This window comes from Vibrio sp. Vb1018 (genome assembly GCF_033338775.1).
Classification (GTDB): Bacteria; Pseudomonadota; Gammaproteobacteria; order Enterobacterales; family Vibrionaceae; genus Vibrio; species Vibrio alginolyticus.
The window spans coordinates 57,672-114,105 of the sequence record NZ_JAWOTI010000008.1; the positions used below are offsets into that span (position 1 = coordinate 57,672).

General features: G+C 44.2%; 62 protein-coding genes (2 of these 62 only partly in view). 21 read left to right on the forward strand and 41 right to left on the reverse strand.

Going from position 1 to position 56,434, the window contains the following annotated elements; translation table 11 throughout:
- The 3 genes from R7Z10_RS10540 to R7Z10_RS10550 form a co-directional block, all read left to right on the forward strand.
- Window positions 1-128, forward strand: partial view of a tripartite tricarboxylate transporter permease gene (locus R7Z10_RS10540; RefSeq protein WP_005388177.1) — the end only. It extends 1,399 nt beyond the left edge of the window; the window shows 128 of its 1,527 coding nt (coding positions 1,400-1,527); its start codon lies off the left edge, out of view; its stop codon occupies window positions 126-128.
- A 279-nt stretch (window positions 129-407) separates the two neighbouring features.
- Window positions 408-923 carry an adenylate kinase gene (locus R7Z10_RS10545; protein WP_053307019.1) on the forward strand — a complete coding sequence of 172 codons (516 nt, stop codon included), beginning with the start codon at window positions 408-410 and terminating at the stop codon, window positions 921-923.
- A gap of 81 nt (window positions 924-1,004) precedes the next feature.
- On the forward strand, window positions 1,005-1,775 hold the full coding sequence (locus R7Z10_RS10550; protein ID WP_053350349.1) for a sulfite exporter TauE/SafE family protein: 771 nt from the start codon (window positions 1,005-1,007) through the stop codon (window positions 1,773-1,775).
- A 292-nt stretch (window positions 1,776-2,067) separates the two neighbouring features.
- Here R7Z10_RS10550 and R7Z10_RS10555 read toward each other — a convergent pair whose 3' ends face one another.
- From R7Z10_RS10555 to sctW, 14 genes are all read right to left on the reverse strand, one after another.
- Entirely contained in the window at window positions 2,068-3,039 is a 972-nt protein-coding gene (locus R7Z10_RS10555; RefSeq protein WP_017821698.1) for a TAXI family TRAP transporter solute-binding subunit, read from the reverse strand.
- 259 nt (window positions 3,040-3,298) lie between these two features.
- The gene (locus R7Z10_RS10560) at window positions 3,299-3,664 is read right to left on the reverse strand and encodes a hypothetical protein (RefSeq protein WP_017821699.1); all 366 of its coding nucleotides are present in this window, start codon (window positions 3,662-3,664) and stop codon (window positions 3,299-3,301) included.
- Between the two features lie 353 nt (window positions 3,665-4,017).
- Window positions 4,018-5,022, reverse strand: coding sequence for a type III secretion system translocon subunit VopD (gene vopD, locus R7Z10_RS10565; protein WP_318104827.1), 1,005 nt, complete (start codon window positions 5,020-5,022; stop codon window positions 4,018-4,020).
- 10 nt (window positions 5,023-5,032) lie between these two features.
- Entirely contained in the window at window positions 5,033-6,232 is a 1,200-nt protein-coding gene (gene vopB, locus R7Z10_RS10570; RefSeq protein ID WP_005377260.1) for a type III secretion system translocon subunit VopB, read from the reverse strand.
- A 7-nt stretch (window positions 6,233-6,239) separates the two neighbouring features.
- A complete protein-coding gene (vcrH, locus tag R7Z10_RS10575; protein ID WP_005377258.1) occupies window positions 6,240-6,725 on the reverse strand; it encodes a SycD/LcrH family type III secretion system chaperone VcrH in 486 nt (161 codons plus the stop codon).
- Window positions 6,726-6,737: 12 nt separating this feature from the next.
- On the reverse strand, window positions 6,738-8,561 hold the full coding sequence (locus tag R7Z10_RS10580) for a virulence-associated V antigen (RefSeq protein WP_318104829.1): 1,824 nt from the start codon (window positions 8,559-8,561) through the stop codon (window positions 6,738-6,740).
- 10 nt (window positions 8,562-8,571) lie between these two features.
- Entirely contained in the window at window positions 8,572-8,856 is a 285-nt protein-coding gene (locus R7Z10_RS10585) for an LcrG family type III secretion system chaperone (RefSeq protein ID WP_005377254.1), read from the reverse strand.
- Between the two features lie 60 nt (window positions 8,857-8,916).
- The gene (locus R7Z10_RS10590; RefSeq protein WP_053304394.1) at window positions 8,917-9,330 is read right to left on the reverse strand and encodes an LcrR family type III secretion system chaperone; all 414 of its coding nucleotides are present in this window, start codon (window positions 9,328-9,330) and stop codon (window positions 8,917-8,919) included.
- Window positions 9,330-11,456 (reverse strand): SctV family type III secretion system export apparatus subunit VcrD, encoded by a 2,127-nt coding sequence (gene vcrD / locus R7Z10_RS10595; protein WP_318104831.1) that lies wholly within the window; start codon window positions 11,454-11,456, stop codon window positions 9,330-9,332. The genes R7Z10_RS10590 and vcrD overlap by 1 nt, the downstream gene beginning before the upstream one ends.
- Entirely contained in the window at window positions 11,440-11,781 is a 342-nt protein-coding gene (gene vscY / locus R7Z10_RS10600; RefSeq protein WP_318104833.1) for a type III secretion system chaperone VscY, read from the reverse strand. Before vscY ends, vcrD begins: the two co-directional genes overlap by 17 nt.
- Before the next feature lie 5 nt (window positions 11,782-11,786).
- Entirely contained in the window at window positions 11,787-12,164 is a 378-nt protein-coding gene (vscX, locus tag R7Z10_RS10605; RefSeq protein WP_017821329.1) for a type III secretion system protein VscX, read from the reverse strand.
- Window positions 12,161-12,535 carry a type III secretion chaperone SycN gene (gene sycN, locus R7Z10_RS10610; protein WP_005388159.1) on the reverse strand — a complete coding sequence of 125 codons (375 nt, stop codon included), beginning with the start codon at window positions 12,533-12,535 and terminating at the stop codon, window positions 12,161-12,163. The genes vscX and sycN overlap by 4 nt, the downstream gene beginning before the upstream one ends.
- The gene (locus R7Z10_RS10615; protein WP_170893405.1) at window positions 12,522-12,806 is read right to left on the reverse strand and encodes a TyeA family type III secretion system gatekeeper subunit; all 285 of its coding nucleotides are present in this window, start codon (window positions 12,804-12,806) and stop codon (window positions 12,522-12,524) included. The genes sycN and R7Z10_RS10615 overlap by 14 nt, the downstream gene beginning before the upstream one ends.
- The gene (sctW, locus tag R7Z10_RS10620) at window positions 12,787-13,680 is read right to left on the reverse strand and encodes a type III secretion system gatekeeper subunit SctW (RefSeq protein WP_318104835.1); all 894 of its coding nucleotides are present in this window, start codon (window positions 13,678-13,680) and stop codon (window positions 12,787-12,789) included. Before sctW ends, R7Z10_RS10615 begins: the two co-directional genes overlap by 20 nt.
- 185 nt (window positions 13,681-13,865) lie before the next feature.
- Between sctW and vscN the strand changes: the two genes are divergently transcribed.
- The 10 genes from vscN to R7Z10_RS10670 all read left to right on the forward strand — a co-directional run bounded on the left by vscN (window position 13,866) and on the right by R7Z10_RS10670 (window position 22,422).
- Complete coding sequence (gene vscN / locus R7Z10_RS10625; RefSeq protein WP_213880598.1) at window positions 13,866-15,188, forward strand: SctN family type III secretion system ATPase VscN; 1,323 nt, start codon at window positions 13,866-13,868, stop codon at window positions 15,186-15,188.
- Entirely contained in the window at window positions 15,185-15,646 is a 462-nt protein-coding gene (locus R7Z10_RS10630; RefSeq protein WP_005377236.1) for a type III secretion protein, read from the forward strand. Before vscN ends, R7Z10_RS10630 begins: the two co-directional genes overlap by 4 nt.
- Window positions 15,647-15,655: 9 nt before the next feature.
- The gene (locus R7Z10_RS10635) at window positions 15,656-16,861 is read left to right on the forward strand and encodes a type III secretion system needle length determinant (RefSeq protein ID WP_256900156.1); all 1,206 of its coding nucleotides are present in this window, start codon (window positions 15,656-15,658) and stop codon (window positions 16,859-16,861) included.
- Window positions 16,858-17,826 (forward strand): SctQ family type III secretion system cytoplasmic ring protein VscQ, encoded by a 969-nt coding sequence (gene vscQ, locus R7Z10_RS10640; protein ID WP_025768125.1) that lies wholly within the window; start codon window positions 16,858-16,860, stop codon window positions 17,824-17,826. Before R7Z10_RS10635 ends, vscQ begins: the two co-directional genes overlap by 4 nt.
- Window positions 17,823-18,473: a SctR family type III secretion system export apparatus subunit VscR gene (gene vscR / locus R7Z10_RS10645; protein ID WP_005377232.1), complete on the forward strand. Its 651-nt coding sequence runs from the start codon at window positions 17,823-17,825 to the stop codon at window positions 18,471-18,473. The genes vscQ and vscR overlap by 4 nt, the downstream gene beginning before the upstream one ends.
- A gap of 13 nt (window positions 18,474-18,486) precedes the next feature.
- A complete protein-coding gene (gene vscS, locus R7Z10_RS10650) occupies window positions 18,487-18,753 on the forward strand; it encodes a SctS family type III secretion system export apparatus subunit VscS (protein WP_005377227.1) in 267 nt (88 codons plus the stop codon).
- On the forward strand, window positions 18,750-19,535 hold the full coding sequence (gene sctT / locus R7Z10_RS10655) for a type III secretion system export apparatus subunit SctT (RefSeq protein ID WP_017634548.1): 786 nt from the start codon (window positions 18,750-18,752) through the stop codon (window positions 19,533-19,535). The genes vscS and sctT overlap by 4 nt, the downstream gene beginning before the upstream one ends.
- 15 nt (window positions 19,536-19,550) lie before the next feature.
- Window positions 19,551-20,600 carry a SctU family type III secretion system export apparatus subunit VscU gene (gene vscU / locus R7Z10_RS10660; protein ID WP_005387129.1) on the forward strand — a complete coding sequence of 350 codons (1,050 nt, stop codon included), beginning with the start codon at window positions 19,551-19,553 and terminating at the stop codon, window positions 20,598-20,600.
- 102 nt (window positions 20,601-20,702) lie between these two features.
- Window positions 20,703-21,413, forward strand: coding sequence for an AraC family transcriptional regulator (locus R7Z10_RS10665; protein WP_021707757.1), 711 nt, complete (start codon window positions 20,703-20,705; stop codon window positions 21,411-21,413).
- 112 nt (window positions 21,414-21,525) lie between these two features.
- Window positions 21,526-22,422: a DMT family transporter gene (locus R7Z10_RS10670; RefSeq protein ID WP_025768121.1), complete on the forward strand. Its 897-nt coding sequence runs from the start codon at window positions 21,526-21,528 to the stop codon at window positions 22,420-22,422.
- An 89-nt stretch (window positions 22,423-22,511) separates the two neighbouring features.
- Here R7Z10_RS10670 and R7Z10_RS10675 read toward each other — a convergent pair whose 3' ends face one another.
- The 20 genes from R7Z10_RS10675 to R7Z10_RS10770 form a co-directional block, all read right to left on the reverse strand.
- Window positions 22,512-23,990, reverse strand: coding sequence for a hypothetical protein (locus R7Z10_RS10675; protein ID WP_025768120.1), 1,479 nt, complete (start codon window positions 23,988-23,990; stop codon window positions 22,512-22,514).
- 9 nt (window positions 23,991-23,999) lie between these two features.
- Window positions 24,000-24,458 (reverse strand): CesT family type III secretion system chaperone, encoded by a 459-nt coding sequence (locus R7Z10_RS10680; protein ID WP_005377211.1) that lies wholly within the window; start codon window positions 24,456-24,458, stop codon window positions 24,000-24,002.
- 230 nt (window positions 24,459-24,688) lie between these two features.
- The gene (vopR, locus tag R7Z10_RS10685; RefSeq protein WP_005377210.1) at window positions 24,689-25,666 is read right to left on the reverse strand and encodes a type III secretion system effector VopR; all 978 of its coding nucleotides are present in this window, start codon (window positions 25,664-25,666) and stop codon (window positions 24,689-24,691) included.
- Between the two features lie 10 nt (window positions 25,667-25,676).
- Complete coding sequence (locus R7Z10_RS10690; RefSeq protein ID WP_021707758.1) at window positions 25,677-26,123, reverse strand: type III secretion system chaperone; 447 nt, start codon at window positions 26,121-26,123, stop codon at window positions 25,677-25,679.
- Between the two features lie 255 nt (window positions 26,124-26,378).
- Window positions 26,379-27,542, reverse strand: a complete 1,164-nt coding sequence (locus tag R7Z10_RS10695; protein ID WP_062730560.1) for a VopS family T3SS effector adenosine monophosphate-protein transferase — start codon at window positions 27,540-27,542, stop codon at window positions 26,379-26,381.
- A gap of 3 nt (window positions 27,543-27,545) precedes the next feature.
- Window positions 27,546-27,977 carry a type III secretion system chaperone gene (locus R7Z10_RS10700; protein WP_054575038.1) on the reverse strand — a complete coding sequence of 144 codons (432 nt, stop codon included), beginning with the start codon at window positions 27,975-27,977 and terminating at the stop codon, window positions 27,546-27,548.
- A gap of 185 nt (window positions 27,978-28,162) precedes the next feature.
- Complete coding sequence (locus tag R7Z10_RS10705; RefSeq protein ID WP_005387146.1) at window positions 28,163-28,801, reverse strand: HrpE/YscL family type III secretion apparatus protein; 639 nt, start codon at window positions 28,799-28,801, stop codon at window positions 28,163-28,165.
- Complete coding sequence (gene vscK / locus R7Z10_RS10710) at window positions 28,780-29,445, reverse strand: SctK family type III secretion system sorting platform protein VscK (RefSeq protein ID WP_318104840.1); 666 nt, start codon at window positions 29,443-29,445, stop codon at window positions 28,780-28,782. The genes R7Z10_RS10705 and vscK overlap by 22 nt, the downstream gene beginning before the upstream one ends.
- A complete protein-coding gene (sctJ, locus tag R7Z10_RS10715; RefSeq protein WP_086012989.1) occupies window positions 29,438-30,184 on the reverse strand; it encodes a type III secretion system inner membrane ring lipoprotein SctJ in 747 nt (248 codons plus the stop codon). Before sctJ ends, vscK begins: the two co-directional genes overlap by 8 nt.
- Complete coding sequence (gene sctI / locus R7Z10_RS10720; protein ID WP_005387149.1) at window positions 30,184-30,528, reverse strand: type III secretion system inner rod subunit SctI; 345 nt, start codon at window positions 30,526-30,528, stop codon at window positions 30,184-30,186. The genes sctJ and sctI overlap by 1 nt, the downstream gene beginning before the upstream one ends.
- A gap of 8 nt (window positions 30,529-30,536) precedes the next feature.
- The gene (locus R7Z10_RS10725; protein ID WP_054575039.1) at window positions 30,537-31,172 is read right to left on the reverse strand and encodes a YopR family T3SS polymerization control protein; all 636 of its coding nucleotides are present in this window, start codon (window positions 31,170-31,172) and stop codon (window positions 30,537-30,539) included.
- Window positions 31,169-31,528 (reverse strand): YscG family type III secretion system chaperone, encoded by a 360-nt coding sequence (locus R7Z10_RS10730; protein WP_017634556.1) that lies wholly within the window; start codon window positions 31,526-31,528, stop codon window positions 31,169-31,171. The genes R7Z10_RS10725 and R7Z10_RS10730 overlap by 4 nt, the downstream gene beginning before the upstream one ends.
- A gap of 3 nt (window positions 31,529-31,531) precedes the next feature.
- The gene (gene sctF / locus R7Z10_RS10735) at window positions 31,532-31,780 is read right to left on the reverse strand and encodes a type III secretion system needle filament subunit SctF (RefSeq protein WP_005377199.1); all 249 of its coding nucleotides are present in this window, start codon (window positions 31,778-31,780) and stop codon (window positions 31,532-31,534) included.
- A gap of 18 nt (window positions 31,781-31,798) precedes the next feature.
- Window positions 31,799-32,002 carry an EscE/YscE/SsaE family type III secretion system needle protein co-chaperone gene (locus tag R7Z10_RS10740; protein ID WP_017821343.1) on the reverse strand — a complete coding sequence of 68 codons (204 nt, stop codon included), beginning with the start codon at window positions 32,000-32,002 and terminating at the stop codon, window positions 31,799-31,801.
- On the reverse strand, window positions 31,989-33,290 hold the full coding sequence (gene sctD, locus R7Z10_RS10745; protein ID WP_054575041.1) for a type III secretion system inner membrane ring subunit SctD: 1,302 nt from the start codon (window positions 33,288-33,290) through the stop codon (window positions 31,989-31,991). The genes R7Z10_RS10740 and sctD overlap by 14 nt, the downstream gene beginning before the upstream one ends.
- A 5-nt stretch (window positions 33,291-33,295) precedes the next feature.
- Window positions 33,296-35,179, reverse strand: coding sequence for a type III secretion system outer membrane ring subunit SctC (gene sctC, locus R7Z10_RS10750; RefSeq protein ID WP_170897327.1), 1,884 nt, complete (start codon window positions 35,177-35,179; stop codon window positions 33,296-33,298).
- Window positions 35,167-35,595: a YscB family type III secretion system chaperone gene (locus R7Z10_RS10755; RefSeq protein WP_054701666.1), complete on the reverse strand. Its 429-nt coding sequence runs from the start codon at window positions 35,593-35,595 to the stop codon at window positions 35,167-35,169. Before R7Z10_RS10755 ends, sctC begins: the two co-directional genes overlap by 13 nt.
- A gap of 12 nt (window positions 35,596-35,607) precedes the next feature.
- On the reverse strand, window positions 35,608-36,588 hold the full coding sequence (locus tag R7Z10_RS10760) for a T3SS regulon anti-activator ExsD domain-containing protein (RefSeq protein ID WP_132937103.1): 981 nt from the start codon (window positions 36,586-36,588) through the stop codon (window positions 35,608-35,610).
- A 148-nt stretch (window positions 36,589-36,736) separates the two neighbouring features.
- Complete coding sequence (locus tag R7Z10_RS10765; RefSeq protein WP_005377191.1) at window positions 36,737-37,597, reverse strand: AraC family transcriptional regulator; 861 nt, start codon at window positions 37,595-37,597, stop codon at window positions 36,737-36,739.
- 609 nt (window positions 37,598-38,206) lie between these two features.
- Window positions 38,207-38,620 (reverse strand): YscW family type III secretion system pilotin, encoded by a 414-nt coding sequence (locus tag R7Z10_RS10770; protein ID WP_017634557.1) that lies wholly within the window; start codon window positions 38,618-38,620, stop codon window positions 38,207-38,209.
- Window positions 38,621-39,008: 388 nt separating this feature from the next.
- On the opposite strand from R7Z10_RS10770, the gene exsC reads away from it, so the two are divergent.
- Window positions 39,009-39,455, forward strand: coding sequence for a type III secretion system regulatory chaperone ExsC (gene exsC, locus R7Z10_RS10775; protein WP_005377174.1), 447 nt, complete (start codon window positions 39,009-39,011; stop codon window positions 39,453-39,455).
- A gap of 8 nt (window positions 39,456-39,463) precedes the next feature.
- Window positions 39,464-39,769, forward strand: coding sequence for a T3SS regulon translocated regulator ExsE2 (gene exsE2 / locus R7Z10_RS10780; RefSeq protein ID WP_005377171.1), 306 nt, complete (start codon window positions 39,464-39,466; stop codon window positions 39,767-39,769).
- 125 nt (window positions 39,770-39,894) lie between these two features.
- On the opposite strand, the gene R7Z10_RS10785 is transcribed toward exsE2, so the two are convergent.
- A complete protein-coding gene (locus R7Z10_RS10785) occupies window positions 39,895-41,415 on the reverse strand; it encodes an aldehyde dehydrogenase family protein (RefSeq protein WP_005377169.1) in 1,521 nt (506 codons plus the stop codon).
- A 239-nt stretch (window positions 41,416-41,654) separates the two neighbouring features.
- On the opposite strand from R7Z10_RS10785, the gene R7Z10_RS10790 reads away from it, so the two are divergent.
- Window positions 41,655-43,421: a sigma-54-dependent Fis family transcriptional regulator gene (locus R7Z10_RS10790; RefSeq protein ID WP_170897326.1), complete on the forward strand. Its 1,767-nt coding sequence runs from the start codon at window positions 41,655-41,657 to the stop codon at window positions 43,419-43,421.
- Between the two features lie 61 nt (window positions 43,422-43,482).
- Here the strand turns inward: R7Z10_RS10790 and R7Z10_RS10795 are convergent, their stop codons facing one another.
- Window positions 43,483-43,620 (reverse strand): hypothetical protein, encoded by a 138-nt coding sequence (locus R7Z10_RS10795; RefSeq protein WP_005377165.1) that lies wholly within the window; start codon window positions 43,618-43,620, stop codon window positions 43,483-43,485.
- 578 nt (window positions 43,621-44,198) lie between these two features.
- Here R7Z10_RS10795 and R7Z10_RS10800 point away from each other — a divergent pair.
- A complete protein-coding gene (locus R7Z10_RS10800; RefSeq protein ID WP_318104846.1) occupies window positions 44,199-44,402 on the forward strand; it encodes a hypothetical protein in 204 nt (67 codons plus the stop codon).
- Window positions 44,403-44,495: 93 nt separating this feature from the next.
- Here the strand turns inward: R7Z10_RS10800 and gnd are convergent, their stop codons facing one another.
- From gnd to zwf, 3 genes are read right to left on the reverse strand one after another with little or no spacing between them, the layout of a single operon-like run.
- The gene (gnd, locus tag R7Z10_RS10805) at window positions 44,496-45,944 is read right to left on the reverse strand and encodes a decarboxylating NADP(+)-dependent phosphogluconate dehydrogenase (protein WP_005377160.1); all 1,449 of its coding nucleotides are present in this window, start codon (window positions 45,942-45,944) and stop codon (window positions 44,496-44,498) included.
- A 38-nt stretch (window positions 45,945-45,982) separates the two neighbouring features.
- Window positions 45,983-46,699, reverse strand: a complete 717-nt coding sequence (gene pgl / locus R7Z10_RS10810) for a 6-phosphogluconolactonase (RefSeq protein ID WP_017634562.1) — start codon at window positions 46,697-46,699, stop codon at window positions 45,983-45,985.
- Window positions 46,696-48,198, reverse strand: a complete 1,503-nt coding sequence (gene zwf / locus R7Z10_RS10815) for a glucose-6-phosphate dehydrogenase (protein ID WP_258476805.1) — start codon at window positions 48,196-48,198, stop codon at window positions 46,696-46,698. Before zwf ends, pgl begins: the two co-directional genes overlap by 4 nt.
- Window positions 48,199-48,735: 537 nt before the next feature.
- On the opposite strand from zwf, the gene R7Z10_RS10820 reads away from it, so the two are divergent.
- Together R7Z10_RS10820 and R7Z10_RS10825 are read left to right on the forward strand one after the other, a co-directional pair.
- On the forward strand, window positions 48,736-49,701 hold the full coding sequence (locus tag R7Z10_RS10820; protein ID WP_005387160.1) for a helix-turn-helix domain-containing protein: 966 nt from the start codon (window positions 48,736-48,738) through the stop codon (window positions 49,699-49,701).
- 99 nt (window positions 49,702-49,800) lie between these two features.
- Window positions 49,801-51,936 (forward strand): TonB-dependent siderophore receptor, encoded by a 2,136-nt coding sequence (locus R7Z10_RS10825; protein WP_318104848.1) that lies wholly within the window; start codon window positions 49,801-49,803, stop codon window positions 51,934-51,936.
- 91 nt (window positions 51,937-52,027) lie between these two features.
- Here R7Z10_RS10825 and R7Z10_RS10830 read toward each other — a convergent pair whose 3' ends face one another.
- A complete protein-coding gene (locus tag R7Z10_RS10830) occupies window positions 52,028-52,714 on the reverse strand; it encodes a response regulator (protein WP_167415241.1) in 687 nt (228 codons plus the stop codon).
- A complete protein-coding gene (locus tag R7Z10_RS10835; RefSeq protein WP_170890282.1) occupies window positions 52,711-54,330 on the reverse strand; it encodes a sensor histidine kinase in 1,620 nt (539 codons plus the stop codon). Before R7Z10_RS10835 ends, R7Z10_RS10830 begins: the two co-directional genes overlap by 4 nt.
- A gap of 476 nt (window positions 54,331-54,806) precedes the next feature.
- Between R7Z10_RS10835 and R7Z10_RS10840 the strand changes: the two genes are divergently transcribed.
- Both R7Z10_RS10840 and R7Z10_RS10845 read left to right on the forward strand, forming a co-directional pair.
- Complete coding sequence (locus R7Z10_RS10840; RefSeq protein WP_005377125.1) at window positions 54,807-55,034, forward strand: hypothetical protein; 228 nt, start codon at window positions 54,807-54,809, stop codon at window positions 55,032-55,034.
- A gap of 130 nt (window positions 55,035-55,164) precedes the next feature.
- On the forward strand, window positions 55,165-56,434 hold the 5' portion of the coding sequence (locus R7Z10_RS10845; protein WP_104975368.1) for a TolC family protein. Its footprint extends 146 nt past the window's final position; 1,270 of the gene's 1,416 nt are visible here — the first part of the coding sequence; its start codon is at window positions 55,165-55,167; its stop codon lies off the right edge, out of view.

A 56,434-nucleotide genomic window follows, 5' to 3' on the forward strand; every position in this document is an offset into this window, starting at 1 on the left:
TGAGTTTCCTATGGGAGCGTCCTATTACCCTTACCTTTACTGTTTTAGCTGTATTGGTATTGGCAAGTCCACTAATCGTAAAGCTGATTCAAAAGTTTAAAGCACAGCCAGTCAGCGTTGAGCAGTAATCGCTGTCTCTTTCAACCTAGATAAAGCCATCCATCGTGATGGCTTTATCTTCCGCCCTCCAAATCGTTCGCTTATTGTGCAGATGGTATTGACAAATCACTGTCGTTATATGAAGGTGATTGTATGAACACACACTTAGCGCAACTTAACCAACGAATTATCATCATTCCATAGGAATGGTGGGATTTTTTGATGCGCTCAGTATTTATCGAACCCACCCATAACGGTGGGTTTTCTGTCTCTACCGTATGGGAAAAGCTCTCTTGGAGGCGGTCACAATGCAAAAAATAGCAGTTTTTGGTAAACCCGGCAGTGGAAAATCGACGGTAAGTAAAGTAATCGCGTCGGCTACCGGTCTTCCTCTTCATCAATTAGATTCAATAGTCTATAAACCAAACGGTGATCCCGTTGAGCGTAACGTTTTTGATGAAGCCCATAGCAATATACTAAGCTCAGATCGTTGGATTATAGATGGCCTTGGACCGATCAGCTCTTTTAACGCTCGTTTAGATGCAGCCGATACTCTCATTTATATTGATCTACCATACTCAGTAAGCTATTGGTTTGTGACGAAACGTCTCCTTAAAGGACTTTTCATTAAACCTGAAGGTTGGCCTGATGGTAGTTCGGTACTGAAAGGAACGTTACAAAGCTACAAAGTTCTTCAGCAATGCCCTGCATTCTGGAATGATGACTTTATGTCTCGCCTCGAGGGGTACTCTCAAACTAAAGCCGTTCATGTCATCAAAAACGTTACAGAACTGAACAATTTTGTTTTGGAGCGGGTAAAGTAAACCTCATATCAGAACATTAGAGCATGTAGGTTGGATCATCTGAAGCTCTAACAATGAAAAAGAACATAACAAGGATTGTTTATGCTTTTAGAACTCGCACTTTTATTCGTTGCTGGCGTAATTGGTGGGATCATTAACTCCATAGCAGGAGGCGGAAGCTTTATTACTTTTCCGGCTCTATTGGCAGTTGGTGTTCCTCCTATTATGGCTAACGCAACAAACACGTATGCTTCATGTGCGGGTTACATTAGCGGAGCCGTCGGGTTCAGAGAAGAGATCATGAAGAACAAGCATGAACTGCTGTTCACAGTCTCATTCAGTTTAGTCGGCGGCGCTGTCGGAGCATATCTGTTGCTCAACACGCCAGAATCGCTATTTATGGAAGCTATCCCTTGGTTACTCTTATTTGCCACCGTGCTTTTTCTCACCGGTTCTCGTTTAACAATGCTAATCAAAACTGTCGCGAAAGAGCACAAACATGCTGGCATACTCGGAGCAATCGCGTTGGGTTTACTACTTGTTGGTGTCTCTGCTTACGGTGGTTTTTTCAACGCAGGTTTAGGGGTTATTGTTCTGAGTTATCTGGTAGTAGCTGGTCACCAAGACATTAATTTAATGAACGGTTTGAAATTGCTCGTATCTACGTGTGTTTCACTCATTGCTATCGTGATTTTTGTTGCCAATGGCTCCATTGATTGGCACACAGGTAGTGTTGTTTTGGTCGGTACGTTGGTAGGTGGGTATCTTGCAGCTCGTGTATCTCGTCAACTGAATCCCAATCATGTTAAAGGGTTTGTTGCTCTTTCTTCTATTCTCATCACTCTCTACTTTTTCATTGATGTTTATGTTTAAGCAAAACTTGTACAAGTGGATAACAATCCTACAAAAACACCAGCGCGAAAGATTAATGCAGATAGCTTAACGATTTTTGTGTCACTCCAGCGAGGTTAGGAATCTAATAGCACTACACTGAGCGGCTAATGAAACCATTTTGATCACAAAGTGCTCGGATAGAAGATCCTGTATCACGCTCCTTCGTCGCTGTACAGGATGACGAGAAATAGAAATATGCCACTCGCGGTTAAACGAGTGGCATTGATCGAGAAAGATGGCGTTTTACATCAATAATAAGAGAAAGTAACGCTTACTTAATCAGCCCTACTTCTTTGTAGTATTTGAGCGCACCTGGGTGAAGAGGCGCAGATAAACCGTCTTTTACCATTTCCTCTTTCTTCAAGTTTGCAAACGCTGGGTGGAGACGGCGGAAATCATCGAAGTTTTCAAATACCGCTTTAACCACGTTATAAACCACATCTTCTGGTACCGCAGTAGAAGAAACAAACGTCGCGCCCACACCAAAGGTTTGAACATCACTATCTGTGCCACGATACATACCACCTGGGACATTTGCGACACGATAGAAGCTGTTGTTTGCAACCAGTTTTTCTACATTAGGTCCAGCTACCGTTACGATATTACTATCACACGACGTAGTGGCTTCTTTAATCGCTCCACTTGGGTGACCAACGGTATAAATCATCGCATCAATTTTGTTATCACAAAGTGCTTTTGATTGCTCTGCTGCTTTTAACTCAGAGACAAGCTTAAAGTCGTCGTTACTCCAACCATACTGGTTCATTAGTACTTCCATAGTACCTCGCTGACCAGAACCAGGATTACCAATGTTAACGCGCTTACCTTTCAAATCATCAAAAGTTTTGATGTTCGCGTCTTTACGTGCAACGACAGTAAACGGTTCTGGATGAACGGAGAATACGGCGCGTAGCTCTTTAAAAGGCCCGCTTTCTTCAAACTTACTGGTTCCTTTGTAAGCATGATACTGCCAGTCTGATTGCGCGATACCGAGGTCCAATTCACCAGCACGAATAGTGTTGATGTTATAAATCGATCCCCCAGTACTTTCTACCGAACAACGGATACCGTGATCTTCTCGCGATTTGTTAACCAAGCGACAAATAGCGCCACCAGTCGGATAATAAACCCCTGTTACGCCACCGGTACCAATCGTGACAAACGTTTCCTCCGCAGACGCAGAAAAGCCTGTTGTGAGTGCCGCCAAAGAAGCCGCAAGTGCGATTTGCTTAAACTTAAACATTGAACATCCCTTTTACTTGTGTTGATGACCGTTTAAGTATAGCAACCGTTAACAATTTGATAACGTTTGAGTTCTCATCCTTGGCGGTTAGCTTAGTAATCACCATTTTATTGGCATATTCTGCCGTTATATAATGGCTCTATATAAGCGTAAACCGTATAGTCTAGAAAATTAAATCTTTAGACTGATATGTCCATTCTAAATTATCTATTAAATAGAAATACTCAGGTCAAATTACTATAATCTTGTTAAATAACCTTTATTCTATATAAATATGATGAGTTATAACTCCAGCCAGAAGACATGATGTACTTGAAATAAATAATACGAATGAGAGAACAAACAATCGTTGAATATGAATTGGAACCTTATCCCTCTTCTCTAACATTTTATATCGTTTCGCATGAAAAGTGCTCAGAAAAACAGTTCCATATTGTAGTACTCCGTGACCTGATAAGAATATATTCAGAGTGTAGTATCGAACTCCATTATCAAGAGCATCTTCAAGATACTTCAACCACTTGGATTTCAAATAAATAACAAACAAAAACCAAGCAAATATACCTAAAATTCCAACCGTAGTCAGATAAATCACTAAATCTGATGCTAAACTGATATCTTCCATCTTCGACTACTTATTAAGTTGAGTTTTATATAATTCTGTTCCCAAATACTCACCAGTCGAACTACCATATTTTGTTATTGAGTATCTAATTACACCCTTCACTACAAAAAATTCTTAAACACACTTTTTGTGAATAATAATGGCACTTTAACTTAATTTTACGCAACAAGGCTACTATGAAGTTGTTAGCTTTGAGCTGAGTTCAACAAAAACAGTAACTTTTATGCAATGTAACTCACTACGTTATATTGCTTTACAAACAAATCACCCAGTAAATATCCGTATCTAGTTTAGATAGCTGAAATAAAAAAAGCGTTGTATAAACAACGCTTTGTAGTTAGTGAAACGGATGGTTACACCGTTGGGACTGATGCTCGCCACGCTTGGTTCTGGCTATCTGAGATAGATCGGAACAAGTCACGTAGCTCTTTCAATAAACCTTCTTGGAAACCAATGTTTTCATCGGCTTTCTGTTTGGCTGCTTGTGCGCGAGTCGCTTGTACTTCATCATCTTTGCTGCGCGCTTGCGCTTTGGTTTGCTCTACATTCGATGCTGAGTTTGCCATCTGGCCCAAAGCTTGAAGAATAGCGTTCTTCGCTTGGTTTGAGCTCATCAACTTATCGAACTTACGGCCACCACTTGTCAGCTGCGCTGTCGTGTCTGCGATATTGTCTTTCGCTAGTGAGTGCGCACGCTTAACCTGATCTCGCTGCGTTTTAGACAAGCTATTGTTATTTAATAACTCTTCTGCTTGATCGAAGCCAGCTTTTTGCGTTTTAAGTACATTATTGCTCGCCATTTCATTCTTGATTTCTTTCCCTGCTTTGAAAGAACCAAGGGCACCAATAATTGCGGTAGCACCCGCTAGTACACCCGAAACGACTGCCATCGCGATCATCGCGCTTGCCGAGTTGTTGAGTTCTGCCGCTTGGCTTTCTAAACTCGCGACGTTTGCTTCAACAGCAATTTCACGTTGTAGCACTTGCTGCTCACGGCTCAGCTTTGATACTTGATACAACAATGTTAATAGCGTCAACGATTGTGATACCGCATCTGATGGTGACTTGATCACCTCCTCACCGTTAAGTGCTTTCATCGTTGTGCTCATTAATGAGCTCACCGTCGGCGCAAGAGCGCTCATTAGGTTTGCAACAACTTGAGCTTGGTTACTCACTGTGGGAGCTTTAGGTGTCTCTAACTGGTAGCGTGCTGCACCAGAAACACCTGACTCACTTTGGCTTTTAACAGCGCCCGCTTCAAGCTTTGTTTCCGGTGCTTTTTCTGCTTTGTTGGTTTTAATGGTATCGCCTAAACCGTATAGTTCACCACGACCCATTCCGCCTACTTTATCTAGCATAATAAACTCCTTATACCGTTGCAGGACGGCTTAACACCGTTTGCATAGTTTCACTTTTCGCTTGAATCATTTGCATGATGAGGCTCATCAACTCTTGGAAGTCTTCCATCAACTTACCAATCTCTTCTTTGAGCTTATCAATGACAGCCTGGCTTAACGTCATTTTGGCTCGAAGGTCTGTGATATCAGCCTGAATCTCTGTCACGTGAGCATTGTTAGCAGCGTGGACACTGTCCGTTGCGCCTTTACCCACATTGACGGCAAGATCGACGGTTTCTGCGCCATAACGAATCGCTTTCGCTGTTGTTGTCGCAGCTTTTGTGCCCATATCAGCCACTTTAGCCATGTTTGCAGCGGCTTTCGTAGCGATTTCCGTGACCTTTTGAGCTACCTTACCAGCACCTTTCGCTGCAAGTTTCGCGATACCGCCAGCTGCTGCACCACCAAATGTCACAACAGCTCCGATAACCGCGACGGCGATTTCTAATGCCATTACGACTTTGTTTAGCACATCGACATTTACGCCCGCTTCTTTTAGCGCATCTTGAACGGCTGGCTCTTGCAACGCCATGCTCACTGCTCCCATGACGCCACCAGCGATCATAAGTGCACCGGCCGCTGCACCAACACCCGTTGCCACCATTACGGCACCAACAACAATAGAAACCACCGCACTGATCCAACCAAAGATCTTCGCTGCTAAGCCTGATTTTTGGGCTTCTTTTGCAGCGGCTTCCGATTCTTTGATTTTGTCTTGGTTTTCCACCATCTCTTTTTCGTGCTTAGCTTTTGCGACCTTCACTTCCTGAATTTTCAGCTCGTTTTGAGCACTTTTCAGTTTATCCGTGATAGCAGCAAGCTCTACTTCAAAATCATCAGCAGATCCTGCGATGATTTTGACGGCAATCGAACCTGTTTGGTCTGCAACTGCATGGAGAGATTTTGCAATGGTATCGACGATCTTTTGCAGCTGTGCCATGGCTTTTAGCGTCAAATCATTCACTTTGTCACTAACAGCTGCGTTAGGTGCATCTAACTGAACTTTTACTTTTCCGGTGTTCAGTACATCTGCATCTTTACTCTTCACGTTTTCTACCGTCACAGAAGGCGTCGCTGTAGACGCCGTTTTCTGCACGTTATCTAACGTGGCTTGGCCAGATTCAGGGCTATAAACCTGTGTCTGGATGCGGTCAAGTGCAATAGAACTCATAGTCTAATTACTCCTTTTTATTTCTCACCGCTTCTAACATGATGCCTGCACGCTCATGCAAATCTGCATATTGTGATTTTCCGGCAGACATCTCCTTCGCGCTGTAAAACCCACTCTCTGCTTCTGTCAGTTGTTCCAGTTTAAGGTGACATTCAGCAGAGTGAAAAGGTGGGCGTGGATCATTTACGTCCACTAGCGCTGCGTAGCTGTAGGCGTCTATTGCCTGCAGATACTCACCCAACTCCTGACGAGCCGCGCCAAGGCCAATGAAAAATCGCGCCTGATAATGATCAAGCATGCTGAGTAATTGAAATACTTTCGCTGCTTGCTCAATCTTTCCCGATTGGAAAAAGTTGTAACCTACGGCATAAATGTGTTCGATGGTGTCCTGAGACACATCGTGCAACATTTTTAGCGTGCCTCCCTCTTCCAGAAAAGACAGCAGCTCTTCTGCTTGCATTTGGGATGGATCGGTCGCGTTTGTTTTAGTCATGGTTGGTTATCCTTAAATGGCTCGTAGGATTTCTTGTAAAATACTGTGGTACTTCTGAACAAACTTGTTCATCGCTTCAACGGTCGAGTTGTATTGAGAACTGGTGTCGTTCAGCTCAGTGGTTTTGATTTGCACTTCATCGTTAAGCAACTTGGATTTAGCACTGACAGAACTAGAAAAATTAGACAGTTTTTTCGACTTCTCTTCGTCTTGGTACGACGCACCATCACCGATAGTAATACCTTGTGTTTGAAGGAAGTCTCGATGGTTTGTTATCTTATTATCCGTCAAATACTTGTACTCAGGTGAAGCTTCAAAATCCGTTTGATTGCTGTAGTTAAAGTCACTCGCTTTGAAGTTACTTTCTGGATATCCCGGTTTATAAACCCCATCAACACTTTGCGTAGAGTGAATTTTTGATTGCACAACACCAAAAACTTTAAGCTGTATTGTGAGATCCTCTAATGCCTCTTTCTGGTCATTACGTTTCTCTAAACGGTTAACACGACGCTCATTTAGTGCAAGCAGCACTTGCTCATCAAAACGGTCTCCAATGCTGGACTCAACAACGGCCAACAAATCACGAGCCGTTAGAGAGTGCTCTGCTCTCACCTCGCGATCCGCTTTCTCTTTATCGGTGATATTGAGTAGACGCTCTTTCAATGCCCCTAAGTTCTTGCGCAATGCCTCGTATCGCTCAGTAAATGAAGCCCCGGTAGATTCACCTTTTACTATTTTTTCAAACTGTAATCGGATATCTCGTTCGGTGTTTTCTTTGATCAAATTAACTTGAGCTGCCGTTATCTGTGTCTTTTGGACATCGGCTATCGCGCTGTCCTGGTAAAAGTCGTCGATTTCTATATTTGTTAAACTCACCGCGAAGTTGGCGAACAGACTAGAAAGGGTCAAAGGCTCAGTTCCACCAATGACAGTATTAAGTGCTGCTTTTAGATTGTTCGTTCCACTCGCCTCACCATAAGCTGCGCTATATTGGCCTTTCACTTGAGCGGCCATTTCATCTAACGCTTCTTTAAGCTGCTGCTTAGAAATACCAGGAGCCCAGGTAATTCTGCTAGCTAGCGCACTTGCGTCATCGGTGCTTAAAGTAATACCGATGCCTTGAAAACTACTTTTTAATTGAGCTGAGACTTGAAGAGCGAAACTCTCTTTAGTCAACAGAAAGTCCGAGCTCTTCAGTTGCGCGAGATTAACGGAGCCTAAGCTACTAAAGGCATTGCGAAGAAAAGAAATAGAAGCATCTCTCACTTCACGGGAGCCCATTTGATTAGCAAGCACTGCAACAAAAAGAGAAATTTCTTTGGTGGCGTTAGCCAGACCTGTCTCGGAGAGGTTGGCGATCTGCTCCGCTTGGTTACTCTGAGTCCCCAAATTGAATTGACTAACAAACTCAGTAGATAACGAGCTATCTACGTTTTCCGTCAGTAACTTACTGAACCAAGCCTGAAACTGATTTGATAGCGTTTGGTTTGTTTGAGCATTAAACTCGGCTGCGGTTAATTCGCCATCTGAGTTAGCACTTTGTAGCGACTTTATCCAAACAGATGCGGTGTCGGTCAATGATATACCAGCAAACGCGTTATTTTTCGCTTTTAGGTTTTCAAGCGTATCAACATAAAGCGCGATGCTTTGTGATTCCGTTTGTCCCGAGATAGTTGGCAATGAAGAGATTAGAGAGGCAAGTTGCTGAGTCTCTGCTTCACCCAGTACAGGGGTAAATGCCTCTATCAAGTTTTGTTGGAAAGTGGGTAATGGTGCACTACTCGCAGCTGTGTCTGTTGCTCCTGTCGTAGAGCCAGTCGTTTTCATATTCGTCATTTCCAAACCTCTAAATCATCATGCCGCGCATCACTGTGGGACGCTTTCTGCGTTTACCTGACGTACCTTGTAGCTGAGTTTGTTGTTGCCGGCGGCGCTGGACTTCGTCTATTAGCTCTTGCTCTGCACGTTTCATGGTATCTACTGGCGCTTTTATGCCGCCAAGTAAAACATCCCCCGCAACAGGACCAACACCTAAGCCTTCCAATAGCTCGTTAAAAATATCGGTTCTGTCTTCAGCTTTTCTAATGGCAAGCTCAGCGTTCTCAATCGCATCGGTAAACGGTTGCTTCATCTTGATTCCTATCTTAAAGCGGGTCATCTCATCGGTGCTGTCAGTAACAGTCGTGAGTTTTTACTTTTTCAACTTTTTCAAAGGTCTATAATCTGCTAGGCGTAAACAGTACCAGTCGTCTAGCTCATCATGGCTTGCACCGCATGCTTTTAGATAGAACTGTGCCAATCGCTGGCTGCTCATGTTGCTACCACGTAACACATCGACGTTGCCGCGAATGACCCAATCGGAGGGATAAAGTTGAATGGCATGTTCAGCCAAAAGAAATAAGCCGGCAAAGGGGTTACTCAACCCCAATTTTGGACGAACACGTTTCAGAAGAACGATGATGATTTCACCGTCCTCCACCCGAAAAACGAGCTCTAAGCCCTCAACTTCAATTCGATAACCAAGTTGAATTTCACTTTGTTGCCAAAAGTATGGCGTCACTTCGATCCCCGCTTGCGCCAGCGAGAGTATTAGTTTTGTTTTCATTACATCCCCACCCTTCCAAGTGGCTGAATATTGATTTGCTGGGTTAGTTCTTGAAATGACAAAACGGGCAGATCGTAGTATTCCGATTCAATAAGCTTTCGCACATATCGGCGTACATCCATAGACACAACTAGCACAGGTTTATTCGGCATGCGGCTTAAGTCACCAATGGTCTGTTTCACATCACTGACAAAGTGTTGCGTTACTGACGGATCTAACGCCAAGTAACTCCCTGCTGAGGTTTGACGAATACCGCTGCGTATTGTGTCTTCGAGACTTTGATCCAATAAGTAAGCGGGCAACATGTTTTGTCCGCTCGCGTATTTGTAGCAAATGTAACGTTTTAAGCTGGAACGAATGTACTCCGTCAGCTGTACAACATCTTTCTCTTTTTGGCCCCACTCAACCATCGCTTCCAAGATCACGCGAAGGTTTCGGATAGAAATGTCTTCAGAAACCAAGCGTTGCAAGATTTCCGTCATTTTTTGCAACGGAACAATACGCTGGGCCTCTTTGACTAGCTCCGAATAACTGCCTTCCATCTGCTCCAACAGATAACGCGTCTCCTGAATACCAATAAAGTCTTGTGCGTACTCCTTGAGAACATGAGACAAGTGGTACGTTAAAATCCTGTCGGGTGTGAGAAAACCGACATGACTGGCTACGAGCTTTTGCTCATAACTCTGTGCCACCCAAATGCTAGAAATACCGGGTAGAAAATCTTCATCTTGCTCATAAGGCACGCCTAATAAGTCGATCTGCTCATTCCCTTCTGTCACCAAGAGTTGGTCTTTTACAATTCGTCCTCGTGCAACCGGAACTTCTTGTAACTGAATTAAATATTCGCCATTTTGCATCCCCTCGTTAAAACGCAGGTGGATACCCGGGAAAGGCACGCCGAGATCGAGATATAGTGCGCGCCTCACCCTTGCTAGCTCTTCATTTAATGCGACCGCTTCCAAGCTTTCCTGAAGGCTCGCGTCAAGATCAATCAACAGCGGGACCGTCATGGCGAACTCTTCTTGCTCACCTAACTTACCTTTACTGTTTCTAGAAGGCGTAGGTTTGCTTGGCTTCGCTGCTGGCGAACCGGCCCCTTGCGAAACAAAGCTTGATAAGTCGGTGCTATCTGATTCCGCTTGTTTTTTCTGTTGATAGAAAAGGAAGAAACCACCACCACCAACCACGGCGGCCAAGACCAGAAAAGTGATTTTTGGAAACCCAGGGATGAGTGCGAACAGCACCAAAAGCACACCACCAATAAGAAGTGCGCGTGGCTGAGCAATCACCTGCCCACCAATATCCGATCCAAGATCAGAAGAGTCTTCATGAGAAACACGCGTCACGATAATACCGGCGGTAATCGCGATAAAGAGTGCCGGGATCTGCGATACCAAACCATCGCCAACGGTCAAAATCGCAAACAATTCAAGTGCTTCAGAAGCACTCATGCCTTTTTGCGTTACCCCGATCGTGACGCCACCTAAGATGTTGACCACAATGATGACCAGACCCGCAATGGAGTCGCCTTTAACGAACTTCATCGCGCCATCCATCGAGCCATACATTTGGCTTTCTTTTTCAATCAGTGATCGTCGGTGCCTAGCTTCGTGTACGTCAATTACTCCGGCACGCATGTCACCGTCAATACTCATCTGCTTACCAGGCATCGCATCGAGTGAGAAGCGCGCACTAACTTCTGCTACCCTTTCTGAGCCTTTGGTGATCACCATAAACTGAACAATGGTAATGATCAGGAACACAACGATACCGACCACTAAGTTACCGCCCACAACGAAGTTACCGAATGTATAAACGATTTGACCAGCATCGCCTTGTAGCAAGATCAAGCGGGTTGTCGTGATAGATAAAGACAGACGAAACAATGTCGTGATCAATAGCACCGCAGGAAATGCAGAGAACTCAAGTGGCGTGGTGATGTAAATCGCTAACATAAGCAGCACCACCGCAATGCTCATGTTGGTGCCAATCAGCACATCCACCAGTGCGGTAGGAAGTGGCAATATCATCATAAAGACGATCGCGAGTAACATCACCGCAAGCATGATGTCTTTGCGTTGCCCTACTTTGTTTAGAATATCGATCAACTTATTCATGTGATTCACTATTTAAAGATTGCAGATAGCGTCGGTGCGCTTGGCGTGCCCCATCGACGTCATTTTGTTTCCAACGCGCTTGGCTTAAACAAAACCAGAGTCCTGCCGAGTCAAGATGAAGGTCAGATTTTAATAAGTGCTCACACACCTCAATCGCCCGGGTATATCGACCACTTTGTAAACACGCCACAGCAAGTGTTTGCATCGCCTCTTTGTGCTGCGGTTCTATTTCTAGAACCGCATCGAGAATAGAAATGGCATGCTCTGGCTTTTGGTATTGAACTTGTAGCGCAGCGTGAACAAGTAAGAGTTCAATGTCTTTGGATCTCAACATGTTGGTTAGACCTGAATAAGGAGATTGAGCGCCATAGTGAGGTAACGCTGATCTAGTTGCGTACTTTGTAGCGTTTCAGATGCTTTGATAAAAGAAGCGGAGCCTGAATCCTGTGCAAGAACTTGCAGCTGAGATAACGTTTCATCAAATTGTTGACGGTATTTTTCTGGACGCAACAACTCTGAGTGCAGCAGCTTGGGCTTAGTTAACGCGATGAGATATTGGTCTGAAGGCCTGAGATCATAGAGCTTCTCTAAATGTGTAGCGACCGCCTGACCATCAGGAAGCAATTGAAATCGCTCTGGGAAATCGGCCTTAACTTCACTATGAGTAACATGCGTAAAGGCTTCGATGCCTACGTTTAAAGTGCTGACTCGAGTCATGAGCCTGCCACATCGTTATGTAGACGAGCCAAAAGCGTAAACGCTTGCTCTAAGGTCGGAAGTGTTACTTCTTCTCCTTTTAGCCTTGCTGAAAAAACCAGAGTTTGTTCATCTAACAAGCCGGTTTTAATTTCGAAAGGCCAGCCTTGATCGGCATGACACAAACACAGTGCACTTTGAATCATGTCACTGGTTTGATGCCAAGATAACGCTCGAGACAACATCAAGAATAACTGCTCACCCTGTCGCTCAATATGCAGCGTACCACTTTGCTCAAAATCCAACTGCACCCGTCCAGCTGATGAGAAATCGACGGCATCGAGCCCCATTCCTCGGCAAAATTCATCGACGGAGGCATCAATCCAACTCATCTTCCCACGCTTCCTCTTCTTCTATATCAATGGCTTCGTCTAGCGCCTTTTGTACCGCTTGGATTAAATTCTGTCGTTGTTCTTCATCGGCGAATACGTCAATTGGGATTGCGCGAACTAACTTATGGAACTCTCGAAAAAAATCGATTTTTTGTTCTACCGCCGTCAATTCCATTGCGTTGACGACTTTCCATATCTCATCACTGCTTACCCATCGCTGCTCTACCAACGCAATCACATCAGCCATCAAATTAGAAACTTGATAAGCCATAATTCGTCCTTTCCGGTTTAAACATTTGGAACAGCTGACTCACACGATCTTGCAACGTATTTAGAGTTTTGAGTTTTTGCATATCGGACATCAACCACTTCAACTTAACCGAATCGATACTGCTACCTTGAACACTAAGATCTGCACTCATGCCTTGCAGCATAAAGTCAACAGCGGTCGATACCTCCTGCTCACCAAAGCGCGCCACAACATCTTGATAAGCCGCGCCGAGCCCTTGATAACTATGAACGGTATCGCGGTAGAAGCCGCGCAGCTGATGCAAAGAGCTAAACTCTTGCTCTTGGCTGTATTCATCAGCAAAATTTGAGACACGGATTTCCGTATCAATTTGAGACCATGTATCTGGGTTTTGCTCGATTCTTAGAAGTGCTTGGTCAATCAGCGCTAGTAGGTGTTTACTTTCTGGACTCGCACTCAAAAACTTTTTCACGGCTTTTAACGCAAGGTATTGATGGCTTTTCTCCTCTGAAAATCCATTCAAATAAGTTTGCAATTGAGCGATGGTCGAGATATTCCCTCCCGCCATTTTTGTAGCCAAATCTTTGATCTTTTGGTTCTTTTCAAGATCAGGGACTTTTCGCAGATAGTCAGAAACGAGTTCGTGCGCTTCATTAACTCGAACGCCACTGTCTTTCACTTTGCGCTTAGTCAGATCTTTCTCTGCTTTTTCGGAACCGAGTGAAGTGAGTTCTTCCATCGCATCAAAAAGTGATTGTGTGGCATTGTGAACACGGACGGTTTCACCGCGATAATTGCCTTTTTGTGAAACGTCGGGGCGAGACGATTCCAACCCGTTTTGGATAGACGCATCAAACTTTGGATTTGTTGCGATATGATTGTTGATAATACTCATTCACTTGCACTCCTTCCGCACAATACAGGCGAATTATAGGAAGTGCGCTTTGTTGAAGCTGTCAAAATCAGACGTGTTTTTTTAGTGCGCTTTCAGTTTTCTAAAAACTCCCGACTGATATTCACTATAAATTGATTCTTATACTTTCTATCCTCTCAGCATCAATCATTGCGCATATTTTTACCTTGAACGATTTCTCATACATCACTGATATCCAACAATCTGCGATTAAACACACGCGTTTGATCCAAATTCGCGGGCGCGTCACACAAGTCACCGGCACCATTATCAAAGCTGTCGTCCCTGGCGTTCGTGTAGGTGAACTGTGTGAGTTGCGTAATCCCGATCAAACTCTGTCTTTGTTAGCGGAAGTGGTTGGCTTCCAGCAGCATCACGCTTTGCTCACTCCGTTAGGAAATATGTTTGGGATTTCCTCAAATACAGAAGTAAGCCCAATGGGTAAAATGCACGAAGTGGGTGTTGGCGACCACCTGTTAGGTACAACGCTTGACGGGCTTGGACGTCCTTTCGATGGTACGCAAAGTCAGGAACCAAGCGCTTGGTATCCTGTTTATCGCGATGCGCCACCACCAATGCAACGTAAACTGATTGAAAAGCCAATCTCTCTTGGCGTTCGATCCATTGATGGGCTACTGACCTGTGGTGAAGGTCAGCGCATGGGTATTTTTGCAGCGGCTGGCGGGGGTAAAAGTACCCTACTGGCAAAACTGATTCGCTCCGCAGAAGTTGACGTGACCGTTCTCGCTTTGATTGGTGAACGTGGACGCGAAGTGCGCGAGTTTATTGAGCATGACCTAGGCGAAGAAGGAATGGCCAAATCGGTTTTAGTGGTCGCTACCTCTGATCGCCCAGCAATGGAGCGCGCCAAAGCCGCCTTTGTTGCCACTTCTATCGCAGAATATTTTCGTGACCAAGGTAAACGCGTGCTACTGCTGATGGATTCTGTAACGCGTTTCGCCCGCGCACAGAGGGAGATTGGACTAGCCGCAGGCGAGCCACCAACACGACGTGGCTATCCGCCTTCCGTTTTTGCCGCTTTGCCAAAGCTGATGGAACGAGCTGGACAATCAGACAAAGGATCAATTACAGCACTGTACACCGTGTTGGTGGAAGGTGACGACATGACAGAGCCTGTCGCGGATGAAACTCGCTCAATTCTAGACGGGCACATCATTCTCTCGCGTAAACTTGCGGCAATGAACCATTACCCTGCGATTGATGTACTTCGGTCAGCAAGCCGAGTGATGAATCAAATCGTTGAATCCGATCATCAGGCGTCTGCTGCTCATATTCGCGAAATGTTAGCTAAGTATGAAGAAGTTGAGCTGCTAATCAAAATTGGCGAATACCAACATGGCGCAGATAGCCGAGCGGATTTGGCCATTGCACAAAGTGATGATATATGCGCCTTTTTACGCCAAGGCACGCATGAACCAAGCGATCTTGATGGCGCTATCGCTCAACTTAAAGGGATGGCGAAACAATGATAGAACGCTTATTAGAAATCAAAAAAATTCGCGCTGACCGTGCGGATAAAGCCGTCAAGCGTCAAGAATACCGAGTGTCAAACGCCGCAGCACAGGTTCAAAAGGCCGAACGTTCTGTCGCGGACTATCACGTTTGGCGCCAGGAAGAAGAAGAGCGACGTTTTGCTAAAGCAAAACAACAAACGCTCGTTCTCAAAGAGCTAGAAACATTAAGACAAGAAATCGCGTTGTTAAGAGAGAGAGAAGCCGAACTTAAACAACGTGTGGCCGAGTCAAAAAAAGCGCTTGAAATCGAACGCTCGGCACTTAAAGAAAAGCAAAAAGAGGCGCGACAAGCCCATAAAACCAAAGAAAAATTCGTTCAGTTGCAGCAACAAGAAGTCGCGGAAAAATCGCGAGAAAGGCAATACCAAGAAGAACTCGAACAGGAAGAGTTTCGCACTGTCGACATTATCTAAAGGTTCACTATGCGCATTACCCCAACAACTGAAACATCGAATACGCTGCACAAATCAACGCCGGAACAAGCGCCTCTCGAGAAGGAGGCCGAGCTTCAATCACAATTCGAGCATGCAATGACGAAGAAGCCTAGCAAGGGAAAGGAGTCTATCGTTGGGAATCCCCAAAAAAATCATACTGGCGAAGAAGACATACCGCTAAGGCATAAGACATCTCAAGGTCTAGATAAGAAACTTAACCTATCGAACCAAGAAGCCAACGCTGACAAAAACATCTCCACTTTAAAAGGTCAAAGTGACGTCGTCAGTAAGAGAGATATAGAGAAATCGCAAGACGACGCAGCAAATAGCGAAGAAATAATTAGCAAAAACAATAAATTGCTTAAACATGATGGAAAAAGCGATGGCGACACAGTTCTAAGCTCCCCTTCTACCGAGCGTGTTGATCCTCACTTTCAAGCTCATTTGAAAGATGATAAACCGACGCCGATGGATAAACATACCTCGCCGGAGTATCTCTCTACGCTTGAATCTGGCTTGCTCCCCCAAAATGCGACAGCGACAGAGCTCGCTCAAGATGGGATTAACATTGTTGGCTTAACGAAAAGGCAAACTGAAAAAACGCACAATAAGCGTGCAGCTCCGCCGCTACAGAATACAGGCAAACGATCAGACCAAACTGGTGGCCTGCCTGAAACCAAGCCTCTTGAAAAAATCGTGACGAAAAGCGCACTAGTCGCCGTTAAAACGGATGAAGAAAAAGTGCCTTCTCAACCCCTTGCAAGTGCGGTAACACAAGGCGATGTCATCCTAAAAAGTGTTGCTTCGCAGGCTCAACCAAGCCCAACGCGAGACGTAAACCAATTACTCCAGCAATTGGTGGATAAAATCTATGTTGCTCTGCCAACCGCATCGGACAACAAAGAGGTTCGGCTGTTTCTAAGTGAAGGACAATTAAAAGGTGGCGAAATCCACATCAAGTTGGACGCTCAAGGGTATAGCGTGACGATTCGACAAGAGCATGCCCTTTCCATTATTAGCCAGCAAGCTAGACAAGATCTTGCTGATCGGCTAAACCGATTCGGTGGTGAGCAGCCACTTCGCTTAGCGATCAGCGAACAAACTCAACAGCTCGATCAACAACAACATGAACAACAACACTCACGCCAACAACGCAGCGTGTATGAAGAATGGCAAGCGGAGAATGACCTATGACACCGTTAATAATACCCAAAGTGGATGCAGAAAGTATCGCGCTCAGCAATCAACTTTGTGCAAAACAGTGCCACTTCCAAGGGACTGATGGTCAGAGCGTATCGATTACTGTTGCTCAAATCCCTTCATTTGAAGGGTTCCGTTTAACCACGTTGATTGGAGGGCAAACCCTACAAGTAGACTTTTCTCGTGCGCAGCTCCAACATTGGCTGAAATCGACCTTAAATGCTACTGCGTTTGAGTCCCTGCCTAACTCCCTCCAGTTAGCACTTTTGAGCTCACAGATAGAACCGCATAGTGAGGCAATCAAAGCGCTATTTGGTCAGTTACCCATTCTTAGTCAACTACAGCCGTTAGAGGCGAGCCAGGCCCAAGAGCATACTTTAATGTTAACGCTCAATAAGCCTAACGGCTCTCTTTGTTTGTGGGTTAGCGAAGGATCAGACGTGTTGTTGGATGCGCTACCAAACAGCGCTGCTCTACAAGCTCGACACCTCGCTTTACCTGTGTGGTTAAGTCTTGGAAGGACCCATTTGACGTTAAGCGAATTTAATTCGCTCGAGCTGGGAGATGTCATCTTTTTTGACGATGGTTACATCGCCAAGCAACAAGCCATTTTTCAAGTATCTAACCAGAATCTCTGGCGCTGCCAGCTAGATGACCAAACTCTTCACATTATTGAAAAAGAAACCAATATGAATGACGTAAACACTTCAGAAATGTTAACCGACCACCAGCAACTGCCTGTGGAACTCACGTTTGATATCGGCCATCAAACCATCACGCTAGAGCAGCTTAACCAGCTTCAGCCAGGGTACGTATTCGAGCTAAACCAGCCTGTATCTAAGCCGGTAACATTGCGTGCCAACGGCAAAATCATTGGTGAGTGTGAACTGGTTAATGTTAACGAACATTTAGGTGTGCGCGTACTGGAGCTGTTCGGTGGCACGCAGGAGCCAGCATGATCCAGTTACCCGACGAGCTCAATCTCATTGTCAGCTTAGCACTGCTGGCACTGATCCCATTTATCGCTATGATGGCGACGTCGTTTGTGAAACTCGCCGTTGTATTCTCACTGCTGCGTAACGCTCTCGGTGTACAGCAAATTCCGCCGAATATGGCGCTTTACGGATTGGCCATCATTCTGTCAATTTTCATCATGGCTCCCGTCGGGTTTGAAACCTACGACTACGTAAAGCAGCATGATATCTCCCTTGAAGATTCTGCAAGTGTAGAAGGCCTCATTGAAAGCGGTTTACAGCCTTATCGAGAATTTTTGAAAAAGCATATTCGGGAAACCGAAGCCATATTCTTCACTGATGCTGCACGCACATTGTGGCCACAGAAGTACGTAGACCGTTTAGAGTCGGACAGTTTATTGCTCTTACTGCCCGCATTTACCGTCAGCGAGCTTACTCGCGCTTTTGAAATTGGCTTTCTGTTGTACTTACCGTTCATCGCTATTGACCTAATTGTGTCGAATATCCTACTCGCAATGGGGATGATGATGGTATCGCCAATGACGATTTCCCTCCCCTTCAAATTGTTGCTTTTTGTCTTGCTTGACGGCTGGACAAAGCTCACCCACGGCTTAGTGTTGAGTTACGGTTAATCACGGAGAAAGTATGCATTCTGCTGAAATCATTCATTTCACGACTCAAGCATTAACCCTAGTGTTGTACTTGTCATTACCGCCGATTTTAGTCGCAGCATTGGTTGGTACATTGGTGTCGCTTATTCAGGCGTTAACTCAGGTCCAAGAACAAACGTTAGGCTTTGTGGTCAAGCTTATCGCGGTCATTATTACACTGTTCGTCACAACGCAATGGCTAGGGGCAGAGCTCCACGCCTTCGCCTCGCTTGCTATGGATAAAATTCCTCAAATACGATGAGTTATCACGACTTACACCAGGTTTTATTTTTGTACAGTCTGACGTTACCTCGGTTAATGGCATGCTTCATCTTTTTGCCTATTTTGAGCAAGCAAATGCTAGGCGGCACCATGGTGAGAAATGGTGTGCTTTGCTCACTCGCGCTGTTTATATTTCCGATGATTAATCAGCAAAGCTTGCCCGCAGAAACCGACGGCATTTGGCTGATAGTGATTTTGGGTAAGGAGGTATTAATTGGGCTATTGATAGGGTTTGTTGCTGCTATCCCCTTTTGGGCGATAGAAGCGGCCGGTTTTCTGGTCGACAACCAACGTGGTGCTGCCATGGCAAGTATGTTTAACCCAACGCTAGGCTCACAATCCACACCAACAGCCGTGTTGCTGACCCAAACGTTGATTACCCTGTTCTTCTCTGGCGGGGGCTTTGTCACTTTTATCTATGCGTTATTCAAAAGCTATACATCTTGGCCGATCGTGGACTTTTTCCCAACCGTTAGCGACGCATGGGTTAGCTTCTTCTACGCGCAATTTGAACAGCTTATGTGGCTTGGTGTGTTGATGTCCGCTCCACTAGTGTTGGCAATGTTTCTTGCTGAGTTTGGTCTGGCGCTTATCAGTCGTTTTGCACCGCAATTGAATGTTTTTTTCCTTGCCATGCCAATAAAAAGTGCCATCGCGAGTGTTTTACTGATCGTGTATCTCGGAATAATGATGGATCACTTTGAAGTACAGTTTTACGGCATTACCCGATTCGCAGAACAACTCAATACCATTTGGCAATAACGCTTAGGATTCTTTATGAGTGCAGAAAAAACTGAGCAACCCACCGCAAAAAAGTTACGCGATGCTCGACAGAAAGGTCAGGTTGCCAAAAGCCAAGAAATCGTATCGTCTGCATTAATTTTGGCGCTCATAATTGTACTGTTTGCGTTCGCCGATTATTACATGTCGCACATCTCAGCGCTTATTCTCCTACCAAGTAAGCTTGCTTATCAGGGTTTCCAAGATGCGCTAGTCGATGTCGCTATCGCCATCGCAAAAGAAATTGCCTATCTACTCGCTCCGATTATTCTGGTTGCTGCACTCGTCGCCATCTTTTCCAATATGGGGCAGTTCGGGTTCCTATTTAGTGGTGAATCCGTTAAACCCGACATCAAAAAGATCAATCCCGTCGAAGGTGCCAAACGCATTTTTTCCCTCAAGAGTGTGATTGAGTTTATCAAGTCGATCCTTAAAGTCTCTCTTCTTTCCTGCATTATCTGGGTGACATTACGCGGTAACATCAACGCTTTAATGCAAATTCCAACTTGTGGGCTAGAATGTGTCCCGACCATTACTGGCGTCATGATTAAACAATTAATGATTATCTCTTCGGTAGGCTTCATCGTCATCGCTGCCGCAGATTTTGCGTACCAGAAGTTTGATCACACGAAAAAGCTCAAAATGAGCAAGGACGAAGTGAAGCGCGAATACAAAGAGATGGAAGGCAGTCCAGAAATAAAAAGCAAACGTCGTCAGTTACACCAAGAGCTACAAGCCTCTAATCAACGTGAAAACGTTAAACGTTCTAATGTATTAGTTACAAACCCAACACATATCGCGGTTGGCCTTTATTACAAGAAAGGCGAAACGCCCCTGCCCGTCATCACTTTGATGGAAACCGATGCGGTAGCCAAACGTATGGTCGCAATCGCTAAAGAGGAAGGCGTGCCTGTGATGCAAAAAGTCCCTCTTGCTCGTGCACTATACGCCGACGGTAACGTCGACCAGTACATCCCAAGCGATCTTATTGAGGCAACTGCGGAAGTGCTTCGTTGGTTGGCTTCGTTAGAGTCCGAGGCGGACTAACAAACCACATCCCATTCAAGATCTGGGCTTACAACTGCCCAGCTTTCAACCTCGATACTTTCAACGCTATAATGCGGTATCCTTTAACTGTATGTTGTTTTTATGAAATCTAGCTTAAGCATTCGCTCCTACACGAAACGTATGAGCCGACATACTCATAGTGATTATCATCAACTGGTGCTTCCTCTCCAGGGCAACATACATATTGATATGGATAGCTATGTCGGAAAGGTGGCGGTTGGCGACTGCATAGTCATCCCCAAAAGTTGTGCTCACGGGTTTAATGCCGAAGAGTCATCACGCTTTATTGTTGCGGATATGACCACTTTGCCCACTCATTTGATGGATAATAGTGTGGCTGTGTTTTCGATTAGCCCGCCTCTACTGAGCTTTATCCAGTTTGTCGAAAAGCAACTTGAGTATCAGGTTAATGATGAAATTGAAAACTCAATGGTTGCAACCTTCTATCTGTTGCTGGAGCAGCAAAAGCGGTCTCGCTCCGTGGATTTGCGTATTCGAGATGTACAGGTTGTGATCGCGGAGCAGCTTGATCAGCCACTCACCATTGCCTCATTAGCGAATGCCGCTTGCTTGAGTCCGACGCAGTTTAAAAAGCTTTTTAAAGAGCAGCTAAAAGTGAGCGTCCATAAGTACATTACACTACAACGTATGGAAAAAGCCAAAGCACTACTGACTCATACAGACCTTCCAGTTCAGTTGATAGCTGAACGAGTTGGTTATAGTGACCTTTCCGCGTTTAGTCGACGGTTTTCAATGCATTTTGGTATGTCTCCTAGAGAGTTTTCCCGATAGTCACTAAAATAGTCTTCTGGAACAAGTATTCCGTCTTTTCAGCACAAAAATCTCTATCGCTTTCTTTTATTCTTTCTACCCTAAAACAGCCATTCACTAGGTAGAAATTACAGTGTTAAAAAAACATTTCACCGACTATCAATTAGGAACTTTATCCATACTTTTTGCTTCAACCCTGTGGGGAACGACGGGCACCGCTGCCAGCTTGGCACCGGATGTCAGTGCTCTCGCCATTGGCGCATTTTCTATGGGTATTGGTGGGTTTATGCAAGCATGTCTATCTGCGAAGTCACTGAAGAGAGATTTTCGAAAAGTCGTACATAAGAAGAAAACGTTACTGATTAGTATTATCGCCTTAGCCACCTACCCACTGGCTTTTTATTCATCAATGCGATTCGCTGGTGTGGCTATTGGTACGGTTATTTCTATCTCCACTGCTCCTTTCTTTTCTGCTTTGTTAGAGTGTCTCTTTAGCCGAAATCAGACCATAACCAAGCGCTGGATGATGAGTTTCGCAATCGGGGTCATTGGCATTACCTTGTTGCTGGCTTCTGAGTCATCCGCAAATAGCTTATTTGATCAGGATATGAAGCATTGGGGTGTATTACTTGGCCTATTGGCAGGTTTGACGTACGCCATTTACTCATGGGGAGTAAAGGCTATGATTGACCACGGCATTGAATCGCAAACGGCCATGGGAAGTGTTTTTGGTATTGGTGGAGTTTTGCTTCTACCAACACTTTTCATCACGGGTGATAATCTATTTGCATCGTCAACTAATACGACGGTCATGCTCTACATGGCCTTGATTCCAATGGGGTTAGGTTACGTCGCTTTTGGGTTTGGGCTACGGTTTGTTACAGCCAGTGGAGCTAGCATACTCACGCTATTTGAACCTGTTATCGCAGCAGCACTAGCAGTTGCGATTGTTGGGGAAGAAATTTCTTTCATTGGTTGGGTTGGTATAACGTTGACACTTGTGTGTTTGTTTCTTCAGTCGAAAAGTTAAATTAAACCGATATTAGCCAGCCCCAAAAAGGAACGCTGACGGTAGATAAAGTAAGGAGCAGCACCTACTCCCTACTTTACCATTTGAAATTACACCCAGCCTTCTGCCAAGTACATCAATCGCAATTGACTTGGTGAGCCTAGTTTTTCTAGCGCATCTAATTGGACGTCACTCAGGTTTGGGCATTTATCAAGATAAACTCGTCCGTTTGCTGCATCTAGGGGGAGCTTGTAGGTGAGCTTTTCGTTTATTTTACTTGCTTCCCCTTTATCAATCGCTCGAACAGCTGGCATGAGCCAATCCCAATCTTCTCCTAACAGTTTTTTAAACGCCCCGTTAGCAATAGACTCGGTTTTACTTGGTGCATCCTCTGGGCTTAGCTTCAAGATAGAGTCTACGTCAGGAACCAAGTGCTCACTTGGCTCTGAACCCAACATCTTTTTCAGTGTTAATCGAGCGGTTTCCATCTCTTGTGCCTCTTTAGGCGCTTGAGGAGAAGTCATTGCAGTATTCTCCTTAGGACCAAGGTACGCCATTAATGCGCGGACAGAAGCCGGATCTTGCATACTGAAGGTAAAGTCTCCTTTGGCATTAGAAACTTCAAGCCTTGGTAAAACACCAGACATCTCACCTTGCATGAGTTGTTCTTTGACTTCTGTATTTAGTCCGTATGCTCCAGCTTGGTTCGCCACAAAACCACCGCCGCTCATGATAGCAGTCGTTGCCGCAGAACCGATTGCCTCTTTTGCTATCGGTGTGACGCCCACCGTTGCTACAGAGCTAACACCGAACGTGCCCAGGCTCCCCGTCGCCATACCTAACGTAGCTCCAATGCCACCTTCAGCCGACAGTATCGCATGACCTTGAGCCAAGGTTTGCTGCATCGGCATAGAAAGACGTTGATCTCGCCCTGGCAGCTGTGAAATTTGTTCTAACTGATGATGGTAAGCCTCAGCATCACCATTTACGGCCGCTTTGTGCAACTCTCTACCTGTAGAAATCAATAAGCCAACGCCAGGTAATGCCAAGTTAATAACGGCGTTCACACCAGAACCTTTTAGCTTTTCTTTGCCCATCTGTAACAGTTCAGCAGCGAAGCCATCCATTTTTCCTGGATACTGGGCTTCTAAACTCACCTGCATACGCGGATCTTTGCTGATCGCATCAAACGTATTTTTAAGCTGCTGGTACGTATCGCTGCTCACTTTTATTTCATCCAATAGGCTGACAACTTCTAAGATTTTACGCTCAGTAAGTGGCTCACCGCGATAGCCTGAAGGACTCACTAGGGAGTAAGCCAACAGCGCAACCTCAGGTTTTTCTTGCTTAAGTAGCGCCTGCTTTAAATCAAGGTGAGTTTTGATGTTTTCTTGGAAAAACTTAGTGTATTTGCTTCTCAATACGCCTTCGTGAATAGAAGCAAACTTATGACCTTTGTGGAATGTGGAAGGTTCTTTTACTTCACCTCTTTTACTGATCACTCGATCATCTTTTTGCGCAGCAACTGCACGAAACTGTTCTAGATCAGGTACTGGGCTTTGGCTGATTTTTTGTGTTGTATTAACCATTTTTCTCTCCTACACACGAAGTGATTGAACATGAGCTTGTTCATGATTAGAGGTGGTTGGAATCGCTTGATCCAACATTGCGAAACGCGCTTGCCACAGCTCGGCCTGTTCAATAACTTCGTGAAACCAAGCGGTAAGGTTCGTCGTATTTAGATGCTCAACGGGTTTACGTCCTGCTAAGACAAGCTGTCGACCGTTTGGAGCCAAAGCAAGTGCGAGGTTGCCACTACCAATTCCTTGATAGTTAGCATGAGCAAGAAGCTCTAAACCTTTTAGTCGTTGTTCACCGGATTTTTCTAACCCTCCGAACGTTACAGACAACATCAAATCATCCGTATCTGTCGCGATGAAATACAACATGTAGCGATCATCGACCAGTAGCTGACAACGTTCATTTTCTTCAAAATTCAGTTCGGGCAACTCATTGAGTTGGCAAAACTCCAAGAGCAGTTGTTGAATCGTGTTCATAACTTTTTCCTTTTGTTTCAATAACTCTATTGAACAACGATTGCAGATTGAACGATGTCGGTAATGGCTTTATTTTTGTCACTTTTTCGCCTTCATTGTGAGGTTTTCCGCAGAAATCTCGCTCTAAAATCGAGTTGCCAGAGTAATAAAAAAGAGCAGCTCAGAGCTGCTCTTTCAATAAAGGTTAGATGCTTAGCATGGTGTATTTGCTCACTTCTTTTGCAGAGTGACTAACCCAGTTTATGGCTATCAAAAATGACTTCTGTTGGCGGGAACATATTCGAAACAGGTGGTCGTTGTGCATCTCCAAACATTGGTGCACCGAATGCAGATGTCGCCCACGGGTCAACAATTTTCACATCCTTACTCCACGTTGATGGATCTTTTATGTCGCTCCCCTCTTGTCGACCAACCAGTACATAAAGGTGTGTACCTGAATGACCCTTTTTAAACGCAACCACTTCTACTTTGGGTTCACTTTCAGGTGTTCCTGACATGCCTTGAATCATCTCAGCGGCGGCAGCAAAGGCAAATGTAGTACAGCAGCCAGCTTTCGCGGTTTGTACTGCCTTAGCAATGTTCTGTAGAGTGCTTAATTGCGGTGCGGTTCCTCTTTGTGCTGCAGCTTGAACTCCGTTTGCGGACATCGTCGCTCTGTGATCTTGCATGATTCGCGCTTGATCCGCGTGAAGCTCTTTTAGTCGTGGCTTTCCTTTTGTTTCATAAAACTGTGACCCCTTAACACCGAACGTATTTAAGTCCGTACAGGCAAAATCACCAAGCTTTTGAAGGTTGGCTTTATGTTCGTTGATAAGCGCGACACTCGATGAGGCTTTATTGGTTTTGGAAGAAGAGGCTGCCGTTTGTGAAGTGGGCCAATTTGAGCTAGGACCAGACGACAATCTCTCAAGATTTTTCAGGCTCCCAAGCGTTAACTTGTTTTCACCGTTCAACACATTTTTCAGCATCAGCTTCGCAACATCTTTAGGAATACCCTGCTTAGTAAGCAGGTTCACTACAATATCTTTCGCTTTATTCTGGTGGCTAATACGCGCGCTGATACTTTTATTTTTTGGTGCGCCCTCTTTAACAAAAATATCTTTACCGTTGTGTGCTCGAACCTCTTTGTCGTCAGCTTGATTTTGTGTCGCCAAATGTGACGTTAACTGACTCAACGAGTGCATTTGCGATGTATTAATATTGACCATGTGTGATGCCTTAAACTTGAATAAATGCGTGTACGTCTGTTTGGCTAAAATCTACAACCGTGTTGTTTTGAAATAACTGTCCCCAAGTATCAACTAATTCGTTCAACTGAATGATTAAGTTAGCAATGTTGGTGAGTTCACTTCCAGCCGCGATAGCAACTTGAAGAACAACGTCTTTGCGTGTTGGATTCACACAAAACTGCACACCACCTGTTTCTCGATACAAGAAGTTGTATTCAAGTAAAACTTGAAGTTTATCTAGCGTAATATCATCTTGTTCTATAAGCAGGTTTTTGGAAATCAATAACTCGCCTTTTTCCTCTACGAGCAGAACATCGACACTGTTGTTTTCAGCAAAATGCAGTGACCACATTTGATTGTCATACGCTGTCACGCGCTCAAGGTTCAGCACTTCTCCTAGCTCAGAGAGAAGCATATTAATCTTTCCTGTATCCATGTTGTGTCCTGTCTAATTTATTATAACTAAGTGACATCGATATATTTATTGCAGCGAAGCCACTTGGGTATAACGGCTCATTTAAATAAGCGAATAAGGATAAAAGAGATTTTATGGCGAGATAGAAACCGACACTTTATTTCAACGTCTCATTTTTATTGCTATTAGCCGTTTTATTGAGAAGAAAAATTAAGGTTAAGCTGGAAAATAAAAGAGCGGCAATCGCCGCTCCAAAAATTAAATAGAAGTAAAAAATCACTTAATACCGTGAAGGCTATTTTCTGCATCCATAGCTAAAGGATTGAACGAGTCGTTACGAAGTTCTGCTATCGCGTATAGCATGCGACCCATGCGACCATTTCCATCGGTAAAGCCATGGTACCCGATAACTCCGGCGAACAAATGCTTACCTAAGTCTTTATCTTCTACAGGGTTCTCTTTCAAAAAGCCTTCAATGTGCTGCTTTAACATGCCCTCACCGCCAATACTTGAAGGCAAAGTGCCACCCGAAATATTTGGCCCTCGGTAATCACGCTCAACATTAGGCACCAATCGAGCGTGTAGCTCTTTTAGGTTTTCCATATTCAATAAATCTTTACCATTAGACGCGTATTCTTTCAGTAAAGACGTAATATTTTCGGCATCGTTTCCTTTAGAGTTAGAAGCATTAATGATCCACGCCGCAGCTCTTTCAACATTATTGGTTACGCCACTTTTGTTAAACGCGTCCTCTGCCAGTCCTTCCGCGTATACACCTTGGCTTAGATCGGTGCTTGCTAGACCTTCGATATGACGTTGCGCCGATTTAAGATGCATCACCTCCATATCAAACACCGCTTGCATTTGATTAATGCTACCTGCCGGGTTTTTCTGCGCTGCAGATACACCACCGCCGTAGTCTTTTACTACACGTCCAGCAAGCAACTTCGCTGCACTTTCGCCAATCAGTGATGTGAGGTTTTTACCAGAATCGGTTTCTAACATTGCCTCTGTCATCGCTCGCTCAGCTAACTGGTTTAGCTCAGCAGAGTTCGACTGAACTGATTTACTGTCTAACTTCGCAAAGGCATTTAAGACATCTGATGCGGTTTTTATGCTTCCATCTTTGAAGAACATTTGTCCATGCTCAACAGAAGAAGCAGCTTGTAAACGCTGAGCTTGTCCTTGCTCATTATCAAATACGGCTTTTGTAAGGGCTTTCGCTACCGATTGTGGGCTACCTTCGCGAAACAGTTTTCCTGTCGCTTCAAAAAATCGCGCTACCGCACCATTCGTAGGATTGGCGCGAGTAAATTCTTGGGTCGCTGCGTTGATTTGGTATTCTTTGCCACCAATACTCAGCTTACCTTCGTTAAGTATCTCGTTACGAGCTTGCGGCATGGCGGCCTGCAACGCGCTAACACTTCCAAAACTGATCATGCTTTAAACCCTTAATGTGGAAAAATGAGTGGTATTCGTTTCCGGTACTTCGATTGTTTTATTGGTTACTTCTTGTGTATTCGCACTTTTTAACCACTCGATGAAATTCGCAAATGACTCATCGAAAAAAGATGCAGTTAGCAGTTGCTGAGGCAGGTGTATGAAACCGATATATCCGGTCTCTTCCTCCCAGCATACCGCTGGAGAGCCTTGCGTTAAGGCACCTTTCATATGTTGATGCAAAATATCAGCACTCGGTTTATCACCTGAAATCAGCCCGATAAGCGTCACACGATCTTCTTGTGCACGAATTGTGATTGCTGTGTTTTGCTCAACGAGTAGATGGCAACAATCATCTTCATCAAAAACCAACGGCTCCAATTGGCAGCGGCTGGCAAAATCTGTCAGTAAAGAAGTTATAAATCCATTAGCCATTCGACTAAATAATCCTATTTTTGTTGTTTTAGAGGCGCTGCTTGGTTGCAACACTTATCAACTAAGCAGCTTTCTTAGGTGTATTCTTAAGGATTTATGGCAGTGAATATTTTAGAAATGGTCGGATTTTTTTTGTTTAAAGGCATTAAAATGAAAAAACTCAGCAAGTGCTGAGTTTTTGAGGTTTATTCATGAATCGTAATTTTACGCTCGCTGAGCTGCTTCACCATGGCTTGCTTTAATGCATGCAGCTGTCCATCAATACTGGCGTCGATGATCCCAACTTCTGTTTCCAAAATGCAGCCTCCATTTTTCAAGCGCGCATCTGCTACCACGTCAACGTAACCGACTTCAGGGAAATCACTTAATACACCAGCCACCTTTTCTCTCACCTCAACAACCTGCTCTGGGTGGACATGTAAAATGACCTGCTTTTGGTTACTCACCAGTTGCAACGCTTCTCGAACTACACTCACCGTGGTATCGACATCATCGAAGGTATCGATGATCTTACGTACTGCTTCTAACACCACACCTGTCATTTTTTCTTCGACTTGCTGATAGTAGTCATTACAACGTGCTAAGGTTTCAACCATCGTTTGCGCATTTTCAATCTTGGCTTGTGCAAGGCCATCTTGATAACCACGCTGTTTTTCGGTTTCGTAGGCTTGTTGGGCATTAGCAATGATGCTTTCAGCTTTGGAGTTCGCGGCTTCAACTAAGTGTTGCGAATCCAGATAACTGGCATAATCTTTCGCTTTCAGCACCTTTAAGCCAGGTGCCAGCTGCAAATTGTCTGTTTTTATTTCAACAAATGAAACCATTGAGGAATAACCTGTTTTGCGATTTTTTTTGTGAGTCGATACGCCAGATCTCGTTGATCCGCTTCCAACCAGTTAGCTGTTTCCGCGTTTTCGCTAAGTTGCTTTTCTAATTTGAATTGCCAACGAAGAACAACATCTTCCGGTGAGTTAATCAAAATAAACCTCATCCAAAAATATCCCAGCGCCCTCATGCTTGCTTCAACAGACCTTTCATCCAGCAGTTCTGGTAACGAACGCTGCCAGCCTTGCGGCCAGCTGGATAACAGCATAGGCCCGTTTTGAATTAGGAACCGAGCGCCTTCCAAACCAAATACGTTGTTCAGAACCTGTTTAGGATGTTTTAAAACAACGCCTCGCATTGCCACACAATGTAAAGCTCCGCCCACCATCAATACGAGTTGGTTCAACGCATCCGCTGGGAGCAACACCAAGCTATGGCAAGGTTTGTTAAAAGCCGTCTCAGGAACGGGAGATAACGCCCACTCATTTATGCACCATTGGTTAAACATGGGGTTATCTCTCCAGCCTTCGATATTTAGTAACCAAGGCTGCTTTTGCTCTATCCAACTTCTATGAATGTACTGGCAAGGCGCATAGTTAAACTGGTGTTGTACCTGCGCGAGTGGTGTTTCTGGTTTAACCACGCTTCGTGTTCCTACGACACCATGTAAAAGTAGCGATATTCGAGCCGATGAGTGCCGCTACCAAGAACACCAAAATGGCGATAAGATTATTCGCCGTCTCTTTGGTGACCTGAACCGACAAAATGCTTTTAAATTGATTGTTTTGAGTAGCAACTCGAACCTCTGATGAGGGTACCATCACTACGCTGATTCGATCGTAGTTCAGCCCCTCAATGCTATTGTTCACTAATAATTTGATCTGCGGAACATATGAATCAAGCGCAATATCTGCTGCGTGTTTAATAAATACGGAGGCAGAAGCTGGAGTTGGGCGCTCTCCTGGACGCAGATCTTGATCTTCCAAAACAACATGAACACGTGCCACTAGCACGCCATCAATCTGAGATAAGGTTGAGGAGAGCTCCTGAGATTTCGCGTATACCAAACGTGCTCGTTCTGCTAATGGTGACGAGATCAAATCGTCTTTGGGAAACACTTCTTTCAGTGTGGAAAACTGCTCTCTTGGATAACCTTTTCGCTTTAGCGCGTCTACCGCGAAGGCGATTTGAGAACTGTCTACCATTAACTTGACGGTGTTGTCTTTGTCAGGCTCTTTTGTTGCAACGACACCTTCGGATAGTAAGATCGACAACATCTCATTACCCTCTTTCTGAGTAACGTTGGTGTATAACTCGGTCTGACAACCTACCAGAAACAACGTGAGCATGATGAAAACTGCTCTCATTTTATTCATCATCACTATTGTGCCTTCAATAAGGTTTCTACGTTTTGTGTGGTTTTACCCACGGTTTTCGCGATCAGCTCTTCTTGAAAAGTAATGCGTGTCAGCGCCCACTGCATTTGCAGTAATTGCGCCGGATCATCACCCACCATCTTCATGTTGTCTTGCAGGTTACTTTTCGCGTTATCGATAGTGTTTTTCAACTCGCTGATGTTTTCTAGCAAACCTCCCTCCAGGCCATTACTTGCCTCGGGAACCGACATGGCTTGCTCAAAACGTTCGCTTAAACCGTCTTCGACTTGCGCATCCTGTAACTTATCAATGTTGGTTTGCATCACCTCGGTGTACTGCGTGTTTATCATATGTACTCCTAAGATAAATCTAACTTGTGACTGTGAGTCATGATGTTTTTCACCATCGCATTTTTTTGGATCATGAAGCTAAGTTCATCACGAACCATGTCCAGTGTTGATGCCATATCAGGTAACGACTTCAACTCTGCCCAGCAATGCCATAAGGCTTGTTCTTTCTGGGCACCCAGTGGAAAATGCTGCGCTAGCATTGCTTTTAGTGCTGTTTTATCAGCAGGTGGTTCGGCAATAAGCTGTCCCGAAAAACTCCCTAGTAACTCCTGCTTCAACACCTTTAACAAATCAGATTGTGGCTGTTCGTTGCCTTTTGCACTCTTCGCCTCATGAAAGGCGTACCACATTGCCTCTCGTTTAACTTGAGGGTCGGAAAACGCTTCATTTAACGACGATAAGACACTTTGTTTACTGACAACCTCTGCGTCTTTTAATGATTCATACCACGCTTTGATCTCCGCCAGTTTCGCTTCTGTTTTCTCTAGCGTCTCTTTTGGAGAAACATGTGAAACTTGCTCTTGCTTGTCACTTCGCTCCATGAGTGCTTTCATCTTGTCTTCATCGCTCCGCTCATAATGGCGCGACTCCGACTGGCGCAAAGATTGGTGTTGAAGACCTAGGTTACTCGAATCAATGATCATCCAAGATTCCTAATCTCCTGAGAAAAGCTCGCAGCAAATGCTTGGCTTTCTTCGCTTCCTTGTGACGCAAGTTCTACCCAGCTTTCCGCTTTGCTCAGTAAACCGGCTTTGGCAGAAGCAAGAGCCGCTAAGCTGATCAGATCTGGATAGGCGTTACAAAGTGGTTCGAGTAATTGATGAGCCTCTTCATACAAGCCTTTATTCATGAGGCTCATTGCACGAATCATCGCAACGGTCTCTTCAGAACCTGAGCTTGCTTCAAGGCCGTCTGCAATCGTGTTGGCTTCTTGATGACGATGCATACCTGTTGCCATCAGCGCGATTTCAGCCAGCAGTTGGCGCGTTTCTCGTTCCATGCTTTACACCTTCTGGAGAATCGACTGCATCACATCTTTAATCGCACGAGTGGTGGTCGCATTGATATTGTAAACAACAGACCATTTGTTGATCGCGTGCTGAAGCTCGGCAAGCTTTGATGGATCATCGGCATTGGTTTCTAGGTTCTTGATGGCTGCCGTCACTTCTGTGTTAGCATCTTTCGCTTGTTGTTCTAACTTAGCTTTAACATCATCAAGGTTTACACTGTTACTAGCATCGTAAAATGACATAAGACTTCCTCGTATTTTTTAGTTAGCTTCGTATGATTCAACGACCGCATAGGCGGCTGTGTAAGCTTCATACTGTTTGAGTAGCAATTGGTACTGCTGTGGTGAGCACCCTAAATCCAACTGACGTTTCACCACCGCTTGTGCTTCTAAGAGCTTGCTCTTAATCTTGTGCACTTCCGCACCGTTTGTGTCGTTATTTAAAATTTGTTCAAGATTTGTCATTGTTCGTCTCGCCTTCATATCCGAGTTCTATTGTTATCACCCGCCCGCCTTTAACCAACTCAATACCAGCAGGTGTAACACTGGATATTCGGTAGCCCTGAGGCGTTCTTGCACCGACCATATAGCGAACGTTATCGGTCAGAATCACATATGGAACCTGGCCAAAGTTAACGCTACGAAACGGGAAATCGATGTTGGTGCCTTTACTCACCTTAGGTATGGATTTCAAAACTAAGTACGGTTTCTCACCATATTGTTCCCGGAAGTCTCGGGTCACACCGTAAAATCTAGTCGTTTCGATATCATCAAGCTCACCACGAACTTCGATGCGATCACCGCTGGTGACCAACTGGACTTTCTTCAGTAGCTCCGCATCCGTTAATAACGCTTTTAGCGTATCCATGTAGGCACCCGCTCGCTGCAGTTCAACCTTCCACGCAATAAGACCCGGCACGTCTCGCTCCAAGATTTGTTCAACTTGGTTCCAGTGGCTTGCATCATCGATATAGCCCGTCAGCAGCAGTGTGCCGGTCTCATCGCCATTTTCGACTTTCACTTGGTGATAGCCGAGGTTGCGCAAAATAAATCGAACCCCGCGACGGATTTCTTCCATCGTTCTTAAGTCACTTTTGTAATTGATGCCCAATACATCAATTCGACCAAGCAAATCGAGTTTCTGTGTTCGGTCTTCAACATAGCCCTCTAAGACTGCTTGGCGTGCGGCGGCATTCCATTCCACGCGAACGTCGCTAAGTTTGAGCTCGCCTAAGATGTTACGTACCAAAACAATGGGTTCTGCTTCTGTAACAATTTCATTGTTGTTTCCGTTAGCTTGGCTGTACCACATACCGGCAAAAATGACACTCGGGACAAAACTACAAAGCAAAGCGATGAGCGTTGTTTTTTTCCAGCTAGAGCGTTGCACAGCAACCACAGGTGTATTCTGTTGGCTAGATTCGTCGCTGACGTTACTCACAATTACCGCATCTTCCGCGTATCCCAGAGCGAACTTCACAACGCCGACCGAGACAACAGCATGGCGTGACAACTCGATACCATCGCCTGCAACAGCGATGTCTTCACTGTTAATATTTGCCTCTTCGCAGCCTCGTAAAATGACCGAGTCTTGCTGGCAAACGAGGGTGAAATGGTTCGCTTCGACCCCAGCATCAGACAGTACAAGATCAGCAATAAAGTCGTCACTGCCAAGCACGAGAGCACCTTCAGGTAAGGTGACTTCTACTCCGGTATGCACGCCTGATAAAATACGAATTTTCCATTGCTGCATCGCGGTTAAGACTCCTCTGAAGGGCGCGCGCACTCACTTTGTGAGTCATCACATTCCAATACTTTCACCCGCCAACCCTTTTGTCCTGTTGGTAATTGGCACTGCGTTAATTGAGACGACTTTTGCTGTGACAATAAGTCTTGTTGATAGCGCTCGGCTTGAACCCTCGATGTGCAGCTATATACTTCCACTACCGATTTAAATTCAGCGCTATTGTTGGAGATGTTGTTAAGCTTGCCGATACTTGGTCGCAAGTCATATTCGTTGCCAATCAACACACTATCGCCAATACCATCCACAACAATTCGAGGTTCTAAAATAAACATTCGTACTGTGCGGCGCTTAGTGTTGGTATTACTTCTAAACAGCGCGCCTAAATATGGGATGTCTCCTAGCAATGGCACTTTACGTAACTGATGGCTCACTTCATCTCGGTACACACCACCGATAAGTAAGCTTTGCCCTTGTTTAACCGTCGCTAAGGTGCTGATTTCAGTTTTACGAACGGAAGGAAGATCATCGACGCCACCATCAGCGATCTTTGCACCGTCTTCAAGATGAAGGCTCAGGTTAATTTCAGGTCGTGCAGCAAATCTATCACCAACGATACGTGGGACAATTCTCAGTAACGTGCCATACGTGACCTCTTCCAGCGCTGCGGTTTCTTTACCAACCAGCTTGACGTAAAACGTGCTGCTGTTGTTCAGTACCGCTTCGACATTTTCCTGAGTTAACAATGTTGGTCTTGAAACCACTTGAGCACTGCCTTTGGATTCCAATAAACGAATTTGAGCCAGCAAGTAATTTAGGTTGGTTGAATCAAGCAAGGACTTAAAGTTCTGTCCACTGCCGAGCGTCACATCCCCCGAATTCACATCACCGGTTGTTTTGATATCGACAATGCGGTTGTTTCCGACAGACACTCCCGCTCGCCAATCCACGCCTAACTGACTTAAATCGTTGGCACTGATATCGACAATCGATAGCGCGACTTCAATTCTTGATTGCGGCTGGTCTAATTGCGCGACCAGTTTACGATAGAGCGGTAATCGTGCTTGAGTATCACGAACGATAATCGCATTAAGGCCCGGCTCTGCTTCAACTGTTGCGCCACCATGAACTGAGGCGGTTTTATTACTTTTTACAGGCTTATCTGAACTGGTAACTTCTTTGCTAGACGCACTCGTCACTTGAGTTTGAACACCAGACACGACCCGTTTTAACACCGATGCGATGCCAGGGACCGTAATTGTCTGATCTCGATATGCAATTTCTCTATCCGTTGCAGAAGCGTACTTCAAAGGAATTATCTCAACGAATAATTCGTCGGTTGAATTCGATTTCTGCAGCAAGCGCGTTTCCAATGCCTCCGCCGTTTGTACCACTAAGTCGACATAACGTGGAGGACCCGCAAGATAGACTAACCCTTTGCTCTCAGCCGCTCTCCAACCATAACGAGAATCCCAAACGCCGGTGGAAATTAACGTACTGCGTAGCTCTCTAGCCGTAAGTAATTCCAATTGAAGTAAACGTGAGCGAGTTTCTGTCGCCTTATAGACATGTAAGACGGCACCATCGAAATACCACATCAAGTTGTACACTTGCGATAAGTAATCGAGGAATTCCGCCGGATCTTCAGGGGTAAAACGCCCATTCACTCGATCGTTGACTTTGTCACTAACAGAAACCGAGACACGATAATTTGCACCGAAGTTATTCAACAACTCTTTTAATGAGTCGTTATCTGCATAGTAGCGGAACGGTTGTTCGGGCCAGTGTAAGTCTGTTGCTTGCGCATATCCCAAAGGAACAACACTCACTGCGCATAACAATGCCTTTGTTGCAGCACGTCTAATGTTGGGAAAGATTTTTAGCATCATGGTAACCACACTGTATGGTTGATTGTGTGGTTCACACGTTCTTGTTCCAATAATGCAATGTAACGCTCACAGAGATTGACGTGCTTAGAAAGCAAAGCAGAGAACCGTTCCACCGAACAGTCATCAACCCGTACTTTACTTTGCAAAATCAATTGCTGATCATCATTGGTTGTCAGTACGCCGCCATCCTCACGAATGGTTTTTAATGAGAGCTGCATGCAACGTTGTAACGCTTGTTCTTGTTGATAATCTAGATGCTCTTTAAACTGGAAGGGTAACGTCGCTTCCCATAAAATCCATGACGCATGTTGCTTGATGGTCAGTGATAACTGGTCAACCTCGATGTTGTAAGAACCATTTTCTGAGGCAATAAAATCCCCTACCTTTAGCGCTTCCGCTAAAGATTTCATCATCTTATCTAACATTTAACGCCCTATTTAGATCTGGCTGAGGTGATTGCAAGCCTGGCCGCACTGACCACTTTGAGTATCAAAATAGTAGTGATCGATATCACCAACAGTTTGCATGTTCTTGAACCATTGCCATACTTTCGCAACCGCATTTTGGTCGTTGTAAACCACATCGCATGCATCCCAAACTTCGTTCAGCTCAGGGGCTTCAAGTCGCACTTCCGAACACCAATTTTTCCACTCAGAAATAAATTGTTCGGTTGTAGAGGTGTACTCCGCGAACCCTTTCAGCTCGTCTAAAGACGGTTGCCACTTCTCAATTAACGAACGATGACATTTAATCACTTGCAACTGTTGTTCGCTTAACGTCCCAAGTTGCTTTTTAAGTTGATGCTGCTGGCTTTTAATAAGATCGAGTTGCTGTTGAACAAAGACGGCACTGGTGTCTTCCCCTGATAGCTTCGACCAATATTCCTTCTGAATATCGAGTTGATTGATAAGTTGTTCAACTTTAATCGAAGCATGAAGAGCACTTTGATCGACTTGTCGGTTAATCCACTCGTTGAGTGATAAATGGAAACAAAGCATCAACGTTTTTGGGACAGCCAAATTAAAGCGAAAGCCCAGACGAGAGTTGATGTAGTCCAGCCTTTGTTCGAACGTTGTGATTGTGCTGCTATCACTGAGCTGCGATCCAATTTCCAAAAATAAACGCATGGCAAACCGGTCTATCGAAGCACCAAGTTTTTGATACGTTTTTACTAACTGGCTAGCGCACAGGCTATCGACGACATTTCTATCCAACAAGCGTTGAAGTAAAGATAACTGCTCATAATTTATGACGCCTTCACTCAACAATTGTCGGTGATTGACGTGCACAACATTGAGATCCTGCGTAGGTTTCGAGGCGCTTTCATAACGAGCTCCTCTTTGTAAAACAGTCACTTTCCGCTGTGTCACTATGCTGTCTGGAAAAAGCGAACGGCGTCGCCAATGCTGCTTTTTCATTTATGTTCGTCTCCGCACCCCTTTCGAACAATCCAGAAAGAAAGAGATGTAATAATTTTTAATCGTTCGTTGTTACACGATACATAATAGAATTTACACTGGTGAGTGACTTTCAAAATTAGTCAGAAAATTTTAGTCCCAAGTCATTTCATTTCGCGATAGCCACTTGATCGTCTCCCGAACGTACGCGGCTTGGGGTCGTTCCAAAACGACGACGGTAACTCTGCGTAAAGTAAGACTGGCTGGAAAACCCTGCCTCCATCGCCACATCTACGATGCTCATCTTGCTCGTCAACAGCAGTTTATGAGCATGCAGTAGTCGACGCTCACTGATCCAAGCTCTTGGAGAAATGCCATAGTGCTCATTAAAAAGCTCTTTAAAAGTGGTTAAGCTGGCACCAAACTCCTGCGCGTAGTCTGTCAACTTCCATTCTTTTAAGTAATGCTGTTCCATAAATCGACGTAACCGTTCCGACGTACGGTTTGTTTGTTGTGACAGCAACGCATACAGTGATTCTCCTCCTTTGCTGTGTAGCAAGAGAATGAGTAGTTCTTCGTATTTTAGGCACATAATGGCATCAGGGTACGCTTGTTGCTCAAGCGTCTGCATGCTGGAAAGCACTTGTTCAACGAGTATGTTCAAACCAAAAGTAAACAAACCAGAACAAACTTTGTCTACCTTAGGCAGCATCATCAAGAGATCACTGTGTTTTTGCAGCAACTGACTAACGAGTTCATTGTCGTAGGCAATAATCGACGCTTTGTATGCCCCATCTAGCGGAGAGTACTCTAACAAGTAATCTCCTTGGGATAGAAATACCCCATTTTCTGCAGCAACATCGATTGTGCAATCACCTGTTTGAACTCGAAGCTGACCATTGTGAACGACAACAATGTGAGACTGGTCTGAGTGAAATACTTCGTCAGATTTTTCATAGCAGGAAAAACTACGAATTTTTCGTGAACTCGAGTCGACCCTTTCTGAGTTTAGTTGGCCTGACACATCCATTTTCTACCCTTCATTATTTTGAGTTTCTCAGTGCAAATGTTGAGAAACTTTCAAAGCACTACTTTGATTGTTGTTATTTCTAAGTACTGCTGTATGAATTAAAGAAGCAAAGAAAAGAGCATAGAAGTTCTATCACTTACCATACCCCCCGAATAATTAGCGAATAACCCAAGCATTACCTTTACCTAAAGGTAAAAGTTTGACTTAGTAAATTTCTGCTGTCCGTCTTTATTATTTTTATCAGATAGCGTTTATCATTAGCCAAAACTTAAATATCATTTCGTTATTTAAGTTTGGTTGTTTTGTTATACATTAGAATACAATTAAATAGATTTCGGCATCGTTTCGAGAACAAAATTAAATTTCCAAAATCATAAAAATGTATGTTTTATAGCCTAAAACGCCAAGCCAACGTGTTCAAGGAGCGAGATATAATCATAAAAAATACTGTTTTTGCAACAAGTATGAGTCTAAAAAACAACTGACCCGATGACTTCAAAGTCATGTAATTAATGTTTATAAAAGACAACAAATCTTTCACAACAGGAAAGATATAGTCTTTATTTTTATAAATTAGAAAATTCTAATAAAAATGTAGTACTTAAAATTTTATCTGTTTATTTTTGGAACAAGAATCAAGTTTTCTTGTTTATTTCCCTCTAAAAATAAATAGTTCTTTTCTTTTTCCGCAACGAGCTCACCGTTTGAATAAAGCTTTCCAATAATCTTCATTTTTCCTTCACCAGCTTGAATTGGTGCAATTAAAAACGAATACTGCACAGGCAACTGAACGCCTTGGTAGCTCTGAGATGCCGATTTAAGACATTGATTATCAATAACTTTACATATTTCCACTTCAAGAGAAGTAATCGAAGGTGGAAAGTAGCCGTCGACAGAAACCCAACCATAGACTGATGCCTGACTCTGTGTATCAAAGTCATCCACCCCATTGACGGACACAGTCTGACTGCACCCACTCAGTATGAATAACCCAATAAAACCAGCCCATATAGAATTGTTCATTATGACCCCATAAACGTATTTTATATAATCTAGCTCATTTGAAATTCACACAATTCTTTATGTAAAAATATAAAAGATCAACTTATATTTATACTACAAGCGGACAATAAATCGCATTTTTCAACAACACGTAGTTAACATGGACTTTAATTTCAAAAACAGTTTCTGCTCTCTTTCATTCCTTCCTTAATTGAAGTTCATTAGAGAAAAGTGATATTCATATATATCATTGCCATCGAGATATGCATCTGAACACACTTACTTTTGTCTTTCTATTTCTCTCAACACATTTAAAAGCCAAAATATAATAACAACCGACTAATATTGATAAACATGAAGAGATACATCTAATATTTTCCTTGATAAAATTTCAAAAGGGACTATTCCTATGTCAGCACGCCAAACTATCGATGAGATTTTGCTAAAGTTTGCTCATCAAATAGGCTTGCCTGCACTGCATCTAACGGAAAATGAAGTAAGCTTAGCCTTTGATGATAATCTAAGGGTGCATATCATCTTTCATCCTGAATCGACAACTCTGCAGCTCGAAGCTGAGATTGTTGGCCTTCAAATTGTAAATTCCGATCTCTACCGCTCTTTCTTGGCCTTTAATTATCACTGGCCTGAGCACCAGTTATTTTTTAGTTTAGATAACCACCGACATGTCCTATGTTTAAACCGACTCATTAACATTAGGCGACTGGATTACGAATATTTTGAAACAGCTTTAGCAGAATTGCTGACGCACAGCGAGTCGTGGGAAGCGTTATTGTCTTCGCATGTAACCATTGATGAGGCACCACCAATGCCACAAACTTTAGACTTGAGAGTTTAGGTGTCTTTATGTCCAATGACATCCAATCCACATACACCAATTCATCGGTTCATGACGTTCAACAAGCGCAGCAAAGTGATGCAGTGCCGCAAGGAACGTTTCATGGCCGTAAAGTCACCCTACTCTCCTCATCAGAAAGCAGTATGACGCGAACAAGCTCTAAAAGAGAGCTTGGTGAATGTTTAAATCAATTTGCCAGTCTCGAATCTTGCAATCGCGTTTTGGACTTTGATCCGCAACTCAATATTGACAAGCAAAACGCCGCCGTAGAAAAGCTTATGGAACGAAAAGTGGCGATAATTCAACGTTCCTGATATCACAATATAAGCAGGTTAAACACCTAAGTTACCCTTCAGCCGACAAGCTCACGCTAATAAAAACCCCGAAGATTCGGGGTTTTTATTCATACTGCTTTTTCTTTATTAATTACTTAGTTTCACTAGAAGAAGCCTAACGGGTCGATGCTGTAGCTAATCAGCAAGTTCTTAGTATTCTGGTAGTGATCCAGCATCATCTTGTGCGTTTCGCGCCCGATACCCGATTTTTTGTAACCACCGAACGCTGCGTGTGCAGGGTAAGCGTGGTAACAGTTAATCCAGATCCGGCCAGCTTCAATATTACGGCCCATACGATATGCAACGTTCGCATCACGTGTCCAAACACCTGCGCCTAAGCCATATTCAGTGTCGTTTGCGATTTCCAACGCTTCAGCCTCATCTTTAAATTTGGTGATAGCAATCACTGGGCCAAAGATTTCTTCTTGGAAGATTCGCATCTTGTTGTGGCCTTCCAACATGGTTGGCTGAATGTAGTACCCCTGGTTGATAGACTCTGGCTGTTCTGACACTCCACCACCAAAGACCACTTTTGCGCCTTCTTCACGGCCGATTTCCAGGTAACTTAAAATCTTATCAAACTGTTCTTGAGAAGCCTGAGCACCAACTTGAGTATCGGTATCGAGCGGATTACCTTGTTTAATCAGCTGTGCACGTTCCGTCAGTTTCTCTACAAACTTGTCATAAATCGCTTCATGAACCAGTACGCGAGATGGACAAGTACAAACTTCACCTTGGTTGAAGAAACCAAGTAACGTACCTTCGATACACTTATCAAGATACTCATCTTCGTAATCGAAGATATCTGAGAAGTAGATGTTTGGAGATTTACCACCTAACTCAACTGTCGATGGGATCAAGTTGTCTGCTGCACATTTCAGAATGTGGTTGCCAACTTGCGTAGACCCGGTAAAAGCGAGTTTCGCAATGCGGTTGCTGGTTGCTAATGCTTGACCCGCTTCAGAACCATATCCGTTTACAACGTTGATGACACCAGGAGGAAGAAGGTCACCGATTTTTTCCATCAGAACCAGAATGGATGTTGGGGTTTGCTCTGCTGGCTTCAATACCACACAGCAACCCGCCGCTAGTGCCGGTGCTAGTTTCCAAGCCGCCATCAACATTGGGAAGTTCCACGGAATAATTTGACCAACCACACCAATCGGTTCTGGGAAGTGGTAGCTTGCGGTGTGCTCATCCAGTTCTGCCGCACTGCCTTCTTGTGCGCGAATACAGCCAGCGAAGTAACGGAAGTGATCCACTACTAAAGGTAAATCTGCCGCCAAGGTTTCGCGAACTGGTTTGCCGTTTTCCCAAGTTTCTGCAACTGCAAGCTCTTCTAGATGCTGCTCAATACGGTCAGCAATTTTCAGCAAGATGTTCGAACGTTCTGTCACGCTGGTTTTGGCCCATTTTGCTCTGATGTTGTGCGCGGCATCCAGTGCTAAATTAATATCTTCCTCGCCAGAGCGAGCAACTTTACAATACGCTTGTCCGTTGATTGGTGAGATATTGTCAAAGTACTCACCACCCGTTGGTTTTACCCATTCCCCACCGATAAAGTTATCGTAATGCGATTTAAAGTTAACAATGGCATTTTCACTACCTGGCTGTGCATAGATCATAACTCTTCCTTTTGTTTCTCGTTCAATGTGTTATTGCAGTGTCGTATCGCACTGTTCACAAAGAGCATTACGCAAGTCACACGCCAACTACGCCACACTTGTTGTTAATTAAATGTAAAACTATGATTACCAAGCGATAACAAACCAAGTGAGCGACGTTTGAGCGGATGTATGGTGTAAACACCAATGTTCAAGTGTTCCAAAATGGCACACCCTCACTGTGACAAAATGGTACAGTCATGGAACTTCAACATATTAGCGATAACAATTGGCTTTCAACTTCATGGGTCAGAAGTGAACAAGCGGGTTTAAAACAGCGTCGACGCCCTGAAGATATTCGAGTAACGCCAGCGACGCTCCAAGATAGGCGTCACCAACTCAATTTTTTGCTAGAGGCAGTCACTCAATTTGCGCTCCCTTTGTTTAATCAGCTATTTGCTCATAGCGACAGTCGCTTAATTTTGACGGATTCAGATGGTGTCATCATCGGCAGTTGGGGACAGCCTAGATTTCGTGAAAAGTTAACGGAAATCTCGCTAAGCTCTGGAGCATGCTGGCAAGAAAAGGTCAAAGGCACCAACGCGATTGGTACAGCTTTGGTTGAAGCAAAGCCCGTTTCTGTTATTGGTGATCAGCACTTTATCCAACACCATCGTTTTATTAGCTGTTCGGCTAATCCTGTTTTCGATCATCTTGGTAACCTCATTGGCGTATTAGATATTACAAGCGAGCAAAAGAGACATGACTTCTCAACGCAAGTACTAGTACAAAACATGGTCCAGCAAGTGGAGAATCAACTACTTAACTTGATTCCACAAGGGCATATTCGTGTGGATTTAGCGTGCGAAAAAGGTTTACTGAATAGTGGTTGGCAAGGAATTATCATTGCAAATGAAGACGGACAAGTTTTGGCTCACAATCAAGTAGCCTCTCAACTTTTTGCGCAAAAAAGTATCATTGGGCAATCCTTAGACGACATTCTATCCACTCGGGGAAATGAGCACCCTTTCGTTTTCAAAACAAAACCGCTTACCGATAAAGATAGCAAGGTCAAGTCTCGTGCTGTAGCGGCGTCCAATGATCTTCATTATGGCGACTCCGCTGTTGAGCACTGTTGGCAGCAAGCTAATCGCGTCATCGATAAAGACATCAGTTTGTTGATTCTCGGAGAGACTGGTGTTGGCAAAAACGAGTTTGTGAAAGCGCTTCATAAAAACAGCCAGAGAAAAACGGGACCGTTGGTTTCCGTTAACTGCGGAGCGCTACCAAAAGATCTGGTTGAATCTGAATTGTTTGGCTACGTAGCCGGTGCCTTTACTGGCGCAAACAGCAAAGGCTATCAGGGAAAAATTCGCCAAGCACACAAAGGGATTTTGTTTCTGGATGAAATCGCAGATTTACCCTTGGAAGCTCAAAGCCGCTTGCTCCATGTATTGCAAGATAAAACCGTGCTTCCCGTGGGTTCAAACCAAAGTATTCAAGTCGATACGCAAATCATTGCAGCCACGCATAAAGATCTGGAACATTTGGTCAGCGAAGGATTGTTCCGCCAAGATTTGTATTATCGCCTTAATGGCTTGATCATTGAGCTACCTCGCTTTGAGGAACGTGATGACAAACGACAACTGATTGAGAACATTCATCGGCGTCACGCCGAATCTGAACAACAGCTTTGCCCTCACCTACTTTCTCTGATGCTGTCTTACTCATGGCCAGGAAATTTGCGTGAACTCGATAGTTTAATCAAAGTATCCGCCTTAATGGCGCAAGGTGAAGAAATATTGGAACTCACACACGTCCCAGCCCACCTAAGTAAGAAACTCAGCCAAGCTCAAGAAGGAGCAGCATCCGCTGAACCAACTTCAGAACTGCGTGCAACCGTCGAAGATAAGTTGCTCAAAACATATCAAGCCAACCAGGGGAACATTAGCAAAACGTCTCGTATGCTTGGTGTGAGCCGAAATACCATTTACAGAAAGTTGAAAAGCCTTGGCATATTAAGTTAATTCTACGACCTCAGATACAAAAAGAGCACCGTTGCGGTGCTCTTTCTCTTTGAAACCTAGCTTACAGGCCGCCTTGTTGTTGTGCCTGTTTTACTAATGCCTGACGTTGAGTTTCCTTCTCAGAGATCACTTGATTGTCCTTGTGCATTTCCTGTTCCAATTCTGCTGGAATGAAAACAAAGTACTTGTTAAGAGTCATCTTAGAACCTCAATTTGCTGTGTTAATTACCTTCTTGGTCGACGTAAACAAAACCAGAAAAACATGTTTTACTGGATCCTTGTTGCTAGTTTCAAAAAATAAAGGATGTTCATATAATAAACATCCTCCATGTGGGCGATAATTATAGGCGTAGTTTAAAGGCTTACCTAGCACTCTTTTTCACCTTTTGTGCAATCTGAGTTTCGATCGAAAAACGGATTTAGTTGCCCGTAATTACTAAGGTATTGTTAAAAAGAGAAAAAAGCTTTTACTGTAACTGACGACAGGGATGAGCTTACGAGTGTAGGTTCACTTGCAATTGTGTATCGTAGAGTTCGAATACGATAATAATAACGCTACATGCCCTTAATCTGCGTAGTTAAAAACTTTGAAGTGATAGACAACCGAAGTCATATCTGTGCAACTCAGTTTAACGATTTGTCTACCAGTTCAATATTTCACCTTTTTTGAGAAATCTTTAGCCACTTTTTTGTGTGAAACGCCCCAAAAGAGCAGACAATTAAAAGTGTGGCATATGACCACAATTGTCTATCCCCACTTAGCTTCGGGAGGCGTTTATGAAAAGTAACAAACTTGGCCATGTGATGTCTTTCAGCAGGATGTTTTCCTTCATTGCATTCTTGACGGCCACATTCGCATGGATTCTCAGCATGTACGCCCTATTCACTATTTCTTTAGTGGCTCTTGTGGTCAGTGCAATTCTCTACCTAAAAGACAGGTTTTATCAAAACAAGAAAACGACCACTGAAAAGAGCGCCTAGGCGCTCTTGAAGTTCCGTAAAAGCAAAAACAAAAAAGGATGCCACTTGGGCATCCCTTTATATCTTTATATTTAGTCGGTTTACTTAAAACGATTACACGTCGTAAGTTGTAGACGCTGTGTCGCCGCCTGTACCAGTCCAGTTAGTGTGGAAGAATTCACCACGTGGACGGTCAATGCGCTCATAAGTGTGAGCACCGAAGTAGTCACGTTGAGCTTGAAGCAGGTTCGCTGGTAGACGAGCTGTTGTGTAACCGTCTAGGAAAGATAGCGCAGAAATCGTACATGGCATTGGGATACCAGATTCTAGAGATTTCGCTGCTACTTTACGCCATGCTGCTAGGCTGCCTTGTAGGATGTTTTTGAAGTACTCATCAGAACCAAGGAATGCGATGTCTGGGTTCGCTTCGTACGCATCACGGATGTTGCCTAGGAACGCAGAACGGATGATACAACCGCCACGCCACATTAGAGCTACGTTACCGTAGTTTAAGTCCCAACCGTTCTCGTTAGACGCTTCGCGCATTAGCATGAAGCCTTGAGCGTAAGAGATGATCTTAGAAGCTAGTAGCGCTTGACGTAGTGCATCAACCCACTCTTGCTTGTCGCCTTCAACTGGAGTGATTGTCTTACCGAATAGAGATTCAGCTTCAACACGTTGGTCTTTCAGTGCAGATAGACAACGAGAGAATACAGACTCAGAGATAAGTGTTAGTGGAATACCTAGGTCTAGTGCGTTGATACCAGTCCATTTACCAGTACCTTTTTGGCCTGCTGTGTCTAGGATCTTTTCAACGAGAGGCTCACCGTCTTCATCTTTGTAGCCAAGAATGTCAGCCGTGATTTCAACAAGGTAGCTGTCTAGCTCAGTCTTGTTCCAATCAGCGAATACTGCTTGCATCTCGTCTGCAGACATACCAAGACCGTCTTTCATGAACTGGTAAGCTTCTGTGATAAGCTGCATGTCACCGTATTCGATACCGTTGTGTACCATCTTAACGAAGTGACCAGCACCGTCGTTACCAACCCAGTCACAACATGGCTCACCAGCGTCAGTTTTCGCAGCGATACCTTGGAAGATAGGCTTAACCGCTTCCCATGCTTCAGCAGCACCGCCAGGCATGATAGATGGACCGAAGCGCGCACCTTCTTCACCACCAGATACACCAGTACCGATGAAGTGGATACCTTTTTCACGTAGTGCAGCAACACGACGGTTTGTATCTGGGTAGTTAGTGTTACCACCGTCAATAATGATGTCGCCTTTGTCTAGCAGAGGTACTAGCGCTTCGATGAACTTGTCTACAACGTCACCAGCGCGAACCATCAACATTACTTTACGCGGCGTTTCTAGCTTCTCTACTAGTTCTTCTAGAGAGTATGCACCGATGATGTTCGTGCCTTTTGCTGGACCTTCCAGGAACTCGTCTACTTTAGCAGCAGTACGGTTGTGAGCAACCACTTTAAAGCCGTGATCGTTCATGTTTAGGATAAGGTTTTGACCCATTACTGCTAGGCCAATTACACCGATATCACCTTTCATTGTTTCTCTCCAATTTTATTTCATCGACGAGCAGCGTCTTAAGCAATTTTTGCTGCCGCGTCTAAATCTAAATACCATTCCGTTAGGCCCGATTTCGCTTGAATCTTAGCCGCTGGGTATGGCAGTGCGTGTGCTGGTGAACTGTTAATTTCTTCAACAATGTCCGCTTTTCCTGCACCAAGCACTAAGTAACTAATGCGTTTCGCTGCTTCTAATACGCGTGCGGTTTTCGACACACGAAGTTGGCCCGATTCAGGATGCGACGCCACAAGAGATAGGTTCGCATCATCATAATTCGTTTGGCCAGGGAACAGAGAAGCTGTATGACCATCTGCACCAACGCCTAATAAGATCCAGTCAAACACAGGTGTGCCGTTTTCACTCGGGATCACCTCTGCCATCTCTTTTGCAAAGCGCTCGGCTTCTGCTTTAGGCTCATCTTCGCCACGGATGCGGTGAATGTTTTCCGCAGGAATATTTACTTGGCTAAACAACAACGTGTTCGCTTCACCGTAGTTGCTTTCTGCATCGTCAGGGGCAACACAACGTTCGTCACCCCACCAAAAGTGGAGGTTTTCCCATTGAATGGAGGTTGCGTAAGCCTCTGAAGCCAGTAGTTTAAACAGCATTTTAGGAGTGCTGCCGCCAGAAAGAGAGATGTGAACAGGTCTGCCCATTTCGCTAAACGCTTTCATATCGTTAGCTAGGCTTTCAACTACCTGTTCTGCTGTTTGGTAGATCTTATGGTTGATCATAGTTCACAGTAATCCGTATCTGTTAAGTTTTTACATGGGAAACGCCAAGCGCGGCCATCACGCTGTAACAAGTCATCTGACTCTTTAGGTCCCCAAGTGCCGCATGCGTACCCGAAGAGGGATTGTGGATCTTGCTTAAAATCTAAGATTGGCTGTACGTATTGCCAGCACGCTTCCACCGCATCACTACGTGCAAATAGCGTAGCATCACCATTCAAAGCATCAAGTAGAAGACGCTCGTATGCCGTTAGCATTTGCGTTTCTTGCAGGTCAGCGTAATGGAAGTTCATTTTCACTTCCTTCGCTTCAAAGCCTGCGCCTGGCTCTTTCAAGCCAAAGCTCATTTGAATGCCTTCGTCTGGTTGAATACGAATGATCAGCTTGTTTTCTGGTGCGTTTTGACCAAACACAGGATGCGGTGTTTGTTTAAAGTGGATAACCACCTCAGTAACGCGTGTTGGAAGACGCTTACCAGTACGCACGTAAAATGGCACGCCATTCCAACGCCAGTTGTTGATGTACGCTTTCAAACCGATGTAAGTCTCTGTACGAGAATCGTCTGCAACTCCCGGCTCTTCACGGTAGCCGCGTAGGCTTTGCCCACGAACTTCAGACGCCGTGTATTGGCCTAACACTAGGTCGTTGCGCAGAGCGTTTTCGTCTAATGGCTTTAAGCATTGAAGCACTTTTACCACTTCATCACGCATCGAGTCTGCATTGATTTGCGCTGGTGGTTCCATACCTACCATTGCTAATACTTGTAGCAAGTGGTTTTGGAACATGTCGCGCACAGCGCCAGAGTTGTCGTAGTAACCACCACGCTCCTCTACGCCAAGGAATTCTGCGCCTGTGATTTCAACGTAATCAATGAAGTTACGGTTCCAAAGCGGCTCAAACATCGCATTAGAGAAACGAAGCACAAGTAGGTTTTGTACCGTTTCTTTACCTAAGTAATGGTCAATTCGGTAGATTTGATGCTCTTGGAAGTGCTCGTGAATTTCTTTGTCCAGAATACGCGCCGATTCAAGATCATAGCCGAATGGTTTCTCAATGATCAGGCGTTTCCAGCCATCCTCTTCAGTGTTAAGACCATGTGCTGCAAGACTTGCAGGGATCACACTGTATAAACTTGGTGGGGTTGCTAAGTAAAAAAGCGTATTGCGTTGCTCGAATTGATATTCGTCCGCAAGTTGGTCTAAGCGAGAAGATAGCTTACCGTAATCTTGTGTGTCAGAAGTATTAATTGCTTGGTAGTGCAGATGGTTAATAAATGCATCAAGCGTTTCTGGCTCAGTATTTTCCATTTCCTGAAGCGATTTTTTCAGCTTCGCGCGGTAAGACTCATCACTGTATTCAGTGCGACTTACACCCAGAATGGCAAAATTCTCTGGAAGCTGCTTGTTCGCGTAGAGGTGGTATAAAGCAGGAATGAGCTTACGGTACGTAAGGTCACCTGAAGCACCAAAAATAACGATGCTGCTGTTTTCTGGTATTACCATCATCTTTCCCTTAAAAACGAGGTACTTATTGTGTGCCCGGATACGGCTAGAGAATGAGCCAACCCTATCAATGGCACCTCAAAATAGAAAATTGGTCTTACCTATTACGTTGATAGGTAAAGTCTATGGGCCCAAAGAACCTTAAGAAGTTGCATTTCCGATTCTTGGAAACACGACGTATTGAGGTCATTTAAGTCACTTATGTCTCAAAAGTACACACTGTACTCGCTGGAGGAGAGTCCGACACGGGGCGATATTGTCTACGACTATTTGATTTACATCAACACTTGCCAGTGCAAACGTTTAAATAAGTTGCACAAAACGTCATAAGCGATTGTATTTTATTGATAAAAAAAGTTTCATCTGAACGCTCCAAAATTTAAGCAAAAACTCTAATATGGGTAAAAATTACTCATACTTGCAATCCATTACAGTTTTATCGTGATCTGTGTTACTTACTTTTTATTTCATCATCCTATTGATAATGATACTCAATTAAAGATAATGAAATCACTATTAATGTGAAAGTAGAACGCCATGAAATCAAGCGCCATTAACCCACATCCCATTAACCGAATACAATCGGTGCTTGACTACATTCACACCAACTTAGACAGCACTCTGAGCGTAGATGAAATATCAAAAGCAAGTTGTTGGTCGCGCTGGCAACTGCAACGCGTATTTCAACAACACACTGGCGTATCCGTCGCTCACTACATCAGAGAGCTTAAACTTAGCCTTGCGGCTGAGCGCTTAATCCATACTTCTGACCGCTCGTTAGATATAGCGATAGAAATGGGATTTACATCTGAACACGCATTTAGCCGAGCGTTCAGGAATATGTTTTCAAAAAGCCCCCGCGAATATCGAAAAACGCAACAACTCTCCGGGTTGAGGCAACCTTTGACGCTGCGTAAGACACCAGAAGAAGAGAAAAAACATCAGCGCTTTATTGAAGTTCGAATAGAAACAAAACCGGCTTTTGAACTTGCTGGTTATCATGAACCTATTCACGGATTGTTTTCCGCTACGCCCGATTTCCAATCCAAAGTACCGTCACTTTGGTCACGTCTTTATTCATCTGAAAACCTTAACAATTCGGAAAGTAGTTACTTTGGCGTGATTGATGTGACGCAAGCGTATTCAAACAACCAACAACTTGAGTATTGGGCAGGTTATGAGTGCAGTCCAACAGCAAACGCACCAAGATCAACGAACTCTTCCAACTCGGGGTTAGACCTCTTGGCTGTTCCTGAGCAAACCTACGCCGTCATTACACACATAGGCAAAGCATCAGAGCTCGCCTCAACGCTGGAATGGTTTATTTTACATTGGCTACCCTACTCTAATTATCATGCTATCGATGGTTATGAGTTAGAGCTTTATCCAGAAGGTTATGATGTTGATAGCGAACAAGCACAAATGCAGTATTGGATTCCTGTCGAGCCAAACGACTCGCTATCTTTAAAACCTAAGAACAGAAGAATAAGTTCCAAAGATTAGTGTTTTGCACCAAATTGTTAACTTTTCCTATTTCTTTGAATATAGAATACAAATAACAATCATTATCAATAAATAGAAAAAGTAGTGGAATTTATAAATATGGAAAGTCCGATTCGATTTCATCGTTCAGCGGTTGCTATCGTCGTATCCGCATTGCTCGCTGGCCACGCCAATGCGACTGAGAGCGTATCCCAACACGAAACGATTACGGTGCTAGGAGAAACATACCGAAACACCGCAACTAAAACCGTTTTAGAACCGGAGGAAACACCGCAAGCGATCACGGTAATCACTAAAGATGACATGGACCTACGCGGCGTAAACTCGGTGAGCGAAGCATTGCGTTATGCGCCTGGCGTAAATACAGAATTGCGTGGTGGTGCCGTTTCCCGACTTGACCTATTCAATATTCGTGGTTTTATTAACTACACCAACTTTTATGATGGTCTTCCTTTGCTGTACAACGGTTGGAACCTTCAACCGCAGGTCGATTCCGTTGCTCTTGAGCAAATCGAGGTTTTTAAAGGGCCAACGTCTGTTCTTTACGGCAATATTCCACCAGGAGGTATGGTCAACATTATCGCCAAGGCGCCTCAGTCAACACCCTCACACTCTGTCTCGATTAGTACTGGGACTAACAACCTAAAAGAACTGACGTTCGACACCACAGGACAAATTGGTGATTCTAATGTGGATTACCGTATCGTCGGCCTGGCAAAACAGCGAGATGGTCAAGCCGATACGTCTGAAGATGAACGTTATGTACTCGCCCCATCTTTCAATTGGCAAGCGACAGAAAGCACATTAGTGAACGTGAATGTTTACTATCAAAATGATCCATCAGCAGGTATCTACACGACTGTGCCTGCATCTGGCTCAGTGATTAAAAACCCACTTGGCTCGATGTCACCAAGCACTTATTTAGGGGATGAGGACTGGAACACTTACGAACGCGAAGTTCTGATGATGGGTTACAAAGTCCAACACGACTTTAACAACAATTGGCAATTTCTACAGAATGCCCGCTACATGACCGCCGATGCCTATCAGGAAAACACATATAACGGTGCACTTGAAGCGGATAACCGTACCGTTGGTCGAAATGCCTATTTAACCGATGAAAAGTCCAAATCCTTTGTGATTGACAACCAACTATCTGGCTACGTTAAAACAGGAAATTTTGAACATAACTTATTGTTCGGGCTTGATTATCAGTATTTAGATTCAGATGTAAAATACAAAGACACGCTTGGGTATTCGCTAACTCAGGACATTTTTAATCCTGACCACAACAGCATTGATCGTAATGCACTGAATTTCCAATACAAACAAAACTTAGATATCAAAACGAAGCAGATTGGCGTTTATTTCCAAGATCAAGTTCGTTACGACCAACTTGTAATGATTGCAGGTCTTCGTTGGGATAAATACGATTCAAATACAGACGCCGTTAGCGATTATCTAGGAACAGTATCCAAGAGCAAGGAAGAGTTAGACGATACCAACGTATCTTTCCGAGTCGGTGGTTTGTATGAGCTAGACTTTGGTCTCTCGCCATACCTTACTTACTCGGAAAGTTTTGAGCCAATTGCGGGTGCCGACTCTTCTGGTAAAGCATTTGAGCCATCAACCGGTCATCAATGGGAGTTAGGCTTTAAATACGCCCCATTATCTGGTGATATCTCAGGTAACTTAGCACTCTTCCATATTACGAAGAAAAACGCGATCTTGACCGATCCGAATAATCCTTATGCACCGAACTATCAAGCGGGCGAAGTGGTATCACAAGGTATTGAACTTGAGGCAAAATGGCAAGTTACAGCACAAGCTGATTTCACTCTAGGCTATACATATACCGATATGGAGATTACCGAGGACAGTTATTACAACCAAGAAGGTAAAACGCCGGTTTGGGTACCTGAGCAAACGGCTTCTCTATGGGCAAATTACTTCTTTGAAGGAAATCTTTCAGGCCTTCGTACCAGTGCTGGCGTTCGCTATGTCGGGGAAGCACAAATTGATGCACAGAATAGTCAAAAAGTACCGGACTACACCTTGTTTGATTTAGCAGCAAGTTACGATTTCTCAACGGTATCTGAATCAATGAAAGGGGCTAGCGTCACGCTTTCTGCAAGCAATCTATTCGATAAAGAATACTATTCTTGTTACGACAAAAATAACTGTTGGTTTGGCGCTGAGCGCTCTATCGAAGCGATGTTAGAATACAACTTCTAGCCTCTTAGAACGGAACAGCAGTAATTTGTAAAGCGATGGTTTCTAAAACAAGCCATCGCTTTTTATTTTGCATAGAGCATCAATATAAACGCTACCGTGTCACTTTTTTATAGCACCTTTCTGGCCTACCTACCGACCCATAGTTTAAATCAGCCTCTAGTTCACCAGTACTGATAAGAAACTCAAGATAACGTCTAGCGGTTGTTCGGCTCACTCCGATTTTTTCACCTGCCTCATCAGCGGTCAGCACACTGCCATTTGGGAACAACTCTCTGATCTTGTCTAGGGTTACACCATCAATCCCTTTTGGTAATCGGTTCGGCAAGTTGTCTTGATTGGCGTGAGACTGCAGCATTTTATCAACGAGGTTCTGATCCAAACTCTCTACGATGTCTAGTTGTTGGCGTTGGGACACATACTTTTTCAGTGCGGCATCTAAACGTGGAAACATCACTGGTTTTAACAGGTAATCGACAACGCCACCCCTCATCGCCTGTTGTAACGTATCGACATCCCTTGCGGCTGTAATCAAAATGACATCACACGTTTGGTTACTTGCACGCAGTGTATTTAGTATCTCAAGCCCTGTGCCATCGGGAAGATAGACATCCATCAATAGTAAATCTGGCTTAAGAATGTCGAGTTGCATTTCTGCTTCCATTCTCGTGGTCGCAATTCCAACCACTTCCAAACCTGTCAGTTGGCTTAAGTATTTGTGGTGCAGCTCAGCAATAGCCAGATCATCTTCAATGATCATTACGCGAGTCGCCATACTCATATTTGTTCTTCCTTGGGTAAGTACACCGTTATTCTTGTCCCATAATTTGTATTGGGTATCATCTCAACATGGCCGTGATATCGAGTAGCAAGCTGATTGACAAGGTGTAACCCAACACCTCGATTTTGACGAGATTTCGTCGAAACGCCTTTTGTAAATAATGTTTGTGGATCCACTGTTTTTGGGAGGCCACAGCCATGATCTATCACCTCAAGTATCACTTCATTTCCGTAATCGCTAACGGACACATCAATGTTTCTGCGTTCTGACGCAACATTTGATTCATCGCGAATTGAAGTTAACGTGGCATCGAAAGCGTTATCAATCAAATTACCCAAAATTGTGACAAGGTCTTCCGAATTTAGCCACTCAGGTAGGGGCTCCAGACGACTGCCTTCCTCAACCACCAGTTGTAAGCCTAACTCGCGAGCACGTTCAGTTTTTCCAAGCAACATACCTGCAATTAGCGGGTCCTTAACGGTATCTCTTAAAAACTCAATCATTGCTTGATAGTGTGCGGTTTCTTGTCCAATTAACTTTTGCACCGCATCAAGCTCACCCATTTGTACTAGCCCACTAATGGTGTTGAGCTTATTTCGATGCTCATGGGTTTGCGAACGTAACAAATCTGCATATTCCTTGGTTTGTGATAGCTGCTCGGTTAGATCATTAATTTCATCCCTTAAACGGAAACTCGATACCGCCCCCACGATTTTTCCATCAACATAAATTGGAGAGCGATTTGCAATCAGGCGCTTATGATTAAGGAATATTTCAATATCATGATCTTCCTGCCCGCTTTCTAATACTGTATATAGATCGCTATCACGCAGCGTGTCAGTCAAAGGTTTATTGAGCGCTGATTCTCTATCAATACCGAGAATCTGGCAGGCACTACGATTTATCGAGCGAAGTATCCCTTGGGCATCAATGCTTAACACGCCCTCTTTGATGGTGCTCATCGTCACTTCTAATTCGCCGTACAACCGCCCTATCTCTTCAGGCTCAAAGCCTAAAATGGCGCGCTGAAACTTTCTCGACGCATAATTGGATACAATGGCATTAGCGACGACAACTACGATGACCATTAAAATCAAAAAGGCCAAAAATGGTTCGATGCGGTCTTGCAGTCGGTCGAGCAAATAGCCAACCGAAACCACACCAATGATGTTCCCTTGCTCGTCAAAAATCGCAGCTTTACCACGAACTGAATAACCTAACGAGCCCTGTGCCGTCGAAACATAAGACAATCCCCGTTCTAGCGCTCGACGATTGTCGCCACCTCTCATTGGCTTGCCCAACCGCTCATCAACAGGGTGGATTAAGCGTACTCCCTTATGGTCGCCAATAACGATGAATGCAGCACCTATGGCTTCGGTTAATTCTCGAAAGCGAAGTTGGTATGGCTGGGGGTTTTGGGTTTCGATCATTTCACGAACAACCGCTGAGTCCGCTAAAAAACGGGCAACACCCAGTGCTTTTTCTCCCATTTCTTGCTCTTGATTGATTTTGAGATAAGTGAACCCCGCGGCGACAAGCAATAACAGCTCTATCAACCCCGATAGCGTCATAATAATGAGCATCCGCTTACGAAAGCTGATGGTTTTCCAACTCATTGATACATCCTTGTGATTCACTCTTGAGCGTAACGTTAACACTCAGTTAACAGCATGACGTTGTCGCGGTGATAAATCTGTGAGGAAGGCAAACAAACCGCAGAGTTTACGGTTAATTAATCGACGAGCTGAAACATAAAATTACAACCATTCACCAAATTTAGCATTCCTCTCTGATACTCAATTCCATACATAAATTGCCCTTAAAATCATGATCGCGATCACATCGATTTTAGCGGTTTTTGAGGCGTTTTTAGACTTTACAACGTATAATTTTTAATCAACGAAACCAATGAGAGTTTCGGTTTGAAAGCAGTGAAGCTGGAAGTCTATTAAAAGCTCAACATTGACGTCAGTGGTTTGGACACAAATAAAACAAAATACAAATACTGACTATATGACAAACACTTAGACACCATCTGAAAACTGGAAAACTATAAACAGAGGTGCATTTATAGTTAGAAGGAACACCAAACATGGAACGCGATACCTTTGGAATATGCCTGAATAAGGCGATGCTGTCAGAGAATATGTATTCAACATTTACACACGTCAGGGCTTATGAAAAAAACGGAGGCGGTACTTCTGATCTCAAAGTCCTGTTATCGTTCCCTCAAATGAGTGGAAAAGATCTATTGAATACGATGCGAGGTTCTCGTCAGCTAGAGTGGAGAGCGGAGTTTCACTGTCCATATACGAAATAAATTTGTAACATCTCCCGCGCCCAGCACAAATATAACTGGGCGCATACTACTGCCCAATTTTCCCTCCTACTTAACACGCAGTTACGAATCCTTTATATTAGAGCTAATACTCTACGACAAAGCAGCCATTATGAAAAAAACAGGAAAGGTTTGGATACTGGGCTTACTTAGCAGCTCGATTTCCCTTGCCTGTCATGCGGCACCGATCACTTTTGATACCGCATGGCAGCTATTGCTAGAAAACAACTATTCTCTCAAAGCTCAACGCTCAAACGTCGAGAACTACCAATACCAAGAGAGTGCCACCAGCAATCTCAACTTACCTCAGGTTACTATTGGCGCGAATTACACGCGTTTAGATACCGATATCACGCTTTCGGGAAAACAGATCCTAGACAGCACAGGAGCACACATTAACGTACCTCCTGCTTTTCAGCCTATTTTTGGTGCCTTAGCTAATACCACTTCGACCATAACCGAGCGCGATATTTTCTCTTCGTCTATTCGTGCGATTTGGCCAATTTTTACTGGTGGTCGAATTTCTGCGGCTCAATCAGCAGCAGAAGGCAAAACGGATGAGGCGAAAAGTCAGCTTCTAATGGAACAACAAGCGCGTTTTGAAGATTTATCGAAGTACTACTTTTCTGTCGTACTGGCAAAGGAAGTACTCGCAACGCGGCAAGCGGTTGAAGCAGGGCTAAAAAAGCATCGAGATTTTGCCATTAAGCTTGAAGAGCAAGGACAAATCGCGCACGTTGAGCGCCTGCAAGCCGAGGCTTCTTTAGATAAAGCATCTGTAGAAACACGTAAAGCAGCCAGCGATTTGAGTATCGCTCAGGCTGCATTAGGTAAATTACTCGCACAAGATGATGCCGTAGAGCCCGCTGAATCTTTGTTTATCAACGACAGTCTTCCCCCTCTTACTGCTTTTGTCGATCAAACGTTGCTTACCTATCCGGGGTTAGAACTTCTGAGCGCTAAACACAAACAAGCCTCTAGCTTAATCAAAGCAGAAAAAGGGAAATACTACCCTGAAGTTTATCTTTACGGCGACTACAGCTTGTATGAAGACGATTCTCTCGCAAGCCAAATGAAGCCTGACTGGTTAGTTGGTGTTGGTGTCAGCATTCCACTGATTGAATCATCAGGGCGAAGCGAAAAAGTCAAAGCCGCTCAAAGCGTCGTCTCGCAGGTCGACTCATTAAAGTCCCAAGCCAAACAAGACTTATCGCTGTTAGTCCAAAAGACATACTTGGAGGCTCAGCAAGCCATTGATGAAGTACAAGGGCTCGCATCTAGCATTGAACTCGCTAACGAAAATCTGCGCTTGCGTGAAAAAGCATTTACTCAGGGTCTGTCGTCTTCTCTGGATGTTGTGGATGCACAACTTTATGTCGCGA

Coding starts and splice junctions, on each gene's coding strand:
- R7Z10_RS10545 (WP_053307019.1), top strand. CDS start 408: ATGCAAAAAATAGCAGTTTTTGGTAAACCCGGCAGTGGAAAATCGACG.
- R7Z10_RS10550 (WP_053350349.1), top strand. CDS start 1,005: ATGCTTTTAGAACTCGCACTTTTATTCGTTGCTGGCGTAATTGGTGGG.
- R7Z10_RS10555 (WP_017821698.1), bottom strand. CDS start 3,039: ATGTTTAAGTTTAAGCAAATCGCACTTGCGGCTTCTTTGGCGGCACTC.
- R7Z10_RS10560 (WP_017821699.1), bottom strand. CDS start 3,664: ATGGAAGATATCAGTTTAGCATCAGATTTAGTGATTTATCTGACTACG.
- vopD (WP_318104827.1), bottom strand. CDS start 5,022: ATGCTAGATAAAGTAGGCGGAATGGGTCGTGGTGAACTATACGGTTTA.
- vopB (WP_005377260.1), bottom strand. CDS start 6,232: ATGAGTTCTATTGCACTTGACCGCATCCAGACACAGGTTTATAGCCCT.
- vcrH (WP_005377258.1), bottom strand. CDS start 6,725: ATGACTAAAACAAACGCGACCGATCCATCCCAAATGCAAGCAGAAGAG.
- R7Z10_RS10580 (WP_318104829.1), bottom strand. CDS start 8,561: ATGACGAATATGAAAACGACTGGCTCTACGACAGGAGCAACAGACACA.
- R7Z10_RS10585 (WP_005377254.1), bottom strand. CDS start 8,856: ATGAAGCAACCGTTTACCGATGCGATTGAGAACGCTGAGCTTGCCATT.
- R7Z10_RS10590 (WP_053304394.1), bottom strand. CDS start 9,330: ATGAAAACAAAACTAATACTCTCGCTGGCGCAAGCGGGGATCGAAGTG.
- vscY (WP_318104833.1), bottom strand. CDS start 11,781: ATGTTGAGATCCAAAGACATTGAACTCTTACTTGTTCACGCTGCGCTA.
- vscX (WP_017821329.1), bottom strand. CDS start 12,164: ATGACTCGAGTCAGCACTTTAAACGTAGGCATCGAAGCCTTTACGCAT.
- sycN (WP_005388159.1), bottom strand. CDS start 12,535: ATGAGTTGGATTGATGCCTCCGTCGATGAATTTTGCCGAGGAATGGGG.
- R7Z10_RS10615 (WP_170893405.1), bottom strand. CDS start 12,806: ATGGCTTATCAAGTTTCTAATTTGATGGCTGATGTGATTGCGTTGGTA.
- sctW (WP_318104835.1), bottom strand. CDS start 13,680: ATGAGTATTATCAACAATCATATCGCAACAAATCCAAAGTTTGATGCG.
- R7Z10_RS10630 (WP_005377236.1), top strand. CDS start 15,185: ATGATAGAACGCTTATTAGAAATCAAAAAAATTCGCGCTGACCGTGCG.
- R7Z10_RS10635 (WP_256900156.1), top strand. CDS start 15,656: ATGCGCATTACCCCAACAACTGAAACATCGAATACGCTGCACAAATCA.
- vscQ (WP_025768125.1), top strand. CDS start 16,858: ATGACACCGTTAATAATACCCAAAGTGGATGCAGAAAGTATCGCGCTC.
- vscR (WP_005377232.1), top strand. CDS start 17,823: ATGATCCAGTTACCCGACGAGCTCAATCTCATTGTCAGCTTAGCACTG.
- vscS (WP_005377227.1), top strand. CDS start 18,487: ATGCATTCTGCTGAAATCATTCATTTCACGACTCAAGCATTAACCCTA.
- sctT (WP_017634548.1), top strand. CDS start 18,750: ATGAGTTATCACGACTTACACCAGGTTTTATTTTTGTACAGTCTGACG.
- vscU (WP_005387129.1), top strand. CDS start 19,551: ATGAGTGCAGAAAAAACTGAGCAACCCACCGCAAAAAAGTTACGCGAT.
- R7Z10_RS10665 (WP_021707757.1), top strand. CDS start 20,703: ATGAAATCTAGCTTAAGCATTCGCTCCTACACGAAACGTATGAGCCGA.
- R7Z10_RS10675 (WP_025768120.1), bottom strand. CDS start 23,990: ATGGTTAATACAACACAAAAAATCAGCCAAAGCCCAGTACCTGATCTA.
- R7Z10_RS10680 (WP_005377211.1), bottom strand. CDS start 24,458: ATGAACACGATTCAACAACTGCTCTTGGAGTTTTGCCAACTCAATGAG.
- vopR (WP_005377210.1), bottom strand. CDS start 25,666: ATGGTCAATATTAATACATCGCAAATGCACTCGTTGAGTCAGTTAACG.
- R7Z10_RS10690 (WP_021707758.1), bottom strand. CDS start 26,123: ATGGATACAGGAAAGATTAATATGCTTCTCTCTGAGCTAGGAGAAGTG.
- R7Z10_RS10695 (WP_062730560.1), bottom strand. CDS start 27,542: ATGATCAGTTTTGGAAGTGTTAGCGCGTTGCAGGCCGCCATGCCGCAA.
- R7Z10_RS10700 (WP_054575038.1), bottom strand. CDS start 27,977: ATGGCTAATGGATTTATAACTTCTTTACTGACAGATTTTGCCAGCCGC.
- R7Z10_RS10705 (WP_005387146.1), bottom strand. CDS start 28,801: ATGGTTTCATTTGTTGAAATAAAAACAGACAATTTGCAGCTGGCACCT.
- sctI (WP_005387149.1), bottom strand. CDS start 30,528: ATGATAAACACGCAGTACACCGAGGTGATGCAAACCAACATTGATAAG.
- R7Z10_RS10725 (WP_054575039.1), bottom strand. CDS start 31,172: ATGATCATTGATTCGAGTAACCTAGGTCTTCAACACCAATCTTTGCGC.
- R7Z10_RS10730 (WP_017634556.1), bottom strand. CDS start 31,528: ATGGAACGAGAAACGCGCCAACTGCTGGCTGAAATCGCGCTGATGGCA.
- sctF (WP_005377199.1), bottom strand. CDS start 31,780: ATGTCATTTTACGATGCTAGTAACAGTGTAAACCTTGATGATGTTAAA.
- R7Z10_RS10740 (WP_017821343.1), bottom strand. CDS start 32,002: ATGACAAATCTTGAACAAATTTTAAATAACGACACAAACGGTGCGGAA.
- sctD (WP_054575041.1), bottom strand. CDS start 33,290: ATGCAGCAATGGAAAATTCGTATTTTATCAGGCGTGCATACCGGAGTA.
- R7Z10_RS10755 (WP_054701666.1), bottom strand. CDS start 35,595: ATGTTAGATAAGATGATGAAATCTTTAGCGGAAGCGCTAAAGGTAGGG.
- R7Z10_RS10760 (WP_132937103.1), bottom strand. CDS start 36,588: ATGAAAAAGCAGCATTGGCGACGCCGTTCGCTTTTTCCAGACAGCATA.
- R7Z10_RS10765 (WP_005377191.1), bottom strand. CDS start 37,597: ATGGATGTGTCAGGCCAACTAAACTCAGAAAGGGTCGACTCGAGTTCA.
- R7Z10_RS10770 (WP_017634557.1), bottom strand. CDS start 38,620: ATGAACAATTCTATATGGGCTGGTTTTATTGGGTTATTCATACTGAGT.
- exsC (WP_005377174.1), top strand. CDS start 39,009: ATGTCAGCACGCCAAACTATCGATGAGATTTTGCTAAAGTTTGCTCAT.
- exsE2 (WP_005377171.1), top strand. CDS start 39,464: ATGTCCAATGACATCCAATCCACATACACCAATTCATCGGTTCATGAC.
- R7Z10_RS10785 (WP_005377169.1), bottom strand. CDS start 41,415: ATGATCTATGCACAGCCAGGTAGTGAAAATGCCATTGTTAACTTTAAA.
- R7Z10_RS10790 (WP_170897326.1), top strand. CDS start 41,655: ATGGAACTTCAACATATTAGCGATAACAATTGGCTTTCAACTTCATGG.
- R7Z10_RS10795 (WP_005377165.1), bottom strand. CDS start 43,620: ATGACTCTTAACAAGTACTTTGTTTTCATTCCAGCAGAATTGGAACAG.
- R7Z10_RS10800 (WP_318104846.1), top strand. CDS start 44,199: ATGAAAAGTAACAAACTTGGCCATGTGATGTCTTTCAGCAGGATGTTT.
- gnd (WP_005377160.1), bottom strand. CDS start 45,944: ATGAAAGGTGATATCGGTGTAATTGGCCTAGCAGTAATGGGTCAAAAC.
- pgl (WP_017634562.1), bottom strand. CDS start 46,699: ATGATCAACCATAAGATCTACCAAACAGCAGAACAGGTAGTTGAAAGC.
- zwf (WP_258476805.1), bottom strand. CDS start 48,198: ATGGTAATACCAGAAAACAGCAGCATCGTTATTTTTGGTGCTTCAGGT.
- R7Z10_RS10820 (WP_005387160.1), top strand. CDS start 48,736: ATGAAATCAAGCGCCATTAACCCACATCCCATTAACCGAATACAATCG.
- R7Z10_RS10825 (WP_318104848.1), top strand. CDS start 49,801: ATGGAAAGTCCGATTCGATTTCATCGTTCAGCGGTTGCTATCGTCGTA.
- R7Z10_RS10830 (WP_167415241.1), bottom strand. CDS start 52,714: ATGAGTATGGCGACTCGCGTAATGATCATTGAAGATGATCTGGCTATT.
- R7Z10_RS10835 (WP_170890282.1), bottom strand. CDS start 54,330: ATGAGTTGGAAAACCATCAGCTTTCGTAAGCGGATGCTCATTATTATG.
- R7Z10_RS10840 (WP_005377125.1), top strand. CDS start 54,807: ATGGAACGCGATACCTTTGGAATATGCCTGAATAAGGCGATGCTGTCA.